This window comes from Bacillus sp. CPT56D-587-MTF (assembly GCF_058792335.1).
Map to the genome: position 1 here is coordinate 4820858 of NZ_JBYTEF010000001.1, position 57671 is coordinate 4878528.

Sequence of the window (57671 nt, forward strand, 5' to 3'; positions counted from 1 at the left end):
TTATGAAATATTCAAATAGCATCCTCTTTCTTATAAGAGGATGCTATTTTTTATTCTCATTTTATATTTCCAAAATATAGATTGTTTGAGAGTTCCTCTATTGGAGAAAGATATACATAATAAGAAAAGTATCAAGTTTTCTTTTTTACATCTTGATTGTCAAACTGAGGGTGAATGTTATGATCAAGCGAGTATTTCAATGTATTATTTTATTTTTAACGATTACTATGTACGTATCATCTAATACTGAAGCAACAACTGTTATTCCTGCTGAATATCATCCAAATACTGAAACAACTTCTCCTACACAAAAAATTGCGTACTTAACATTTGATGACGGACCAAACAAATATACTACACAAATTTTAAACATCTTAAAAGAAAAGAACGGAAAAGCAACTTTCTTTGTTATTGGTGGAAAAGTACCACATTATAAAAAGACAATGCAACGATTAATTAAAGACGGACATTATATCGGACTTCACAGTATGTCACATGATGTAAAACGCCTTTACACTGGTGACCCTTCCACTTTAATTGCAGAAATGGAGCAAACACAAAGCATTGTCCAGCAAGTTACGAAATTAAATACACATCTCGTTCGCGTTCCATATGGTAGTATGCCTTATTTAAAGAAGAATTACCGTGACGCACTTGTATCGGCCCAGTATAAAATGTGGGATTGGACGATCGATACATACGACTGGAAAAGCTATGACAATCCTTCTGCCATACTCGAAAGAGTACGTAATCAAAGTGATGAACAAGTCGAAGTCATTTTAATGCATGATTCGAGTGTAACCGTACAAATACTGCCAAAAGTAATTGATTATTTACAGTCACAAGGATACAAACTTCTTCCCTATAATCCTTCTTCTCATCTCAAGGTAAATTTTTGGAAAGACACAAGATTGTAACAGCTTTAGTGCCTATGTGCTAAAGCTGTTTTATTTTTCTCTTCCCACCCTTCCCATTTTTGTGTAAAATTTTAAATAGTGATGAAGTTTCGAGGTGAATAGAAATGAAACGAATAGATCTCATTTTTAACGCAATACAAAAAGGCAATTATACAGAAGGTGTAACCGCATCAGAACTCGCTACATTTCTGCAACTAGATCGCGCCAATGTAAGTAGCGATTTAAACAAACTTGTAAAAGATAAACGTTTATTAAAAACAAATACGCGACCTGTTCGTTTTTACATAGAAACGAACACTTCGTTGGAAACGCATTCAAAAGACATAACTTCATTAGATACATTTGCAATTGAAAATACGAGCCTTAAAATTGCAATTGAAAAAGCGAAAGCTTCTATTCTCTATCCTCCAAACGGTATGCATACTTTACTACTGGGAGAAACAGGGGTCGGAAAGTCTATGTTTGCTTCTTTAATGCACGAATATGCAATTGAAGTTGAACAGCTTCCCAAAGATGCACCATTTATCGTCTTTAACTGTGCTGATTATGCAAATAATCCCCAGTTACTACTCGGGCAATTATTTGGGATTAAAAAAGGAGCTTATACAGGAGCAAGTGATCAAAAAGGGTTAATTGAAAAAGCACATGAAGGAATTCTTTTCTTAGATGAAGTACATCGCCTGCCTCCAGAGGGACAAGAAATGCTTTTCACCTTTATTGACCGCGGAGTATACCGCCGCCTTGGAGAAACAGAGAACGAACGTAAAGCACAAGTATTAATCATTACTGCAACAACAGAAGAACCAAATTCATTTTTATTAAAAACATTTACAAGACGTATACCGATGACTGTTACGCTGCCACCACTTCGTGAGCGTACACATAAAGAGCGCTTTGCTTTACTACAGCTATTTTTCACAAATGAAGCAATTCGTCTGCGAAAAGACATTCACGTTAGCCCAAATGCAATGCGTGCTTTCGTCTTTTACAATTGTCCCAATAACATCGGTCAATTAAAAACAGATGTTCAAATTGCCTGTGCGAAAGCCTATTCTGATTTGGTCACAAAGAAACGTGATTCTGTCTATGTTTCAAGTACAGATTTACCTTGATATATGAAAGAAGGGTTGTTCATTGAAAGGAAGAGCCGTCACTTATACCAAATACCAAATGAAACATTTGTATTTACAGGTGAGGAAGGTTGGAGTAATCATAAAACAGAAGATGAAAAACGCTCTTCTATTTACGATTATATTGACTATAAATACGAAGAACTTCAAGCACGTGGTATTGAAGAGGAAGAATTAGAATTACTAATAGAAAATGATGTTCAAAGCTTTTTCGTACAATATTTTAACCAAATATCCAAAAAAACAAGCCATGAAAATGTTTTTAAAATTGTGGATCGTAATATTGTTTCCGTATGTGAAAAAATAGCGGAACTTGCTGAAAAGCATTTATCTAAGACGTTTGATGAAAAAGTATTTCTTGCTTTAAGTTTACATGTACAGACAACTCTACAACGTTTACAAAGCGGAAAACAAATACATCACCCACAATTAAATCAAATTCGTACGAAATATAAAGAAGCTTTTTCCGTAGCTATGCAATGCATTCAACTACTGGAGGAAGAATTACAAATAACAATGCCTATTGATGAAGCTGGCTTTTTAACAATGTTCTTCGTTGTTGATCCAATTCCTGCCTCACAAACAGAAGTAAAAGTATTAATATTAGCACACGGTAATGGCATCGCAACTGAAATGGCAAACGTTGCAAACGAACTTCTCGGTATTGAGGAAGTAACCGGTATTGATATGCCGTTACACGAATCACCGAAAGATTTCTTGGAACGTGTGAAAGTGTATATGAAAACACTACAAAATGTAAATGGGCTTCTCTTACTTGTCGATATGGGGTCACTTGCTTATATCGGTGACATATTAGAAACGGAGTTCAAAATCCCTGTACGTGTTCTCTCGATGACGAGCACACCACACGCACTAGAAGCAGCTCGAAAAGCTCAGCTCGGTTATTCATTAGATGCGCTGTATGAAACAGTAAAAAATTTAACACCGTTTTACTTAAACGTACAAGAAGAAAAGAAAAAACCTCTCTCTCCAATGAAATCTGTTATTTTAACAGCTTGTTTAACTGGTGAAGGAAGTGCTTTAGCTATTCAAAAAATGTTAGAGAACTATTTACGATTTGATAAAGACTTAATTGAAATTATTCCGATTAGTATCGTCCATGAAAAAGATTTAACGAAAATGATCGAGAACATAAAAAAAGAGCGTAATATCATTTGTATCGTCACGAATTTCGATGTGCAAGTGCCGTGCTTAACATATCATTTCCAAGACATCGTAAACTACACAGCGATTCAGCCCATTCAAGAATTAATTACGTATGAAGAAACATATGCAAAAATGGCGGATATTCTTGAACAACAAATGCAGCGTAACGATGGGGCATTACTTATTAAAACAATTCGTTACGCATTAAATACAATTCAAGAATTAATTTCCTTACAGCTAACTCCTGATAGCTTAATGGGGGTTATTCTGCATATGAGCTGTATGGTTGACCGTCTTCAAAAAGGAGAAAGCCTTCTTCCTCACCCTGATAAAGAGAAAAGAAGACAAGATGAATACTGGATGTATATGAAAGTAAAAAAAGCATTGCAACCGATTGAAAATACATTTGAAATACAAATACCTGATGACGAAGTATTTTACGTTATGGACTTCTTTATTAAAAATCAGCCTGTTAAAAATTAATTGAGGCCGTTTTTAAAAATATCGACCGTAACGTGAGTTATATCGGCGATTTTCAAAACATATCGATTTACCGACAATAATCGCTAAAACTAGCACCTTATATAATGAGAAAAGGCTGTTCCAACATATGGACAGCCTTTTCCTCTACTTCTTTACTTTTCTAACTCGCCCTCTTATTTCTCCTCTTTTTTGTGATTTCGTATGAACATTAACATATACATTTGCTTGAATAATTTCTTGAAGTAAATGTACAAATGATTTCCCTTGTAAAGGTCCCTCAAAATCCTCTACATTCACTACACCAGTAATACTTCCCTCGTTCAAACTAATCCCTTGCTCCAGTGGACCATACAAATATAAAACAACAGGACCAATTTGAGTAGACTTCCCTAAATGAATTTGACACGATGTAACCTTTTCTATATTTTTTAGTATTACTCTGTAATGCAATTTCGTTAAATCATCACTAAAAATAAACTCTGCTACCCCAAAAGCTTCTGTATTTACAGGAGGCACTTCCCTCTTACCTGTTAACCTGGCAAAGAAATGTGTTGTCATAAGGCATTCTCCTTATATAAATTTCCCAGCACTACTTCTACTACTTTATGGTTTAGACATAATCATTTATGACTTTTTCAATTTTAATTACAAAGAAAAGATTCACAAAATCTTTACATTAAAATCGTTCCTGTAGATTGAAAGTCTCTTGTATAATGCACATAGAAAAACATTATAGGAGGTTATTTTGAAAAAAAACAAACACATCTTTCACACATTATTAGAGATTTTTCTCGTCTCATTTAAATTAGGACTTACTTCATTCGGCGGTCCTGTCGCTCATCTCGGCTATTTTCACCACGAATACGTGCAAAAAAGAAAATGGATGGATGAACGAAGCTATGGAGATTTAGTAGCGCTATGTCAATTCCTTCCTGGTCCTGCCAGCAGTCAAGTCGGTATGGGGGTTGGATTATTAAGAGGCGGACTATTAGGAGCTATTATTTCATGGATTGGATTCACTTTACCGTCTGTACTTGTTTTGGTTTTCTTCGCCTCATTCCTTAATCAGTTCGACCTTGGAAGTGCTGGCTGGATTCATGGACTAAAACTTGTAGCAGTAGCTATTGTCGCTCATGCCATATGGGGAATGGCGCAAAAGTTAACTCCAGATCGCAACCGTGCGACGATTGTGATTGTAACTGCCGCAATCGTCTTATTATGGCCAAGCAGTTGGACACAAGTCATCCTTATTATAATATGTGGCTTTATCGGCTGGTTTTTATATCGCAACCAACCAATTAGCCAATCTCAAAATATAAAAGTACCTATTTCAAAAAAAATAGCAGTTTCTTGTCTCGTCTTATTCTTTGGACTATTACTACTGCTACCAATATTAAGACCGTTCTCTTATTACATCGCTTTATTTGATAGTTTCTATCGCTCTGGCGCACTTGTATTTGGAGGAGGACACGTCGTGCTGCCCCTTCTTGAAGGTGAGTTCGTACAAAACGGCATGATGACGAAAGAACAGTTCCTAGCTGGATACGGATTAACACAAGCAGTACCAGGGCCACTATTTACATTCGCCTCGTATATAGGAGCAGTGTTAAACGGGACGCTTGGGGCAATACTCGCAACAATTGCGATTTTCCTCCCTGCTTTCTTACTCGTTATTGGTGTTTTACCATTTTGGAACAGTGTGAGAAAAATATCATTCATACAAGGCGCACTACTTGGTGTTAACGCCGCAGTTGTTGGTATTTTAATTGCCGCTTTTTACGATCCTATTTGGACGAGTACAGTTATAAATGCTTCAGATTTCGTTTTCGCTTCGCTTCTTTTTTGCTTACTAGCTTTTTGGAAAACACCACCTTGGGTTATCGTTATACTGGGAGCCTTTGGCGGATATATTCTGTCCATTTTATAAATAAAAAACGACGGCATGATGTAGCCGTCGTTTTTTCTATTAAAACTTCACAAGCTCTATGCCTTCTGGCAACTCACTCTCTGTTAAAATACGCAATTCCTTCACACGATCCATTACGTAAGAAGAACGCTTCACAAGCTCTGGATCAATATATGCTGGATGAACCATAATTTCTACCGTTTGTTCACCTTGTACTCTTTCTTTTAACTTCACAAAGTAATCTTCCGTCACACCATCCGCATAAAAGTCACTGTAAAACACATCAGAAAATGGATGCACCGCTCTATCTTCCTCACAACGACGAATCGGAACATTATATTTAGCCGCTAATCTCTCAAGAACATCATGTAAAATCGGTAAACCATGCACATGATGATGACTATCTAAATGAGTTGGTGTTAATCCGTAAGATAAAAACTTCTCAATTTGAGCAGTCCATTCTCTCTCAACTTCTTCTGGATTTATATTCCCTTCCCTTACAACACTTTGTTTATGAAACGATCCGTTTTCCCCTACGAGTGACGGTACATCCTTTAACAGTGGTTCTCCTGCCGTTAATACGAGATGTACGCCTACTCCGAGTAGGTTGTACTCTTTCGCTAAGCGTACCGCATGCTCTGTTCCTGGCATATTCATCATCATCGTCGTTGAATTTACAAGTCCATTTATATGCCCATCAATAATGCCGTAATTTGTACCTTCTGTAAGACCGAAATCATCTGCATTTACAATTAACTTAATCATCATAATACCTCCTAATAGAATAAAAAAAGCGGGCTAAATAGCGCCGCTTTTACTTCTCTACCTTTTTGAAGAACTGCGGAAGATACTCTTTATGTGCTTCCAACATTTCATCTAAAATTTGTTTTGCAACTTTATCTGATGGTACAAGTGGATTGATTGTCATAGCAAGCAGCGCCTTATGATAATCCCCTGTAACAGCAGCTTCAATTGTTGTGCGCTCGAATGATTTAATTTGTTGTACTAAACCGCGAACTGGTACTGGAAGGTCTCCAACTGCAATTGGTTTTGGGCCTTCTTTCGTAATAATACAGTTCACTTCAACAGCTGAATCATGTGGTAAGCTTGCAATTGTTCCGTTGTTTCGTGTATTAACAGGCTGGATATCACCTTTATTATTGTAAATAGACGTAATTAAGCTACATGCTGCATCACTATAATAAGCTCCGCCACGTTTTTCTAATTGTGGTGGTTTAATATCTAAGTTCGGGTCTTTATATAACTCAAATAAATCATTTTCTAATTGTTTTACTACTTCTGCACGTGTACCTTTTTCAACAGAAGCTTCTTTCTCTTCTTCTAACATTTCACGTGTTTTGTAGTAGTAACGGTGGTATGGACATGGAATTGCACGAAGTCCTCGAATAAAGTCTGGTTCCCAGTTAAGCGCTGCGATATTTTCCATCGTAATTTGCTTTTCTGGATCTGTCACAAGCTCTAACACACGATCCATTACACTCACGCCATCTAAATATACGTCTAATCCATATACCATATGATTTAAACCTGCGAAATCAACGTGAACACGACTCGCATCTACTTCAAGTAATTTTGCAAGACCCATACGAATTCCGATTGGAACGTTACATAGACCAACTACTCTTTGAATATTTGTATAACGAAGAACAGCTTCTGTTACCATACCAGCTGGATTTGCAAAGTTAATTAACCATGCATTCGGACAGAGCTCCTCCATATCTTTACAAATATCTAAAATAACAGGAATCGTTCTCAACGCTTTGAATAAACCACCAGGACCATTCGTTTCCTGACCGATTACATCATATTTTAATGGGATTGCTTCATCTTTTGCACGTGCTTCTAATAAACCAACGCGAAGTTGTGTTGTTACGAAGTCAGCATCTTTTAATGCCTCGCGACGATCAAGTGTTAAATGTACCTCGATTGGTAAACCTGATTTTTTCACCATACGTTTCGCTAAGTTACCAACGATTTCTAACTTTTCTTTTCCTGCCTCAATATCTACTAACCAAATTTCACGAACAGGCAGTTCATCATAACGCTTAATAAATCCTTCAATTAACTCTGGTGTATAACTAGATCCACCGCCGATTGTAGCAATTTTAATTCCAGTCATGTTTTATTCCCCTTTCGCTTCAAGCTTTTTATAAAGATCGATAAACTCTGCTGCTAATTCTTTCACTGTAATCGCATTCATTAAATGATCTTGTGCGTGAATTAAAAGAACACTAACCTCTGTTTTTTCTCCTCTTGCTTCTGATTGTATGAGCTCTGTTTGGAAATGATGCGCTTCATTAATCGCTTCTTTTGCCTTTACCATCGCTTCATCTGCTTCTACCATTTTCCCCTGTTTGGCAAATTGAAGTGCCTCCATCGCAAAGCTTCGTGCGTTACCACTATTTAAAATCAATTGGAATGGAATTTGTTCTGCTGTAGTCATCATAATTACCGCCCTCTCTATAAGGTTCAACCGATTTAAATACCCCTTCAGTTTGAACATTTCTATTACATTATTATTTTATGAATGATAGTTTGGTGTTCTTGTAGATGAGTTTCATCTTTTTGAACATGATATAAAGGTAATTGTTCTCACAGATCATGTTGTCTGTGAGAACAATTATTATGTTACATAGGTACAGAGTTGTTATTTCCTTGTGCTGCTTTTTCAGTACGAATAACTGAGCGATCGCATGCGACAACGAATGGGATGTAAATCGCCATTGCAATAACAAAGTTGAATAATTGTAAAATCGCACCAGAAGGATGTAAACCTGTTACAAGATATCCACTAATAATTGGTGGAACGTTCCATGGAACCATCGCTACTGTTTTTGGTACCCATCCTAAGTAAATTGCTGTATAAGATGTAATAACTAACACAACAGGTGTTAATACGAATGGGATGAATAAAATTGGATTTAAAACAATTGGTGTACCAAAGATTACTGGTTCATTAATGTTGAATGCACCTGGCCCAATCGATAGGCGAGATACACCACGTAATTGTGCACTTTTCGCTACAATTAATACAACAACTAAGAATGCTAATGTTGCACCAGAACCACCAAGATATACGAAAGTATCAAAGAACGGTTTTGTAACAATATTTGGAACATCAAATGCAGATGTACCATCTTGGAATAACTTAATATTTTTCTCTAATGCCGGTAAGTAAAGTGGCTCAATAATACCCCCAACAATATTTGGACCATGTAAACCAAAGAACCAAAGTACATGTACTAATAATGCAATAACAATTGCACTTGGTAACGTACCCGCTAAACCTTGTAATGGGACTTGTAACGTATTAAAGATATACTCATGAACACTTGTACCTGCTAGTTTTACTGCTAATTGAATACTTGCAACACCTGTTAAAATCACAAATGCTGGAACTAACGCAGCGAAAGATTTCATTACTGCTGGTGGTACACCGTCAGGCATTTTAATTGTAATGTTTCTTTGTACGAAGAATCTAAATACCTCTGTAACTAAGATTGCAACAATTAATGATACGAATAAACCTTGTGCACCAGTCCAAGCTAAGTTTAAACCGCCCTCTTTTGGTGTTGTTGGTGTAAGAATAACTAAAGCACCAAATGAAATAATACCAGCTGACAATCCATCAACACCGTAAGATTTTGCTAAGTTATAACTTGTGGTAACCGCAACCATCAGAGCTAATACCCCAAAGGATCCTGTCCACATGCCACCACCAATTTGTGTCCAAGTTTCACCGAATAAATCTTTCATAAAATCTTGGAATGCTGGAATTGGTAAACCATTAACTAGTACTGCCATAGAACCCACTAAAATAAGTGGCATAACTGCAATAAATCCGTCACGGATCGCAGCTAAGTGACGTTGCGACCCGATTTTACCAGCAATCGGAACCATGTACTTCTCCATAAATGCAATAAATTTTTGCATTTCGCTTCCCCCCTAATTATTTTTTAAGTGTTAATGCATGATCTAAAACTGCTTCTCCATTCATCATGCCGTAGTGCATTGGATTGATAACGTCGATTCCAACGTTTTTCTCATCAGCAAGCGTTTTCATTGAAGAAAGCATGTAACGAACTTGTGGTCCTAATAATAATACATCTGCTTGATCGATATTTGTTTTTACTGCATCCCCAGATACAGCCCAAATTTTTCCTTCTAGACCGCGAGCTTTTGCAGCCGCTTCCATTTTTGTAACTAGTAAACTTGTAGACATCCCTGCTGAGCAACATAATAAAATATTCATTTGAAAATCCCCCTTGTGTAGTATAAAAAATTTGTAACTACTCAGCCACCTTTCGGTGTCTTTTTTAAATTTTACTAGTTTCATATGCCTCCCATTTGTAAATACTGAGTATATCAAACAGGGGAGGTGAATCTTATGGTCGATCGAAAAATTATTTTAGATACATATAAAAAAGGACCTGAAGCTGTTATTTCTTTATTTGAAGAAACATTTTCTAAGTTAGAAAAACGTATACAAGAACTAGAAAATGCTTCAAAAAAAAACTCCAAAAATAGTCATAAGCCACCTTCTACAGATGGTTTGGGTAAGCCCGTTACAAAAAGTTTGCGCAAACCGTCTCATCGTCAAACGGGTGGCCAGTTGGGCCACAAGGGACATACTCTTGGTTTGACAGCGACTCCAGATCATACGATTACACATTCTCCTACATATTGTACTTGTTGTCATACTTCCTTGAACCACGAGCCTGTAAAAGGGTATCGCATTCGCCAAGTGTATGACTTACCACCTATTCAGATCGAAGTGACAGAACATAAAGTAGAACAGAAAGAATGCCCACATTGCCATTCTATCCAAGAAGCCCAATTTCCTTCGACAGTATCTCGTCCTGTTCAATATGGTCCAAATATAAAAAGACTGATTCCCTATTTAACGCATTATCAATGCATTTCTTTGAAGCGAACAAAAGAATTCTTTCAGGATTGTTTTGGACATTCTATAAGCGAAGGAACCCTGGTAAATCATACACAGGCTTTCGCTTCTCAATTGCAGCCATTCATAAAAGAAGTAAAGGAAAAGATTCTGCAGTCTCCTGTTGTCCATTTTGATGAAACTGGTATGCGTGTAGAAAACAAAACACAATGGTTACATACTGCCAGTACACCGGAGGTGACATTGCAACATATTCATCAAAAACGTGGAAAAGAAGCAATGGATGCTGGAGAAATCTTGCCATCTTTTTCTGGAATTGCGATGCATGATGGTTGGAAATCGTATGATGCGTATACAGATTGTCGTCACGTTTTATGTAATGCCCATCTCTTACGAGATTTACAAGGAATTATAGATAGTACTGGAGAACAATGGGCACAACAGATGCAGAAATTTCTAACGCAAGCGTTGACGATGAAAAAGCAATCCGAAGGTACCATGCCAAAAGCGACGCAAAAGAATCTGTTTATTATGTATCAATCCATATTGAAAGAACAACAGATTCTTTCCACGAAACAAAAGAAGAAAGGAAAGCAGACGCCTTCTCAAAATTTATGGAATCGCTTCGTCAAGTATTCTGACAGAATTCTAGCGTTTTTAGAACATCCAGCCATTCCATTTGATAACAATCAAGCAGAACGGGATATTCGGATGACGAAAGTAAAACAGAAAGTGTCTGGGACTTTCCGAAGTAAGAAAGGCGCAGAATCTTTTTGTCAGATACGAAGCTTTATGAGTACCATGAAAAAACAAAAACAATCGGTCTTACAAGCGATAAACCAAGTCATAGAAACTAGAACGGTTCCTTGGAATAACACGACTTCATAAGAGAATTTCTCTATTTGGCATAGATTCTTTCTCTGATTGGAGTATTTTCTTTTCATGTTTTCGAATCGGAAACATGTATTTGGCCTGTTTTTTTATTTGAAGAAGCTGAGTAGTTACAAAAATTTATGTTTTATTTATTTTTCTTTACGCTATTTATTAGTGCAATTAGCGTGCCAACTTTTTAAAACCACTAAAATCAGTGCTTTTTCGACTGTTTTCTTTGTGTGTTAACGCTTTCAATTAGTGTGTCGTTCAAAAAACACACAGTGTGTTATAAAACAACACGCTTTTAACACATAACTGTATGAAAATAGATTAGTGTTTAGTTGTCTAGTTATGTTTAATATGAAAAAACACTAAAAAACTTTTTTATCGTAGGAATCTAGTAAAAAACAACATTTTCTTGAGCTCAGTCTTCTATCTATTCTATTGTCCAAGCAAACTCTACTAGATTACATAAAATAAAATAGAATAAAATAACACAATTCGAAAGGGGATTCCTATGCCAAAACATAGAAAACAAAGCAAAATAAAGATTTATAGAATAACAAGCTATAAAAAAGACAAGCGTTCTGAATTAGACTCTGACAAATTTGAACTAGAACAGCAGGACAAGCATGATATACAAGAAAAACAAGATAAACAGGATGAGCAGAATAAGCAAGATAAGCAAGTACAATCGGAAAATGTAATTATAGTACCTACAGATTCACACAGCTTAGATGTGTGGGATGAAATTTCTCTAAAGGAAATACAAGCTGGTGAACATACGAACCTATTTGAAGAAAAAAGTAATTACCAAAATATTAATTTAGTCCAAGTAAACGATGTTCGCTTATACTTGGACAAGCAACTACAATTCAGCTCCGTCGATGAGCAAATTTATCATGAAGCACTTGTACATCCAATTATGTCAAAAGTAATCGATCCAAAACGTGTTCTCATATTAGGTGGTGGCGATGGTCTTGCCTTACGAGAAGTTTTGAAATATGAAACTGTGCTACATGTAGACCTTGTTGATTTAGACGAGGCGATGATTAATATGGCACGTAATGTTCCAGAAATAGTATCTTTAAACAAAAATGCTTTTTTTGATAATCGAGTGAACGTGCACGTATGCGATGCAAAAGAATTTCTAAATTCACCTTCATCTTTATACGATGTAATCATTATTGATTTTCCAGACCCAGCGACAGAGTTGTTAAGTACTTTATATACAAGCGAACTATTTGCTCGTATAGCTACATTCTTAACAGAAGATGGTGCTTTCGTCTGTCAATCTAATTCACCTGCTGATGCACCTCTAGTATATTGGAGTATCGGTAATACAATTGAACACGCTGGATTAACTGTAAAAAGCTATCATACAATCGTTCCTTCTTTCGGAACTGACTGGGGATTTCATCTTGCTACTAATTCTGCACATGTACTCGATCAAATTGAACAATTATATGTAGTACCAACTCCTCGAACATTGCCTGCTATTCTTTTTCCTTTATTTCAATTTAAAGAAGAACATCTAGAACAACGTAACCTCGCTCTTTTAAATTCAGAATCAAATCTTATCTTACATCAATGCTACAAACAGGAAATGAAGTTTTGACGATATTAATAGTAAGGAGTGCTGCCCTATGGAATACTCTACCTTTGGCAAGCATATAATAGTGGATTTATGGGGAGTGGATTTTTCCCTATTAGATGATATTCACTTTTTAGAATACCATTTAGTTAACGCTGCAGATTGCTCTGGTGCCCATGTTTTAAACGTAAGTAAAAAAGAGTTCCAGCCATATGGTGTTACTGTATTAGTGTTATTATCAGAAAGCCATCTTTCCATTCACACTTACCCGGAACAAAATTTTGCGGCTATTGACTGTTATACTTGCGGTACAACCGTTGAACCACAAATAGCGATTGATTATATCGTAAATATATTAAAACCGGAACGGATGCATATAAAAAGATTAATTCGTGGTATAGGAGAAATTGTTACTGCCGATTAATTATAACTCTTACTCATCCGAAAAAAGGAGGATTGTAAAATACCATCAGTGGGATGAACATTCCACTGATGGTACAGGCACATACATAAAATGAAATTTTAATTAGTGGGAGTTTTACTGCCCGTTAATTCGAGATAAAAAAACCTTGCATAAGCAAGGTTCATTCATCCACCGACATCTTCCTATATAACTCTACAAACTCACTCGCTAATTCTTTCACCGTAATTGCATTCATTAAATGGTCTTGTGCGTGTACCATTAAAAGAGTAACTTCGGTCTTTTCACCACCAGCTTCTTTCTGGATAAGCTCCGTTTGTACACGGTGCGCCTCTTTTAATTCCTCTAGTGCTTCTTGTAATTTAGCTTCAGCTTCTGTAAACTCCCCACGCTTCGCACAATCAATTGCTTCCATTGAACAACTTCTCGCGTTTCCCCCATGCAAGATTAAATGAAAAGCTTTCGTCTCTATCGTATCCATTTTAGTTCTTTACTCCCCCTTTTCTTCCGCCAGTTTTTGTTTATCCCATATTTTTAAGAACGGTAAATAAATGAAGAATGCTAGCGCAAAGTTAACAAGTTGTAAAATAACACCTGAAATTTTCCCGCCCGATCCTAAATATCCACTAAAAAGAATAGGTGTCGTCCAAGGTACAGCGGCCCCACTCGGACGTGCGACCCATCCCCATTCCATTGCAAAGTACGAAACAATTATTAACACAACTGGAACTAATATGAATGGAATTAGTAAAAGTGGGTTCATCACAATCGGCATACCAAAAGTTACCATCTCATTAATATTAAATATACCAGGTGCAATTGACAATCTCCCTAAACTTTTTAATTGTTGACTTCGTGCAAATAGTAACATTCCAACAACTAGAGCAAGCGTTGCACCAGAACCGCCCATATAAATCCATAAGTCAAAAAACTGTGCCGTAATCGTATTTGGTACATCTTGCCCAGCTTGAAAAGCAACTCGGTTTTGATCCATTAACGACAACCAAACGGGGCTCATTACACCACCAACAATAGTAGCACCATGAATTCCACACGACCAAAGAACATGAACGAGAATAACTGCTATTATTGCGCCCCAAAGACTAGCACCAAGTACACTAAGTGGTTCCTGTAAAATTTGTCCCACAATATTATGGATACTGCCAAAAGAAGTATTTTCTATAATTAAGCGTAAAATCCAAATAACTGTTACAACAATAAATCCTGGAACAAGTGCTGCAAATGAACGCGTGACAGCTGGTGGAACTGTCTCTGGCATCTTTATAATTATCTTTTTTTGTACAATAAATCGATACAGTTCAGTAGATATAAGTGCAATAATCATTGCTACAAATAACCCTTGGCTTCCCATTAATGCAGCTGGGATAGCGCCTTCTACAAGTACACTTTCTTTTGTACTTGGTATAATATATGCAACTTGAAATGGCGTCGCAAGTAAAAACGTCACAAGCGACAATGCCCCGGATGCTAAAGCATCCACTTTATAATACTCTCCAAGCCTGTAAGCGATTCCAAAAACAGCTATTAAAGCCATTATATTAAAAGTTGCACTAACTGGATACCCTAAAGCTCTCTGCCAATTCTCACCAAACAAACCTGCCATAAACTCGTTATATCCGGGTATTGGCAGTGCACTAATAATGAGGAAAAACGATCCAATAATTAAGAAAGGCATCGTTAAAATAATTCCATCTCGAATTGCTTGTAAATGCCTCTGCTCTGCAACCTTCCCTGCTACTGGCATCACATACTTCTCTAAAAACCGTATCATCTATCCCACTCTCCTCATGGTTTCATTGACAACGCTGCTTGCAAGATAGCTTCTCCATTACAAAGTCCGTAATGAACGGATTGAATGACATCAACAGGTATCCCTTTATCCTTACATAATTCTTTCATTTTCGGTAATAAATAACGTACTTGCGGTCCAAGTAAAAGGACATCAGCTTTATCAATATGACTATTCACTTCAGAACCTGATACTGCCCAGATTTTCACTTCTATCCCTCTTGCCTCTGCTGCTTTCTCCATCTTTGTAACAATCAAACTGGAAGACATTCCCGCTGCACAGCAAAGTAAAATATTCATCCCGCTTCCCTCCCCTTTTTTCTCTACCTAAATTATGGTGCACTCCTTGCCACCACTAGGTTACAAATATATATGTCTAGATTTCCTGCTGTATGCCGAGCTTAAAAACAAAAATTTCTTGGTTTTCGCGCTATTCCATCTATCCGTATTCTCCTAGTAAAGAGAACTCTAACTCGCTATAATGATTCAGTATGACTTTTTTTAATTGATAGGAGGATATATTTAAACAACTCATAATTGATGAATAAAAATAAGATGAAAAATAATATTGTTATAAGCGGGATATGTTTCATGACGAATAGACGCCAAGTTTTTAGTGCTACAGCGGCAATGCCACCCATAACGAAATAGAATGAGTAGAGTAGAATAGAAATGATCGATCTGTATAATGTAAAATTGTTGAGCTTGTTAATTTTTCTCCATTAAAAATATAGTGAGAAGAGAACCACATTAATAGAAAATATAGGCAAGCGAAAAAGGTCATATATTTATATATGTCTTTTTTATTTTCTGTTCGTTTTTGAAACCAATAAAAAAGTGTGCATAGTAAAGGGAACAATAAGTGAATTTGGAACATCATAATAACGTACCAAAGATGGGGCGCGGCTGTTCCGAGTAATAAACTTTTTATTCCGCCTTGTAATGTAATAAGATCATTTGTTGTTAATAAGTAAAGAATAGACCAAAAGAAATAAGGAATGAGTAAGTGTGTCGCTTTTTCAGAAATATATTCTTTATATACTAATTGCTTCGTATAGTGACGAATTAAGTGAAATCCAACGATAAATATGAATGCTGGTGCTGAGAATTTTGCAAGATTAAATAGCATGCCCATAATGAGGGATTGCTCAAGTAAGACATTTCCTTGATTCATTGTATATAATAAGGAACTTTGCAAAACGACAGCGAGAAATGCAATGCTTTGCAAAACTTTAAATTCAGGTGCGCTTTGTGTCATCGTTTCCATCTCCTTTTCCATACATGATTATAGTACGGAGAATGGATAATGGATGTGGAATATTTGTGAAGATTTTAACAAATTTGTGGCGAGAGAGAATGAGTGGTATCGACTAATCAATAAATAAAGACAAAAAGAGGATACTCTAAACGAGCATCCTCTTTCTATTAAGCAAATTTGTTTTTGATCCAATTCTTACCTTCTACAAGGCGAGCTGTCATTACCGCACAAGCGTTATCTGCTGTTACGTTTAACATCGTTGCAGGTGGATCAATGATTGTACTAATTGCTGCGATAATTGGCAGTGCTTCTGGCGGGAAACCGTATAGAGATACGATTAACATTTCACCAATCATACCACCGCCTGGAATAGCACCCATTACTGTTCCTACTAATAAAGAAACAACAAGTGCGATTGCTAATGTTTTCGGCCCTTCGAATTCCATGTTGAAAATACCGAATAAGAAAGCAATTTTTAATACGCCACCTAAAACAGAGCCGTCTTTATGAAGTGTAGAACCAAGAAGGACAACTGTTTCACGAACGTCTGAAGAAATACCCATTTTCTTCGTTGCTTCTAAGTTCGCTGGAATACTTGCGGCACTACTACAAGTTGCAAGTGATGTAACTGTAGGAGAGACCATGTTCTTCCAAAATACTTGTACACCTTGCTTGCGACCTGCAAGGTATGCATAGAATGTGAAGAATACAAAGAAATAAATTAAAGAAGCTGGATAGTATACCATTGCCGCTCGGAAGTAAGTTCCAAGAAGTTGTGGTCCGAATTCACCAACTAATGCTGCGAAGTAAGCAGCAAGTCCGATTGGGGCGTAGTACATAATGAAAGATACAACCTTCATTGAAATCTCTGCACCAGCCTGTAGGAATGTAGCGAATGGCTTTCCTTTTTCGCCAACTGCTGAAGTTGCAATCCCCATTAAGATAGAGAAGAAAATAAGAGCTAACATATTTTCACGAGATAGTAACTTCGAGAAGTCAGATACTGTTAAAATACCGACGATTTGATCTGCAACACTAACAGCTTTGCCGGCTTTGTCAGGTTGTGTTAGTTCTAGTACAACACCTTGTGCTGGCGGGAATATTTTCACAACAATAATCATAAAAATAGCAGCTAAAATACTTGTAAATAAGAAAGTCCCAGCCATACTAGACATAATTTGGTTCTGGTGCAACAATAGTGGAATGTGAAAAAAGAATAGAAGATTCCTAACGGAATGGAACTTTATGCTGTTAAACCAAAGAGTTCATTGATAAGATATATCTGCTTTTGGACAGACTTCTCCCCTTGGAGAGTTTGTCCTTTTTTGATCATATGCATAGCTTCTATTCCAGTAATCATTTTTATAGCTGTAGGGAATGATTTCAATCCTAGCATATTCCGAATCCGTTTTTTGATAAACCGATGATCTTGCTCAATGATATTGTTTAAGTATTTTTTTACACGAAGTGGTATACCGTGTGGTATACACTTTTCTTCCTTTAGTTCACGTACTGCAACAGGATAGGCTTTATCGCCATCAGCAGTTATCGAACGAGGTTTTGTGGCATGAACAGAAGCCAAGGCTTTCTTTAGAAAACGTTTGGCAGCCTTCGCATCTCTTTTACGACTTAAATAAAAATCAATCGTGTTTCCTTCAGAATCAATCGCGCGATATAAGTACATTTTCTCTCCTTTGATTTTGATGTATGTTTCATCCACACGCCAAGAATCATTGGTTGGTTTCAAATGTTTTCGAATACGCTCATTTAATTCTGGTCCATATTGATGCACCCATCGCATAATTGTTGTATGTACTAAGAATAATCCTCTTTCCTCCATCATTTCCACTAAATCACGAAGACTTAAGTTGTACCGCAGGTACCAACGTACGGTTAATACAATGATATCAGGCTGATACTGTTTCCATTTGAATATATTTTCTTTTTCCATACTGATCACACACCTTTTTTTAGTAATAGCACCAGTATTGCCAAGTTTGAAAGAGCATTTTCAAATCATTTCGCTTTTTTGCACCAGAACCGTTTTTACGGAGCAAACTCTATTCATTTAACTGTTTCTACCTATATAAAACCATCTATGTTTTTATATATCGTATGCGAAATTATCATACTGTATGTGTTATCTATTATGATAGTACAGCGTCGTGGTTTCTTATATAAAACGTTACGTTTCATTGGAAATTACACGTATGGTGCTTATTTAGCTCACTTATTCTTCTTGCAACTATGCACAAAGTTTCTTTCTTTATTCACACTGCAAGAAAATACTATATTATATAGCCTATTACTATTTGTGTTAACGGCTATTATCTCTATTTCAACAATGGTCATTTGTAGCACAATACCATTTCATACTTGGATTACAGGTCCTTCTCCTACAACAAAGATGAAATGGACGAAGGTTGTATTCCGAAAAAATCATAAAAAACTATTCAAGCCATATATTTGATATAATGATACGCATATAAAAAGAAAGCGAGAGACACCTATGATTAATCAAGTTGGACAAATTATGCTATATGTAAATAACCAAGACGAAACAGTACAATTTTGGACAGAAAAAGTAGGGTTCCAAATCATTGCGGAAGAAAATAACGGAAATGGCTTCCGCTGGATTGAAATTGCACCGGCGAAAGAAGCAGGAACAAGCATCGTCCTTCACGATAAAGCGTTAATCGCGAAGATGCAACCTGAACTAAACCTAAATACACCTTCACTTATGTTCTTCTCAAATGACTTAGACCGTCTATATAAAGATCTTTCTGAGAAAAATGTCACAGTTGGACAGGTTGTAGATTTACCTACTGGTAGAGCATTCAACTTTGCTGATAATGAAAATAATTACTTTGCAGTAATGGAACGTAAATAAAAAATAAGCTATCCGAAAAAATCGGATAGCTTATTTCATCTTAAGAAACTTGTTCTACATTCGTTTCTCTATGCTGTATATGACTCGTGATCCAAGCAATTCCACCGGCAACAACGAGATAACATAACAATATTAAAATTTGCATTTGTAATTGCGACCAATCTCCTAAAGAAATAACATCTTGTAATCCTCTAAGAGAATGAGACATTGGGAGAAACTGTCCAATTTTGCTAAGAACAGCTATGTTTAATTCTCCTGGGAAAGTACCTCCGCTCGTCGCTAATTGCAGGACAAGAAGGGTTACCGCTAAGAACTTTCCAACAAGACCAAATACTGTTACTAACATAAGAATAAATGTCATGAACGTAAAGGAAATAACAATACTTGATAAAACAAAGAGTGGCACACTTGCGACTTCTAATTTCATAACACCTAGCACAACTACATCTACGAGTAGCGCTTGAATAAGTCCAATTAAATATACCAATCCTAGTTTATTAATAAAATGTACCGTTCCGCTTACCTTCATATTTTGTCTGCGGGGTTCTGGTGCAACAATAGTGGAATGTGAAAAAAGAATAGAAGATTCCTAACGGAATGGAACTTTATGCTGTTAAACCAAAGAGTTCATTGATAAGATATATCTGCTTTTGGACAGACTTCTCCCCTTGGAGAGTTTGTCCTTTTTTGATCATATGCATAGCTTCTATTCCAGTAATCATTTTTATAGCTGTAGGGAATGATTTCAATCCTAGCATATTCCGAATCCGTTTTTTGATAAACCGATGATCTTGCTCAATGATATTGTTTAAGTATTTTTTTACACGAAGTGGTATACCGTGTGGTATACACTTTTCTTCCTTTAGTTCACGTACTGCAACAGGATAGGCTTTATCGCCATCAGCAGTTATCGAACGAGGTTTTGTGGCATGAACAGAAGCCAAGGCTTTCTTTAGAAAACGTTTGGCAGCCTTCGCATCTCTTTTACGACTTAAATAAAAATCAATCGTGTTTCCTTCAGAATCAATCGCGCGATATAAGTACATTTTCTCTCCTTTGATTTTGATGTATGTTTCATCCACACGCCAAGAATCATTGGTTGGTTTCAAATGTTTTCGAATACGCTCATTTAATTCTGGTCCATATTGATGCACCCATCGCATAATTGTTGTATGTACTAAGAATAATCCTCTTTCCTCCATCATTTCCACTAAATCACGAAGACTTAAGTTGTACCGCAGGTACCAACGTACGGTTAATACAATGATATCAGGCTGATACTGTTTCCATTTGAATATATTTTCTTTTTCCATACTGATCACACACCTTTTTTTAGTAATAGCACCAGTATTGCCAAGTTTGAAAGAGCATTTTCAAATCATTTCGCTTTTTTGCACCAGAACCGTCTGCGGCCAAGAGGTAAAATATTCGATGCCATAATTCCGCCAACATAAAATGCAAGTGATAAGAAATATGGCGCAATGCCTGAACCGTAGTTAGGCACGTCAGAAACTGTTGACTTCACTAACTGAACTGGCTCTGAGAACATCGTATTACGTGCATCATCATTACGAACATCCGCTATCTTCTCTGCGCCCTCTCCCAATTTCGTAGAAAGTTCTTTCGCACCATCATCAAGTTTAACAAGTCCATTTGTTAATTTACCAGCACCGTTATTCAGCTCCGTTCCACCACTCGCAAGCTGATTTACACCTTCTTGCAATGATGTAAACCCATTTCCCCACTTCGTAAATCCATCAGCCAAATTCGATGCACCATCTGCTACCTTTTTCGTTCCAGCAGTAGCTTCATTTAACTTAACTCCGAATGTATTCATGCCTTCTTCAATCTTATGTTGACCGTCAGCAATCTTCTTCGCACCTTGTGTCAATTGTTGTTGGCTATTATTTACAGTATTTGTTGCTTTAGCTAGTCCATCAGACGTAGCAACAATTTTTTGAAAAGCGGGATCTTGCTGCACTTCTGGATGATTTTTCACGTACTCTTCTAATTGTTGTTTTATACTATTAGCTGCACCATCCGCTTTTACTTGGGCTTCAGCAAGCTTCTCACTTCCGCTCACCCATTCATTTGTACCAGCACTTAATTCACTAACCCCTGATTGTAACGTTTTTTCACCTTGTGCTAATAACTCCATACCGCTATGAAGTGAAGTTGCTCCTTGACTTAGCTCATTCGCTCCGTCAGTTAAGGCTGATTTGCTAGAAGCAAGTTTTTCACTTCCCTCTTTCACTTTTGATGTCCCGTCACTTAAACGATGAATACCATCTGCAAGCTGATTTGCCCCATTTCTTGCATCTGTCGTTCCTTCATGTAACTTCCCAGCACCATTACTTGCATCACTCAACCCTTGTGCTAAGTCTTGAAACTTTGAAAACACACCTTCTGTATAAGATTTCGTAATACTATTTGAAATTTTTGTTTTCATATTTTCAACAGCTGTCGTTCCAATTTGCGCTGCTACAAAGTTTTTACCTGGATTTACTTTGTACTGCAATTGTGCTGGTTCTGGTTTCTCATCCATAAGTGTACTTACCTTTTTAGAGAAATTCTCTGGAATCGTAACAACCATATAATATTTATCTTCTTTTAACCCTTCATCTGCATTTTTTTCTGATACGAAATGAAAAGCTAGTTCCTTATTCTCTTTTAAATTTTTAACAAAATCGTCTCCTGCATGAATTGTTTTTTCATCCATCATAGCACCTTTATCTAAGTTCACAACTGCAACAGGTAATTTATCTAATCTTCCGTACGGATCCCAATATCCAGCTAAAAAGAATCCTGAATAAATTAACGGAACGATTAATAAAAAAATTAAAGCGATACGTCCATGTTTATGGTGCCACATCGCTTTCCAATCTTTAAATATAAGTTGAATTCCCTTCATGAAACATACTCCTTCTCCGAATTTAACACCATTAGAATGGTTTAACAGATTTACTATACACGTCACTTTCCATACTGTATAATACATCTTTAATTATCAATTCATTCCTTTTGGTCTATAGAAAGGAGATTCGAAATGGAACTGCTCCAGTTAAAATACTTTCAGACAGTTGCACGACTAGAACATATGACAAAGGCAGCTGAAGAATTGCATATCGCACAACCTTCACTCAGCAAAACAATCGCTAGACTCGAAAAGGATTTAGGCGTCCCTTTATTTGATCGCCAAGGTCGACAGATTACTTTAAATTCTTTCGGAAAAGTATTTTTGAAACGAGTAGAGCGTATTTTTCATGAATTAAGCGAAGGGGAACGAGAAATTAAAGATTTAGCCGAATTACAACAAAGCTCTATTACACTAGCCGTTTCTATTCCGAGAATATTACCAGAACTACTTGGCTCTTTTTTACTAGAACATCCTAACGTTCGGTTCCAACAATTTCTGGCATCCACTCCTTCTATGAAACGACAACTAGATAATATAGAAATTGACTTTTGTATCTCCTCTGTGCCAATTGAAGGAGAAGAAATTGTTTGGGAACCACTTATTACAGAAGAAATTTTCTTAGTCGTCCCTTCAGGCCATCGTTTATCAGGCCGAGAAAATATCCACCTCCATGAAGTAAAGGACGAACCGTTCATTAGTATGAACACTGGCTATGGATTTCGACACTTAACAGATGAATTTTGTAAAGAAGCTGGTTTCACTCCGCATATTGCTTTTGAAGTCGATGAACCGACCGTAATTAGCGACCTCATTAAGCAAGGTCTCGGCATCGCTTTTGTTCCAAGTTTAACTTTATTAAAAAACTCTACTTTAGCATCAAGCAAGTTGCGTATTATTGAACCCACTTGTCAGCGAACCATCGGATTAAGTTGGTCGAAGAAACGCTACTTATCGAAAACTGCTCAGCAATTTCGTGAATTTGTGATTGATTACTTCTCTAGTATTAGGACGTAAAATTATATTGATTTACAAATAAATAACGACACTCTAACATATTTTAAAATTGTATTAAATGAAAACAATAAAAACTAGGAAATAGCTCTTCACCTGACCAAACAGGATCAGGTGAAGAGCTATTTCCCTATATTTTACAGGCTACTGTGAGAAATTCCTGTATTTGGACATACTTCAGCCCACAAAATCAAGCATATCGGTAGCCATGTAGTTTTTTCGTCCGTAAAGCTACGCTCTATGGTCCTTTATACAGTCTTTTTCCGACTTGAACTACTTTAATTTTAATAATACGTATTGGATAACGGTAACAATTTGATTAATTACAAATTATATTTTCCCTTCAATTTATTTACATATAACTAATTATAAACCTAATTAACTTTCCGCTTATTCACAAGGTAATTATATCAAAAAAAATACACACATAACTATACTTGTAATAATTTTCTATATATGTAAATATTGAATTACATTTTTATATTTTAATATAAATAAAATAAAAACCTCTTAAGTCAAAGAGGTTTTTATTTTGTAAAGATAATTTTACTAGCACTACTATCTTTTTTATTTATCTAATTATAGCTGTGTAAATTGCTACAAAAATAAGAAAAGCGGCTGCTAAAAAACTAGTATAAGACATAAATTTGCGATTTTCTTTAAGGCCTATTACACCATTAATTAAAATAGATAATCCTAAGAAGGAGAATGTTAAGGGCATAAGATTAAAATTCTGTGTTATTAATGCATAGGAACCTAGTAAAGTTACTAAAATAGTAAGCAATATTCTTATCGTATTTAACATACTTATCACCTCCTTTAATTGGGAAAAAAATACTTTAAATAAAATAATTGACAAAATAACCAACTAATAATATATTATACTAGAAAAATACATAAATGTAAAAGGGGACTTAATTCATGAAAAAAATAGCTATTTCTACTTTATCTTCATTACTTGTATTCTCGTCTGTTGCTGCTGGAGCTGCTCATGCGGATACACCTAGTACAGTAACTCCAGTGAAAGAAGAATTAAATATTCAACCTAATAATGTTGAACAATTATCATTTGCGGAACAAAATATGATAAAAACTGTAGAGCAATATGTGGAACTTAAAGAAGGTGGAAAAATTGGTTTTACTCAATCTGTTCCTCAAGATGTATACAAAAAGTTTGAGCTAGATAAATTACAAGAGCATTTTGATTTTTTAAACTCTCAAGTTGAATTAAAAACTATTATTATTAATCCAGATTTAACAATTACAAATGTAACTCCTGAAGGTCCTGTAGCTTATGCTGCTGTTTATGGATCATGGACTTATAATTGGTGGGGATATGAGAGAAAGTTTAATAATTCTCAAGCAAAGAAATATGTTTCTGACTTAAATACTGTTGCAAATTCTGGAGCTGTTGCTGGAGGATTAGCTGCAACGGTAATGCCTATTATTGGTGCTGGTGTAGCGGTGACAGCTGCGTATTATGGTCTATTAGCCACTCGAGTAGATGCTAATAATAAAGGTAAAGGTGTTTATGTTGGTATCACTTGGGCTATTGTATTTAAGGTAAATTCTTTATAATACATCCAATTACTTATACATAAAAAAATATTTATATATAAACAAAAAGACCACCATTTCGGGAGGTCTTTTTGTTTTTTTTCTAATAGATCTAATTTCTCCTGCCCTGTAGTAGCTATCAACTGGGATTCTCCAATTAATTCTTCAGCTTACTGAATTTTTTTCTTCTGCGATTCTATTTCGTTCTTTTCCTTCTTCAATAGTTTTATTAACTTTTTTATTTAAATATGTTACATAAGCAAATGCTAAAGATGCTATAATGCCAGCTGCTATAGTAACTCATATTGAAATGGTAGATATTTGTCCTTATAAAAATGAAATTTGGCTATCTTTTGTAGCAATCATCTTATCTTGTATATCTTTTACAGTTTCAGAAGGTGCCATCTCCAGAGGATAGCACCTTCTATTTCTTACTCTTCTCCAATTCCATTTCCGCTAAAAGCGGCAATACGTTATCAAAAATATGCGTATTATTATTTTCACCTGTTACATATCCACCGTAATATCTACTAAATACGTTGTCATTTCGGAATGTGGCCATATGATCATACAATTCCTTCGCAAACTTTGTATCACCTGTTTGTAGTACGTACAAAATCGTTAGTCCGTACGCGGCCGGCGATTCATAATTCACAGTTTGTTTTCCCGTTTCTAAATTGTAACGACCGTATAGCTTTCCATCCTCCTGGAACTTCTTCTTTATAAATTCCAAATAAGCAGCTGATGAAAGACCACCTAAACTTCGATGATATGCAACGTATGATTGGTCAATAAGATTCACTTCTTTATCGTACGTAAATGTACCATCTTCTTTATACTCTTTTGGGAATGCCCAGCCATGCCTTGGATAATCTGCTAAAAATTGAACGACTTCCTGATATTGCTGAGCAGAAACTTTGCCGTACTTCTTCATATAGGAGAATGCACGCGGATTTATGTATGATGTTGTTACAAAATTATTTTGTTTTCCTGCATCTGCATCATAATAATCAACATAATAATTATCTTTTTTATTATAACGAAGTACAGCATCACTTAATTGATCGGCAAGGTTTTTATAACGCTCTTCCTTATACATTTCATAAGCACGATATAATTGTTCTATAATACGAAGATCATCTATAAGTGCATTTGTAGCTGACTGCCTCTCTCCCTTTTCAGAGAGTTTCCATAAAACGATATGATTCTTATATATGAAATTATCTTGAATAACCTTTACTTGCTCATCAAATAACGCCTGATCATCTTTATCAAGTGTATACTGTAACCATAATCCCGCCGATTCTGATAAAGCTTCACGTCCCTTAGCTTCACCCGTACCTGCCTTAGTATCTACTAAACGATACGTGGCAAGTGTTCCATTGTCATTCACCATATGTCTTAAAATAAAATTTTCTGTACGGTTTCCTTGTAAAGCTGACCAAAATACAATTCCACCTAAAGCGATTAAGAAGATAACTCCAATCCCTATATATAAACGTTTCCGCAATCTTTTCACCTCCCTAGTAAGGCTAACCTTAATTTTATCAGAACATACATAAATTTAAAAAAGACAATCTATTAGATTGTCTCCCGCATTTCTATCCCCCGCAAACCTCTTTAGAAGGTTTATATAGCGATTGTACAAGTCGATCATATTCACGACGTGTAATTTCTTTATTATATAGCTTCAATAATAAATCTCTATGCTCTTTTGAAAATGCCATCTTTTTAATGACTTCAGGATACATAAAACACCCTCTCCATTTCACATAAACTTCTTGATTCCGAAAAACAGAACTTATGTTCGCATAAAAGATTATAAAAGATTCCTGAGCAAAAAACAAACAAAACATGACCAACTATTTATTTCTTTCTATTCAAAATATTACAACATTATATTATCATATTCACTTTTTAAATACATATATATTTTTGGTAGTTTTTTTGAATAAATCTTCCAATTCAATCAGAAAATAATGGCAAAAAAGAAGAGGAGTTTACATATGGATACGGTAACATTAGCAAGAGCATTTTTTGGTTCTTCATTAGCATTCCACATAATCTTTGCAACACTTGGTGTCGGTCTTTCATTGATGATTTTTATAAGCGAAATACTCTATCACTGGAAGAAAGACTCCGACTATGCCATTATGGCGAAAAGATGGACAAAGGCGTTTGCTATTCTTCTCGGTGTAGCAATTCCAACTGGAACAATCGTTGGTGTGCAAATCTCACTTCTTTGGCCTGGTTTCGCCAAAATTGTTGGGCAAGTTATTTCTGTTCCCTTCCAAATTGAGATTTTCGCCTTCTTTTTGGAGGCTTTATTCATGTCGATTTACGTATATGCAGCTGATAAACTTCCTCCATTTATGAGATTAATCTCGCTATTTTTCGTCATGCTTGGTGCCACGGCATCCGCCGTGCTCATTACATCAGCAAATACATGGATGAATACACCAGCAGGCTTTTCAATGAATCCAGATGGATCTGTTTTTAACGTTGATCCGTGGAAAGCTTTCTTTAATCCAAGTTTTGGCACAAGTGCATTCCATGTCGTTATTACGGCTTATGCAACTGGTGCGGCTGTCATTGCTTCTATCGCTGGATTTAAATTATTGAAGAAAAATTTAAGTACACGTGAAATTGCTTATCATAAAAAGGGGCTACTATTAGGGCTTGTCGTGACATTTATTACAGGCGCTACGATGTGGCTTTCAGGGCACGAATCGGCAATCGCCCTACATAAACACTCACCTGAAAAACTTGCATCTGCTGAAGCTTTATTTGAAACGACATCACACGCACCGCTATCCATTGGCGGGGTTGTGGATCCTAATACACTTGAACTAAACTATGCACTTGAAATCCCAAACATGCTTAGCTTATTAGTGGGACTAGACCCTAGCACTGTCGTAAAAGGTCTAAATGAATTCCCACAAGAAACATGGCCACCATTTTATACACATACACTGTTCAACTTAATGGTCGGCACCGCTGCGTTTACCTTTGCAGTTGCAGCAATTGCGCTCTTATATTGGTACTTCGTTTACCGAAAAAAGGGGACAGAACTACCGAAGTGGTTACTTTTGGGGGCTGCCGCATGCGGACCAATTATGATGCTCGGTATTGAATTCGGATGGATTTTCAGTTGTAGCGGTCGTCAGCCATGGACAATTTATGGTATGCAACGTACAGTCGATGCTTCTACTCGCGCTGATTTCGTCGGTCCTTTATTTGTTTTATTCATCATTTTATATATTGGACTCGCTATTTTAACAGTCTTTGTTCTACGGACATTCTTTAGAAGACATCCATTAAAGAATGATTTACAACACCAAGGAGGCGATTCTCGTGCATGAGGAAAGTATTGCAATCATCATCTTATGGGCCCTTATTTTCGTATACAGTATATTAGGGTCCATCGATTTTGGAGCTGGTTTTTGGGGCATGGTATACGCAAAACATCCAACGCTCGCTGCCAAACTTGCGAATCGGTACTTATCACCAACGTGGGAAGTAACAAATACGTTTCTTGTTTTCGTCGTTGTCGCATTTCTCGGCTTCTTTCCGAAAGCGGCCTTTACTCTTGCGACAGTAATGTTCGTACCAGTTATGTTAATTTTAGTGCTCGTTGCAGTACGTAGTACGTTTATGGTATTTGCTTACTCCTTACCAAAATATCAGTACCTTCTTCGGGTTATTTCAGGTATTACTGGTCTCTTAATTCCAGCACTATTAATTACCGTTTTACCCGTTACAGAGGGAGCCTATATTACAATGTCTGAAGGAAAAGAAGTACTCCTGTATGGAAAACTTCTTTCTAGCCCGGTTATCTACTGTTATATGCTCTTCGGACTAACGTCTGAACTGTTTCTCTCCTCTCTCTTTCTCGCTGATTTTGCGAGAGAACAAAGTTCAGAAGATACGTATAGAATTTATAGAAGAAATGCCATCATCCTTGGTCCTGCAACACTCGTTACAGCGATCATCGCTCTCGTTGTAATGGATCCAGAAACACATTGGCTTATGCAAGGATTAATAAAGCAATTCCCGTGGTTTACAGTTTCTATTGTTTTATTCGTTATCGGATACTCGTCCCTTTGGTGGACAAACAAAAAATACAATACACTAGGATACCCTCGCATTGCCGTTTTAGCTGTCGTCGCTCAATATGCATTTGCAAGCTACGCTTACGGCGTCGCCCATTTACCGTATATTATTTATCCTGACGTAACTGTATTTACAAGCTTTACAACGACAGAAACGTTCTATGCACTGCTCATTCTATACGCAATTGGGATTGCAATTTTATTACCAGGATTTATTTTCTTCTGGAATTTATTCTTGAAGGATCGTACTTTTTTGAAGGAAAAATAATATAGTCTTGGAGTCTGTCCCAAAAGGCATTTTGGAATAGACTCCTTTTGTCATGTTTTGTTGATAAGTCGATATATTTTAAAAATCGCCAATATATTTCAATAATCGCTGATATATTTTAAGTTGCGCCAATATATCTCCATAATTGCCCATATAAATTTCATTTACTATTTTACTGCCCCAATAATTTATAGACTCCTCTCATAATAGTTATTTCACTATTCGTGACACTTGTCCTTTAGCATGAAAAACACATATTCGGTTCATCTCGTTATACGTCTAGTTCTTCTTATTTTTTGCTGAATATACTACCAATATAAACTTGAGACAAGCTACATCTGTTCAAGGGAAAATAGAAAGGTAGGCAAAATATGAGCATTGAAATATGGATTACTATTATTGTATTCTTCTTAACGATGATTGTTATCTTTTGGCGGCCTCGCGGTTTAAATGAGGCGTGGCCAGCAGCAATTGGTGCTGGCATTATCCTAATCACTGGACTTGTGTCAAAACCAGACGTCATAGATATTGTTAGTAAAATAGGAGGGGCCTCCATAACAATATTAGCAACTATTGTTATGGCAGTTATATTAGAAAGCTTCGGCTTCTTCCATTGATCCGCAGCGAAACTGGCAAATCTAGCGAAAGGTTCTGGACGCCGTCTATACTGGTATATTCAATTATTATGTTTTCTTATGACTCTTTTATTTAATAACGACGGTAGTATTTTAATTACAACTCCCATTTTAATTCTTCTTCTAAAAAATCTTCAATTAAAACCACATCAACAAATTCCTTATTTATTAAGCGGAGCTTTAATCGCTACCGCATCTAGTGCACCAATTGGTGTAAGTAATATCGTAAACTTAATTGCATTAAATATCGTTAATATGACTCTTTATATGCATACTGCTATGATGTTTGTACCTGCAACATTAGGCTTATTATTTATGTCATGGCTCATGTATACAGTTTTGAAGAAAAAACTTCCGAAAAAATTACCTGTTTCTTCATATGATATTGAAGAAATTTTCTTCACGAAAAACTTCCATCCACTAAAAGGAAATAATTCTGTTGATACGAAACAAAAACGGACAAGATTCATGTTAAAAGTATTAGGTTTCGTCTTCCTGATGCGCTGTCTTCTATTCGTTGCATCCTTCTTATCCATCCCAATTGAAATCGTTGCAGTACTTGGTTCACTCGTTCTTCTCATTTGGAGATGGTACTACTTACGAACAAATCCTGTCGATATTTTGAAAAAGACACCGTGGCACATTTTAATTTTCGCCTTCTCTATGTACGTCATTATTTACGGACTCCACAACGCAGGATTAACAGCTGCACTTGTACAATGGCTCGAGCCAATTGTGAATCAGCATCTACTCTATGCTAGCTTTGCAATGGGCGGACTTGTATCCATCCTCTCTAACGTCTTCAATAACCATCCTGCCCTTATGATTGGTACAATTACATTAACAGAAATGGGACTAGATCCAGTCACATTAAAAACAATCTATCTTGCAAACATCATTGGTAGTGACATCGGTTCACTATTACTACCAATTGGTACACTAGCCTCACTCATTTGGATGTATATTCTGAAACAAAACAAAATTAAAGGTAACTACTCAGCCACCTTTCGGTGTCTTTTTTAAATTTTACTAGTTTCATATGCCTCCCATTTGTAAATACTGAGTATATCAAACAGGGGAGGTGAATCTTATGGTCGATCGAAAAATTATTTTAGATACATATAAAAAAGGACCTGAAGCTGTTATTTCTTTATTTGAAGAAACATTTTCTAAGTTAGAAAAACGTATACAAGAACTAGAAAATGCTTCAAAAAAAAACTCCAAAAATAGTCATAAGCCACCTTCTACAGATGGTTTGGGTAAGCCCGTTACAAAAAGTTTGCGCAAACCGTCTCATCGTCAAACGGGTGGCCAGTTGGGCCACAAGGGACATACTCTTGGTTTGACAGCGACTCCAGATCATACGATTACACATTCTCCTACATATTGTACTTGTTGTCATACTTCCTTGAACCACGAGCCTGTAAAAGGGTATCGCATTCGCCAAGTGTATGACTTACCACCTATTCAGATCGAAGTGACAGAACATAAAGTAGAACAGAAAGAATGCCCACATTGCCATTCTATCCAAGAAGCCCAATTTCCTTCGACAGTATCTCGTCCTGTTCAATATGGTCCAAATATAAAAAGACTGATTCCCTATTTAACGCATTATCAATGCATTTCTTTGAAGCGAACAAAAGAATTCTTTCAGGATTGTTTTGGACATTCTATAAGCGAAGGAACCCTGGTAAATCATACACAGGCTTTCGCTTCTCAATTGCAGCCATTCATAAAAGAAGTAAAGGAAAAGATTCTGCAGTCTCCTGTTGTCCATTTTGATGAAACTGGTATGCGTGTAGAAAACAAAACACAATGGTTACATACTGCCAGTACACCGGAGGTGACATTGCAACATATTCATCAAAAACGTGGAAAAGAAGCAATGGATGCTGGAGAAATCTTGCCATCTTTTTCTGGAATTGCGATGCATGATGGTTGGAAATCGTATGATGCGTATACAGATTGTCGTCACGTTTTATGTAATGCCCATCTCTTACGAGATTTACAAGGAATTATAGATAGTACTGGAGAACAATGGGCACAACAGATGCAGAAATTTCTAACGCAAGCGTTGACGATGAAAAAGCAATCCGAAGGTACCATGCCAAAAGCGACGCAAAAGAATCTGTTTATTATGTATCAATCCATATTGAAAGAACAACAGATTCTTTCCACGAAACAAAAGAAGAAAGGAAAGCAGACGCCTTCTCAAAATTTATGGAATCGCTTCGTCAAGTATTCTGACAGAATTCTAGCGTTTTTAGAACATCCAGCCATTCCATTTGATAACAATCAAGCAGAACGGGATATTCGGATGACGAAAGTAAAACAGAAAGTGTCTGGGACTTTCCGAAGTAAGAAAGGCGCAGAATCTTTTTGTCAGATACGAAGCTTTATGAGTACCATGAAAAAACAAAAACAATCGGTCTTACAAGCGATAAACCAAGTCATAGAAACTAGAACGGTTCCTTGGAATAACACGACTTCATAAGAGAATTTCTCTATTTGGCATAGATTCTTTCTCTGATTGGAGTATTTTCTTTTCATGTTTTCGAATCGGAAACATGTATTTGGCCTGTTTTTTTATTTGAAGAAGCTGAGTAGTTACAATTAAAGTAAAATGGAAAGACTATTTAAGTGTATCCCTTATCGTTATCCCGCTCACAACAGTCGTCACACTATTCCTCTTATTCTACTGGGTACATCTCTTCTTTGCCTTATAAACAACAGAAGCCCCATTTGCTACCGTCTTAGCAAATGGGGCTTCTTCTATAATAAAGTTAGGTACTACAGTGTGATCAATCAAGTAAAGAGGTGTAACATATTATTGATATAAATGACTACCAGCTTCTTTAAATTCTTCTGCTTTCTCTTTCATTCCTTTTTCAATTGCTTCTGTCGTTTCTAAATCATTTTCTTTTGCATACTCACGAATATCATGCGAAATTCTCATACTACAAAACTTCGGTCCACACATTGAACAGAAGTGAGCTGTCTTTGCCCCTTCTGCAGGCAACGTTTCATCATGATATTCCATCGCACGTTCAGGATCTAAAGATAAATTAAATTGATCGCGCCAACGGAATTCGAAGCGTGCTTTTGAAAGTGCATCATCACGCTGATGAGCCGTTTTATGTCCTTTCGCAAGATCAGCCGCATGCGCTGCAATTTTATACGTAATAACACCCGTGCGTACATCATCTTTGTTTGGCAAACCTAAATGTTCTTTCGGCGTTACATAACAAAGCATCGCTGTTCCAAACCAGCCAATCATCGCAGCTCCAATTGCAGATGTAATATGGTCATAACCTGGTGCAATATCTGTCGTTAGCGGCCCAAGTGTGTAAAACGGCGCGCCCTGACAAATATCAAGCTCTTTCTCCATATTCTCTTTAATTAAGTGCATCGGTACGTGTCCAGGTCCTTCAATCATAACTTGCACATCATGTTTCCAAGCAATTTTGGTTAATTCGCCAAGTGTTTCAAGCTCAGAAAACTGTGCTTCGTCATTTGCATCTGCAATAGACCCTGGACGTAATCCATCTCCAAGAGAGAACGAAACATCGTACTGCTTCATAATTTCACAAATCTCTTCAAAGTGAGTATATAGGAAGTTTTCTTTATGATGGAATAGACACCACTGCGCCATAATCGAACCACCGCGCGAAACGATACCTGTCGTACGCTTTGCCGTGATTGGAATGTAACGAAGCAATACACCAGCGTGAATTGTAAAGTAATCAACGCCTTGCTCCGCCTGCTCAATTAACGTATCACGATATACTTCCCACGTTAAATCTTCTGCAATTCCGTTTACTTTTTCCAGCGCTTGATAAATCGGTACAGTTCCAACTGGTACAGGCGCGTTACGAATAATCCACTCACGCGTCGTATGAATATTTTTACCTGTAGATAAATCCATAATCGTATCTGCACCCCAGCGCGTTGCCCATGTCATCTTCTCTACTTCTTCTGCAATCGAAGAAGATACAGCTGAGTTTCCGATATTCGCGTTTACCTTCACATGGAAATTACGCCCGATGATCATCGGTTCAGCTTCTGGATGATTAATATTCGCTGGTAAAATAGCGCGGCCTTCTGCGATTTCCTTACGAACAAACTCCGGCTCTACCCCTTCACGAATCGCAACATACTCCATCTCAGACGTAATAATGTCATTACGTGCATAGTGCATTTGCGTAACGTTTGCACCTTGCTTTGCTCTAAGTGGCTTGCGATCCATCTGCGGGAAAACAGGTGTATGTTTCGAAGCCACTTTCACACCGTCATCCTCTGGTTTCACTTCACGCCCTTCGTATGCTTCTACATCACCACGCCCCAGAATCCAAGAATGGCGCGGCGTTGGAATCCCCTTTTCTAACTCCACTTTATACTCAGGATCCGTATAAGGGCCGCTCGTATCATACACACGAATTGGCGGATTTGGAACGCCATTCGTTTCGCTTTGTTCAATCTCACGCATCGGTACTTTCATACCTTCTCGTGGTCCATCCACATACACTTTCTTACTCCCTGGTAAACTCGATTTCAATTCAATTTGCTCAGCTGAAACAGACTGTTTCATAACCTTTGTTGCCCCCCTGTACGTGACAAGGACGAGATATGGCCAGCGTATGCCAAAATAAAAAGAGCCAGGTCCATAAAAAAATAAGGACCTGGCTCATAAAGACATCATTATGTAAAGCCGTTAACTTCCCTACGCTGGTACGAGCCAGATCAGGTCCAAAGGGTTAAGAAGTTCACGCGCTTCTCTCTCAGCCTACGCATACGTTAGGCACCCCTAGTTTATCACTGATTTAATTTTCAATACTTTCCCATCATACACCATAATCTGAAAAATTCAAAGCTTATTTCTTTTGCTCTTTACGGAATCATCCACGTTAAATAATACGCCTGCACATACGTCATAATACCAACAATAATTACGAAGAATAAGCTATGCTTCACTGTAAAACGGAACAAATCCGATTCTTTTCCAGCAAGACCAACCGCTGCACAAGCGATCGCAATCGACTGCGGGGAAATCATTTTACCTGTTACACCGCCTGTTGTATTTGCTGCAACGAGAAGCACTTCAGATACGCCGACTTGCTGCGCTGTAATGGCTTGTAAATTTGAGAACAGTGCATTTGCAGACGTATCAGACCCTGTTAGGAATACGCCAATCCAGCCTAAGAATGGTGAGAAGAACGGGAATAGTCCGCCAGTTCCGGCTAATGCTAACGCTAACGTAGAAGATAGACCAGAATAGTTTGCGATAAATGCAAACCCTAGTACGAATCCGATAGATAGAATTGGCATTTTTAATTCGCTTAACGTTTCTTTAAATGTCACTACTGCATCTTTTACATTCATTTTCAAAATAAACATGGAAATGATACAAGCAATTAAAATCGCCGTTCCGGTTGCTGATAATACATCAAACTTCAAAATTGCCTCGTAAGGCGTTGATTTATTTACAATCGGCTCTGCTTTCATTACTAGATTATGCAGACCTGGAATTTCAAACTTAAATACAAGACTTGCTAAAGCCCCTCCTGGAGCGAATAATGCCTTAAAGAAACTTTGGCTCCAAATGACTACCATAACCGTTAATACGATAAATGGAGACCATGCCTTCACTACTTTTCCAAACGTTAATTTCGGCATCGATGCTACTGTCGTTGTTGCTGCTACTTCACTATTTGCTTGCCCGGATTGATAAATTTCTTTCGGCTGCCAAACTTTTAAGAACAGCGCTAAACTAATTAAACTTACAAGTGCCGATGTAATATCCGGAAGTTCTGGTCCTAAAAATGTCGCTGTAATGAACTGCGTAATCGCAAATGAACTACCCGCTACAAATAACGCAGGCCACGTTTGTCGTATCCCCTTAAATCCATCCATTAAAAATACGATAAAGAATGGCACAAATAATGATAGGAACGGTAATTGATGCCCAGCCATTTGTCCAATTTTATGTGGATCAATACCTGTTACTTGTCCAGCAACTGTAATCGGAATTCCCATCGCTCCGAACGCCACTGGTGCAGTATTTGCAATCAAACAAAGACCTGCTGCGTATAAAGGATTTAACCCAAGCCCCGCAAGAAGTGCTGCTGTAATCGCTACTGGTGCCCCAAATCCTGCCGCTCCTTCTAAAAATGCTCCAAATGAAAATCCAATTAAAATAACAAGTAGACGATGATCGTTCGTAATCGATAATACCGATGCACGAATCACATCGAATTGACCTGTTTTCACAGAAATTTTATATAAAAATACCGACATAATGATAATCCAAGCAATTGGCCATAATCCGTATAAGAAACCATATCCGGTCGCTGCCATTGCCATCGTGAACGGCATTTTATAAGCGAATAACGCTACTAAAACTGTAAGTACAACTGTAATAAATCCTGCCACATACCCTTTCATGCGGAAAACTGCTAAAGCTAAGAAAAAAAAGATAATCGGAATAAGTGCTACCGCTGCCGAAATCCAAATGTTTCCGAATGGATCATAAACTTGTGTCCATGTGTTCATTGTTCTCTCCCCCTAAAGAATCCCCTTTTAAATAGAATAACCTCATCAATAGACTATCAGGTCATCATACCTTTAAGTCTAAAATAAAAAAACGTTTAAGAAAACGTTTTCAACAACTTTCATTTATACTGTACCATAACAATTTCCATTAAAAAAGATTTTTTTGAAAATTTTATCATTTGACGAAAAAATCTTACAAAATCGTCATGTTCCTGTAATGTTCATCGATAGAAAGCTTGCAAAATTTATTGCATAATAATAGTATAACAACGGACATTATTTATGAGGTGATATATATGAATGGAAACAAAATATTAGCTGCTTTATCGTACTTTAGTGTACTATTTGCCCCTATCTTATTCCCAATTATCGTTTGGATTGTGGGGGACGCTGAAACAAAGCCACATGCAAAACGTGCTCTATGGACACACATCATTCCAAGTATTGCTACATTTATCGGTGTAGCCATTTTAGGAATTATGGGCATGGGATCTGACCAAGCAGATGTAACACTTGGAATTGGATCAATGATTGTCTTAGCTATTTGCGGAATCATCAGCTTATACTACTTCATCTGGAACATTGTAAAAGGAATTAAAGTACTGAAAGCTTAATTTTAAACAAACGTTTGTTTAAAAAAGGACCCTTGCAAATTGCAAGGGTCCTTTTCCTAATTCGTTCACTTTATCTTCTGCGTTTCTTCTTTTTTCTCATCATTTTCTTTCGGCGCGTATTCACTTTATCCGCTATAATGTGAAGCGTACTTGCCACAACAATTCCCATTAAGAACGTTACAATTTCAACCTCATGTTTCTTCGCAATTTCTATTAAATTACCATCCAGTGCGATTACATTTAATAGAAATAAAAATGGAGAAAAGACGATTAACATGTACGCAATACGAATCACATCACCAAGTATAATCGTATGCGTAAAGAAAGATCGATGCGGCATTACTTTTTTATAAGGATACCAAAATATACGTAAGAAACCCCATTTGTTATAAGCATTACTGTACGTATCTAAATCTGGTGTTAAAAATGAAGTACCTACTAAAAAACCAATTGCAAAAGTTAATAAAAAATCAAAATTTGTTAATCCATACGAAAAGAGAAAAAACAAAACAACCGGAAGGGATATTAAGTTTATTTTCGTATGCGTTCTTCCTGATGGCATAATGCACTTCCTCGCTTACGTTCGTCCTGTCACCTTATGACAGGTTTCACCTATTGACCTAATTTCTGATCGATAAATGTTGTGTCTATATCCGAACCAAACCATTCTGCCAACTTCACTCGTGCCTTATCTTTCACATCTTCATTGACGTATAACGACACCTGTATTAGTGCGGCCGTTAACGCCCCTAAATCATCCGTATAGCCAATTCCAGCAATGAAATCTGGAATCGCATCAATCGGTGCAATAAAATAAGCAAGTGCTCCAATTACAATAATTTTCACTCGTTTTGGAACATCTGGTCTTTGCAAAACGTAAAACAGTAATAAACTTGCATAAATGACCGACTGCCCTGCTTGCTTTGCAACATGTTTTACTTTCTTCCAAAACGCTTCAACTGAAAATTTTTGTTTCATGTAAAAAGCCTCCCTATTTTTAAAAAGAAATAAGCTACAATATGTTATCAGTAAAAGTTCATGGAAATTACACAAAACCTATCAATGAACTTTTATTGTAACAAACAAACTAAAAAAGAACAAGTGTTCGTTAATTTTTACACGATTTCCTTCATATAATAGATTTCTAGATAACCCTTACCCATCTTCGTTTCTTATTTCTCAACAAAGAAAATTTTCACTTCTACTTAACATTCTGCTCTACCTTTGTTATATTTTCTAGTTGACGGACATATAAACGAATGTTAAAGTTTTCTCTGGTAGTGACAAATCTTATACAAAAAATGTAAAATGTTATAGTGTTTCTCAGAAATGAATTTTGTTGTATAATACAGAAATGACGTTATGCTTATGAGCAACAAAAGAAACCAAAAGGGTATGCATAGTTATAGTCGTATATGGGTGAATATAGAACCTTTAATTATGGCCAAGAAAACTATGTATTTTTTATTTTAGCATTTTTCGCTCCAAAATCGACCAAGCCTGATAGAGAAAGGGTGGAAATGAATGAAAGAAACCTTGAAATCACAATTTCAAAATGTGCGTTTCACTGTATTCGTAGCTTTAGCCTTATGGCTGAAAACTTACCTTATTACACGCACAAGCTTTGACTTAAAACTTGAATCTTTCATGCAAGAATTCATTTTATTCCTTAGCCCATTAGCAGCATCATTACTGCTTGTTGGTCTTGCATTATTTGCAAAAGGGAAAAAACGTAACTATATAGCACTTGGAATTAATTTTGTCTTAACAATCGTTCTTGTTGGTAACGTAATGTTCTACGGATTCTACAATGACTTCGTTACATTACCGGTGCTAGGACAAACATCTAACTTCGGAAGTTTAGGTTCTAGTGTGAAAGAATTATTTAACTACAAAATTATCCTTGCATTTGCAGACATTATCGTTTTCTTCGTTCTATTAAAGAAAATGAAGAACTTTGCACCTACAGAGCGTGTAGCACGCCCGATGCGTTCTCTATACTTCGTATCAACAGTTGCTATTTTCTTCGCAAACTTAGGACTTGCAGAAGCTGAACGCCCAGAACTATTAACACGTTCATTCGACCGCGTTATGCTTGTTAAAAACTTAGGATTATATGTACACCAAGTATACGATCTTGGCTTACAAGCAAAATCAAGTTCACAAAAAGCGTTCGCTGACGGTAGTAAATTACAAGAAACAGAAAACTACGTAAAAACAACACAAAGTAAACCAGATCCAAATATGTTCGGTACTGCAAAAGGGAAAAACGTAATTGTTGTCTCTCTTGAGTCATTACAAACATTCTTAATTGGTGCAACAGTTAACGGACAAGAAGTTACACCATTCTTAAACCAATTTACGAAAGAAAGTTATTACTTTGATAACTTCTTCCATCAAACTGGTCAAGGTAAAACATCTGATGCTGAATTCCTAGTAGATACTTCGTTATATCCACTAGACCGCGGTGCTGTATTCTTCACACACGGTAACAATGAATATACAGCAACTCCAGAAATTTTACGTCAGCAAGGGTATCACACGTCGGTATTCCACGCAAACAACGCAACATTCTGGAACCGTAACATTATGTATCCAGCACTTGGTTATGATCGTTACTACAACGAACTTGACTACAAGATTACGCCAGAAACAAAATTAAACTGGGGATTAAAAGATATCGAGTACTTCGATCAATCTATTGATATGTTAAAACAAGTGAAGCAACCATTCTATACTCGCTTCCTTACTTTAACGAATCACTACCCATTCACTTACGATGACAGTACAAAATTAATCGACGAATACAATTCTGGTGATGGAGTATTTGACCGTTACATGGTAACTGCTCGTTACTTAGACGAAGCAATGAAACACTTTATTGAGCGTCTAAAAGCAGAAGGTATTTACGACAACTCAGTAATCGTATTCTACGGTGACCACTACGGTATTTCTGAAAACCATAACCGTGCAATGGCACAGTTCTTAGGAAAAGAAGAAATCACTGCATTTGACCATATGAACTTACAAAAAACACCGATGTTTATTCACGTTCCAGGTCAAAAAGAAGGTAAAACAATTTCGAAACCAACTGGTGAAATTGACATTAAACCAACTATTCTAAACTTACTTGGTGTAGATTCTACAAATGACGTTCGATTCGGTCATGATGTATTCTCACCTGATAATAAAGGATTCGTTGTTCTTCGTGACGGTAGCTTCGTTACAGATAAATACATGTACACAAACAGTACATTCTATGACCGTGCTACTGGCGAAGTTGTACAATTACCGAAAGAAGAATCTCAACCACTAATTGATCGCGCCCAAAATGAATTGAACATGTCTGATAAAATCATTGAAGGTGACTTACTTCGCTTCTCTGAAAGTAATAAGATCAAAACTGGTGAAGTAAAAACAGTTATTAAAGAAGAAAAGAAGAGTGCTGAGTAATCTCAGCCTCTTTTTTTATTTTCTTCCATACAACTACTTATATTCATTAACTTTAAAATTACATAACCTTTACCAAATATTCACATAGTGTTAATGAAAAATCTCTATAATAAAATATGTAAACGAGGTTCTACATATTTCTTATCTCTCATCTTTCGTAAGATCCCTTAAAGAAGTGTGTAAATCTTTTGTTTCTACTTTCTTATAATTGTCTTTCAACATGTTTTGTTTCCATACACAAAACATTCAACGAGACAATGTCCCTATGAAAGATAGCTACCCTCCTTGTGCAGCATTCCATAAGAATGTTGCTTTTTTTTATTTAAAAGCAGGATTCTCATTCTTATTTTCGAATTTGTATATACAAAATGCTGTAAAGTGAAACTTTAATCAGCCCTCACCAATCGGGCAGCTACGGGCAGTTATTCGCCCAATTCACTTCTTTGCTCCACCCGAATTTTTAAGTAGGAGTTTTACTGCCCGTTAATGCGGGGTAAACCATCCTTACTTCTCTATGATTTACAAATACATATACGGTCATATGTAGAGAATTGCTTACATAAAAATTACTATAGTGATTTTTATCTCGCATGAATGAAAGTTTCACGTTACTTACGTACTTACGAAAGGATGGGACGGAAATTGGCATACGAAAAATTTGTACTTTGGAATGATGAAGTTATTGATACAACAAAACAACAAACGTACATAGAACTTGAAGAAAGAGGTTTGCAGTTCGGAGATGGTGTCTACGAGGTTATTCGCCTATATAAAGGGAACTTTCACTTATTAGATCCGCACATAACGAGATTATATCGATCCATGGAAGAAATAGAATTATCGCTCCCTTTTTCAAAAGCTGAGCTCATCACTTTACTTTACAAATTAATTGAAAGAAACCATTTCCACGAAGATGGCACAATTTATTTGCAAGTATCTCGTGGTGTACAAGCTCGCACACATGTATTTTCATATGACACCCCTCCGACAATTTATGCCTATATTACAAAAAAAGAAAGACCAGCCTTATGGATTGAATATGGTATACGCGCTATATCAGAACCCGATACTCGATGGCTACGCTGTGACATTAAATCATTAAATTTATTACCAAACGTACTAGCTGCTACGAAAGCTGAACGAAAAGGCTGTAAAGAGGCACTTCTCGTAAGGAATGGTATTGTAACGGAAGGAAGCCATTCCAACTTCTTTTTAATTAAAAACGGAACTCTTTACACACATCCAGCCAATCACCTTATTTTAAATGGCATTATTCGTCAATATGTCCTTTCTTTAGCGAATACTCTTCACATACCTGTACAGGAAGAACTTTTCAGCGTTCGTGACGTTTATCAAGCAGATGAATGCTTTTTTACAGGCACAACGATTGAAATTTTACCAATGACCCACCTTGATGGAACCGCGATTCAAGATGGGCAAGTTGGGCCTATCACCAAAAAACTGCAAAAATCATTTAATCAAATCTTGTTACAATCCAATATGGCATCTTCTTAAACCCGAATAATTTCTGTCCTTTCACATTCAATATATGCATTTAAATGGAAATCAAGGTGTAAATTTATGCCTTGATTTTTTCTTGTAATCTTTTTGTCATATTCAGATTCCCACATAAGCCTTGACAGTAATCGACATGCTCTTTAGAATTTTTAACAGTTGGTAAATATTTCTTCACTACATTACAGACAGAAAGGAATCGACAAATTATGAAAAAGTATCTTGCCGGTCTTGCGGCAGTGTCTGTAGCAGGAGGAGCAGCACCTACACTTGATAGTGTTCAAGCTGCACCTGAACAAAATACACAAAAAGCTGCTACAACTGTCCAAGCTTCTGCGTCAAACAACTCATCTTATACGGTAAACGCGAGCGTCTTACATGTTCGTGCGGGATCAAGCACTTCTCACGACATCATCTCACGCGTTTATAACGGTCAATCACTAAACGTGATTGGCGAAGAAAATGGTTGGTTCAAAATTAACATTAACGGAAAAACAGGCTTTGTTAGTGGCGAATTTGTATCAAAAAGTGGAGCAGCAAACAACAATGTAAGCACAGGTGGAAACAATAAAGTTACCGCTGATGTATTACGTGTACGTACAGCTCCTAACACTTCTAGTTCTGTTTCTGGACGTGTATATGCAGGACAAACATTAAACGTAATTGGACAAGAAAATGGTTGGGTGAAAATTAACCATAATGGACAAGTAGGTTATGTAAGTGGCGAATTCGTATCTGGCGTTTCTTCTACTGGGGGTTCTTCAAACAACAATACGAATAATAACAACCAAGAAGTAAAACCAGCAAGCGGAAACTATACAGTAAATGTATCTTCCCTTCGTGTTCGTACAGGTCCTAGCACTTCTCACACAACTGTAGGTTCTGTCAAAAAAGGACAAGTAGTACAAGTTGTTGGCGAAGTTCAAGATTGGTTCAAAATCAATTACGCAGGACAAACTGCTTATATAAGCAAAGACTACGTAACAAAAGGCGGTTCTAACGAAAACGTTACAGAAGGCAACAAACAAGAGCAAAACAATAATGGAACTATTCAAACTGGCGGTTCTTATGTAGTTAACGCTACATCTTTACGTGTTCGTACAGGCCCTGCCGCTTACCATAGTGTAATTGGTGGCGTTTTAAACGGTACAACATTAAACGTAGTTGGATCTGAAAACGGTTGGTTTAAGGTAAATTACCAAGGAAAAACAGGCTTTGTTAGTAGCGAATTTGTAAAATTCGTTAAAGGTGGCACTACTACTCCTGAGCAACCAAAACAACCTGAAAAACCTAACCAAGGTGCAATTGGCGACTATTACATTAATGCTTCTGCACTAAATGTACGTAGCGGCGAAGGTACAAATTATAGAATCATAGGCGCACTTCCACAAGGTCAGAAGGTTCAAGTAATCTCTGAAAACTCTGGATGGAGCAAAATTAACTACAACGGTCAAACTGGTTATATCGGAACACGTTACCTATCTAAAACACCAGTTGGAGGCGCAGTAGATAATAAGCCTAACAATAACCAAAATAACAATCAAAACAATAACAACAATAATAATACAGGTAATAATAGCGGCGACAGTTCTTCCGTACTTGCATATGCAAAATCAATGCAAGGTGTACCATACGTTTGGGGCGGAAGTTCTGCTAACGGTGTTGACTGCAGTGGTTACATCTACCACGTATTTAAGAAATTTGGTCATAACATTAGCCGCCAAAGTGTTGCAGGATATTGGAGTAGCCTACCAAAAACTTCAAGTCCACAACCTGGTGACTTAATTTATTTCCAAAACACTTATAAATCTGGTCCTTCTCACATGGGTATCTACCTTGGGGGCGGATCATTTATCCAAGCTGGAGATAACGGTGTAGCAATCGATTCATTAAGTAAATCTTATTGGAAGAGCCACTTCTTAGGATACACGAAAGCACCTTAATTAATAGTTTCAAAGCCTTCTAGTTTACTAGAAGGCTTTTTTGCTATGAGTTCAACATATTACTCCCTTTCTCCTACCTTCTCTCTACAAAAATAATGTATCCATTCTTCCATTTCATACACTTTATTCTGCAAAAACAATGCATAACGTTATCATAATGTATATATTCCCATAAAAAACATAACCTAGTTCATGTCTATTTATTTCATATGTGTTTTTTTGAAGAATTTTCTTTTTATTTAAACTTTTCATTAGACGTTTGACCTCCGATGTCCATTATGATAAGTTACTTAAGATGTTATATTCGTAAACGTATAGACAACTGGTTTATACACTGTTTTTACTATGAGGAAGGAGCATACACTGCATGAATCTTTTATGGGGAATTGGCGGCGTGATTGGAGTATTAGCAATTGCATTCTTACTATCTTCCAACCGCAAAGCTATTAATTGGCGCACAATTTTAATCGCGCTAGCATTACAAATGTCATTTTCATTTATCGTATTACGATGGGATGCTGGTAAAGCAGGTTTAAAACACGCTGCTGACGGTGTTCAAGGATTAATTAATTTTTCTTACGAGGGAATTAAGTTCGTTGCTGGGGATTTAGTCAACGCAAAAGGACCTTGGGGATTTGTATTCTTTATTCAAGCACTACTTCCAATCGTATTTATTAGTTCATTAGTAGCAATCTTATATCATTTTGGTATTATGCAAAAATTTGTTAGCGTCGTTGGTGGCGCATTAAGTAAACTTCTTGGAACTTCTAAAGCAGAAAGCTTAAACTCAGTAACGACTGTATTTTTAGGACAAACTGAAGCTCCAATTTTAATTAAACCTTACTTAGCACGTTTAACAAATAGTGAATTCTTCGCTATTATGGTAAGCGGTATGACAGCTGTTGCTGGATCTGTTCTCGTCGGTTATGCAGCAATGGGTATTCCGTTAGAGCACTTATTAGCAGCTGCAATAATGGCAGCTCCATCAAGCTTATTAATTGCGAAACTGATTATGCCTGAGACAGAAAAAGTAGATAATAACGTTGAACTTTCTACAGAACGTGAAGACGCAAACGTTATCGACGCAGCTGCACGCGGTGCATCTGAAGGTATGCAACTTGTTATTAACGTAGCAGCAATGTTAATGGCTTTCATCGCATTAATCGCTTTATTAAATGGATTATTAGGATTGATTGGTTCTTGGTTCGATATTAAACTTAGCCTTGATTTAATCTTCGGTTACTTATTATCACCATTTGCAATCTTAATCGGGGTTTCTCCTGGTGAAGCTGTACAAGCAGCAAGCTTTATCGGTCAAAAACTTGCAATCAACGAATTCGTTGCATACGCAAACTTAGGACCACACATGGCAGAGTTCTCTGACAAAACAAATCTAATTTTAACATTCGCAATCTGTGGATTCGCAAACTTCTCTTCTATCGCAATTCAATTAGGTGTAACAGGAACGTTAGCTCCTACTCGCCGTAAACAAATTGCACAATTAGGGATTAAAGCAGTTATCGCTGGTACATTAGCGAACTTCTTAAATGCAGCAGTTGCAGGTATGATGTTCCTATAAACTTATATAGAGTCTTCTCTTTCTACAAGAGGAGACTTTTTTCATGCAATCCAAGCGTCTTTTGTGCATCTATTAATCAATTTATGCCAAATATAAGAACATTATGATACAATAATGTTCAAGTCTTTTTATTTTTCTAATGAAAATAGCGATACTACTTGTCGTTGCCCTTCAAAAGAATGTAACGACATGGTCAATTTCTTAATAATTGTGCATACTACAAGTATCTATGGATGAAATAGCTTTAAGGAGGAAAGTTTTGTGAAAGATAAGTTCTATAAAATCCTCTCTATGTGGATTTTACAAATTGTATTTTATTTTACTACTGTACATGTGACGAAATATGAGCATGCGCTCATTTTTACAATAATATACGTAATCGTAAATGTACTATTCTTATTTTTAGCTGACAAAACAGCATTTGTTTTCTTCATACTAGGAACCATTATTTCCGTATTTTATTTGTTCTATCAAGCATGGCTTCATTTATGGAGTACATCAGATCAATGGCAATATATGATTACCCACTTCCTGATGGCAGCTAACTTCTTCATTGTATATATAACAACTCACCTATTGAAAAAAGTGATTCATGAAAATAAAACTTTAACTGAGCGTGTGAGAACATTAGAACAATATATTGGAGAATCAAAATTACTAACAAGACAAGAATTCGAGAGACGCCAAGCATTATTAACAACTGCAATGAATCGTCGTAATGAAACAGGCGTTATCATTTACTTTGATTTCACTTCCTTTAGTAAATATACGAAGGAAAGTGTTATGGACCGTGTAGCTTCCTTATTAGTTGAAACGGTAAGGAATGATTTTGACCTTGCTGCTGAATATGATAATAATACGCTAGTTATTTTATTACAAAACACAAATGAAGCTGGTGCTGACATTGTAATGAACCGCCTAAAGCCAAAAATGGAGCAATGGCTTGCTGCTGAAGCAATCCGAGATATAAAAATTTCACGCGAGCACATTGGAAACAAAGGACAGACACTGTTATGATGACTCTCGTTATACTTCTTTTATTCCTTCTGTTTTGCGTACTCGTTTTTTGGATTAGTATCACATTTTCAATTAAATATGTACTTATTTTTACGGCCTTTCTATTCTCTGGTTTACTCATTTACTACTCTTTCTTAACAATTGCGGGCTTAATTCATCGAAATAGCAAACGAAAAGATCGTACGCTAGAACATTATCCGAGCGTCGATATTTTCATACCTGCCCATAATGAAGGCGTCGTTATTAAAGATACTTTAGAGGCGATGGCGAAGATTGAATATCCTGGAAAGCTAACTATTTATTTATTAAATGATAACTCTCAAGATGAAACACCTGAAATCGGCGATGATTTCGACAAAGCTTATGCTCATATTCGTCATATTCGTGTTCCCCCCGGTGAACCGAAGGGTAAATCACGTGTACTAAACTATGGGCTTAGTATTTCAGATGGTGAATACTTCTGTGTGTACGATGCAGATAACCAACCTGAACCACACGCACTGCGAATGCTTGTAGAGCACGCTGAAACAACTGAAGATGCTGTTGGAGCTGTTGGACATGTTCGTACAGTAAACGAAAAGCGAAACTGGCTGACGCGAATGATTTCACTGGAATTTCAAATCTTCCAGCTCCTTATGCAATCTGGACGCTGGTTACTATTCCAAACAGGCTCACTGACAGGAACAAATATGCTTCTTCGTCGCTCCGCACTAGAAGAGCTTGGTGGCTATGACCCTTATGCAATTGCAGAAGATGCTGAATTAACATTAAGAATTACACAAAAAGGTTATCTCTTACCAATCGTCCCAGAATCAGTTACTTGGGAACAAGAACCAGAGCATTTAAAAATTCTTATTAAACAACGTACACGTTGGCTCCAAGGGAATTTATACATTTTAGAAAAAATGTTCTCGTCATTAAGTTTCTTTAAAGGAAAACTTCTCGTCCATTCCTTACAACAAGTTCTAGTGTATGTTGTATTTTGGCTATTCCTAATCATTTCAAACGTTTGGTTTGTAATTGGGCTACTCGGGATATTCCAAATTCAATATAGCATTCCGCTACTATTTATGTGGTATGTCGCATATATTACATATGTTTCTCAATTATTTAGTGCCCAGAGTGTCGAACGAACCTTTACACCGACTAATATTTTTATTAGCGTTATTATGTACTTTACGTACGCACAGCTCTTTACGTACTTATTTATTCGTAGCTTAATCTTATACTTACGTGCAAAGAGCAAGAAACAAGTCATTGGCTGGGATAAGACAGTTCGATTCAAAAAAGAGAAATAATAACAATAAGCACAGAGCGCCGTATGCTCTGTGCTTATTTATTGCCGTATAAATTATATATCAGACAATACCCCTTAGCTGAAAGTAATTTCACGTCCATCCCCCAACGAACGATCGACCTTCATTTATATACGAAAAAGTGATTGCTATTTTTGTAGAACCAATTGCTTCTCTTGCTGTTCTTTGCGCGTTTCAGTCTTAGGTTCCGTGCTTTCTTGGACACTACGATGTGCCACACGTTTCAAACAAATATGCTTCCACTTTCTTTCGTAACGTTTCATTATTCTAGATGTCCCCCTTGAATGCGCTTTAAAACTATTTGAAATCGCTTACAGGAAATAATATAGCACATATATATAAACGTGACAACACATTTCCGACATATTTTTGACAAAAATACGAATAGAATTCGTAAGGTATCGAATATTGTCGAAACCTATCGTTTTTTCTTCGTATAAAAGGCATACTACTTATATGGTAAAGTATTTTATTTCCCCTACCCGCATTTCAAATTCCTTCTATATAAAGTGAAACTTTCATTAGCCATCACCAATTGTACTTTTACAGGCAAATAGAGAAATAAAAAAGAGCTGATATGAAATCAGCTCTTTTCCTTCTATTATTAATGACGCTTCATACGCCCTTCTTTTTGTAACTCTTTAAATAATGCTGCCATCATAAAGAAAATAACGAAGACGAACGGGAATGCTGCAATGATAGCTGCCGTTTGTAAGGCTTCTAATCCGCCAATATATAATAGCGTAGAAGCTATCGCGGCTAGAACGATACCCCAAATCATTTTAATACGATTTGGTGGGTTTAAACTACCATGTGTCGTTAACATTCCTAAAACAAATGTTGCAGAGTCTGCCGATGTAATAAAGAATGTTGCAATAAGTAAAATACCTAAAACTGATAAAGCTGATCCAAAGCTGCCCATCTGATCGAACATAGCGAATAATCCTACTTCTGTTCCCATTTCTTTCACTTTGTCGAAGATATGTGCATCACCAAACAGCTCCATATGAATACCAGTACCGCCGAACACAGAGAACCAAAGTGCACCAATTACGGTCGGCACAAGTAACACACCGATAACAAACTCACGAATCGTACGACCTCGTGAAACACGAGCAATAAACGTACCTACGAACGGTGACCACGCAATCCACCATGCCCAATAGAAAATTGTCCATGACTGAATCCATTGATTCCCACCTTCGTCTAATGGACTTAAACGGAAACTCATACTTGGCAATTCCTGAATATAAGAACCGATTGTTGAAGTGAAGTAATTCATAATAAAGTTTGTTGGACCTGCAAATAATACAATGATCATAAGTGCAAATGCAAAAATAATATTCGTATTACTTAAATATTTAATTCCTTTATCAAGACCTGTTTGCGCAGATAACATAAATAATACTGTTACGATTGCAATAATAACTAACTGAGTCGTTAATGAGTTCGGGATAGATGTTAAATAACTAACACCACCTGCAATTTGTTTCGCACCAAGACCTAATGACGTTGCAACACCAAATACAGTTGCGAAAACAGCTAACACATCAAATGAATGAGCAATACGCCCGTGTTCCCCGCCCTTAAATAACGGACCTACTGTCGCACTAATCGTACTTGCTTTTCCTTTTCTAAAGGTAAAGTAAGCAATACATAACGCTACAAACGCATATAGTCCCCAAGGATGTAATCCCCAATGGAAAAATGAAAAACGCAGTGCAAGGCGCGCACTTTCCTCAGTTGCACTATCTCCAAACGGAGGTGCGTATAAATGGTTTAATGGTTCGGCAACGCCCCAGAAAACTAAGCCAATACCCATACCAGCACTAAATAACATAGCAAACCATGTCATATAACTATAATCAGGTTCATCATCATCTTTACCTAAACGAATAGAACCGTATTTCGAAACAATTAAAAAGATAGAAACACCTAAAATAATAGACACTGAAATAATATAAAACCACCCGAACTTACTAACTAATGCAGTTTGAATTGCGGTTGTTACATTTCCTAAACTACCTTTTCCAATAATAGATTCGGGAATAATCCCCCAAATTGTAAATGCAATACATAATGTTAATGAAACGATGAATGTTTTTGTCAGTTTCCTCATCAAATCCCCCTTCGTAGGTTTCGCTTTTGTAAATAACATAAATTCCGATATGTAAAATCGGATAGAAAACTATAATTTTGCGGTGATTTTCTTACTTTCACCTTCACCAATTCGAATTCTTATGGACAGCCTTACCTTTCGTATAACCTTTTCACTCTGCAAGAGCTACAAGTTAGAAATACTGCTGTCAAATTGTGTGAGAAAAACGCGGATAGGAATGTATTTTCCTAAAAAAGGATGTGTTACATATGTAAAAAAGGGCAAAGTTCTTCCTTGCAACCCTTTCGTTTTGTAACAATTATGCGGTTTTTTTGCTAGTATATAGCACGTGTTTATAGCTTCACAAACAAAATGTTTATGTTTATATAACTATATTACCCATAAAACGGTAAAATACTCAAGGAATGTAATCGTTTAGTAAATATCATGTAACATTCCTGTAATATTTTTATTTACGTCGAAAAAAACATGTTGTATTAAATATTTTGAATATAACTAGAAACCTATGAGTCATATAGAATGAAAAACGCTTTCCTATATTTTTTGTTATATTACAGGATGTTAACGACTTATTACGAATGGTTTGTAATTGTGTGTTTTCCCCAAATCCGAAAAAATCTGTTGCTATAATGAGGACACGAAAACAAACGCAATGGAGGCTATCATGAAAAAATTAATTGGTATAGCAACAGCAGCAGTTTTTGGTCTTGGGATTTTCACATCATCTGCTAATGCAGAAACTGTTGTAACAACAGACGTACTAAACGTACGCGAAAACCCTACTACTGAATCAAAAGTTGTCGGTAAATTACTAAACGGTAATAAAATAGATGTTCAAAATACAGAGAACGGATGGTCAAAAATTACTTTAGACGGTAAAGACGCATTCGTAAGTGCAGAGTTCACAAAAAGCATCTACTACGTAACAGCTAACGTATTAAACGTACGTGCTGAAGCGAACACAAACTCAGAGGTTCTTGGAAAGTTGAAGAAAGACGATGTAATCGAAACAACGAACCAAGTACAAAATGAGTGGTTACAATTTGAATATAACGGGAAAACAGCTTATGTTCATGTTCCTTTCTTAACAGGTACAGCACCTGTAATTGAGAAACAAGAAACAACTGCTCCTGCTACAGCTGCAGCACCAGCTAAGGCTCAAGCACCTGTAGCACAAGCAAAACCAGCTGCTAAGCCTGCTGTGAAAGCTGCTGAAACTAACACACCATCTGGTGGTCGTGAGTTAACAGTTGTAGCTACAGCATATACAGCTCACCCGAGCGAAAACGGTGGCACATATGGCGGCCGTGTATTAACTGCAATGGGTCATGATTTAACTGCGAATCCAAACATGAAAATGATCGCTGTTGACCCGAAAGTAATCCCATTAGGATCTAAAGTATGGGTAGAAGGTTACGGAGAAGCTATCGCTGGAGATACTGGTGGTGCAATTAAAGGTAACCGTATTGATATCTTACTTGGATCAGATAGCGCTGCTCAAAAATGGGGACGCAAAACTGTTAAAGTGAAAATTTTAAAATAACCAATGACTGCTAAATTACAAGCCGGTTCTCTTTATTGAGAGCTGGCTTTTATTTATTTATAATACATATAAGGAGGCTACGCCCATGAATGTACAAGCAAAAGCAAAAGTAGACTGGATTGGTACGCCAAAACCGTACATATATAAAGATGAAGTAACATATAACGCTACTTCTATTGATTTTTCACTCGCTGGCGATGATAACCGCTATAAGTTAATTGTGCTCAAGTCTGAAAACAATACACATTACAAAATTGTGCAATATGGAATAAAACCAGGCTCTCAAAAGCCATTTCCTATCGACATTCCATTTGAACAAAATATGTTGCCAATTATAGAGCAAATATTACATGATCCATATGTACAAGCGATACTAAAGGAAACACACTCATAATTGTAAAAAAATATATCAACGATTTTTCAATTATATCTATCATAAATCGCAATATATCAACGATTTTTCGATTATATCTATCATAACTTACGATATATCAACGGTTCGACACGAAATATCGATTTAGCTACAAAAAAGGTAACTACTCAGCTTCTTCAAATAAAAAAACAGGCCAAATACATGTTTCCGATTCGAAAACATGAAAAGAAAATACTCCAATCAGAGAAAGAATCTATGCCAAATAGAGAAATTCTCTTATGAAGTCGTGTTATTCCAAGGAACCGTTCTAGTTTCTATGACTTGGTTTATCGCTTGTAAGACCGATTGTTTTTGTTTTTTCATGGTACTCATAAAGCTTCGTATCTGACAAAAAGATTCTGCGCCTTTCTTACTTCGGAAAGTCCCAGACACTTTCTGTTTTACTTTCGTCATCCGAATATCCCGTTCTGCTTGATTGTTATCAAATGGAATGGCTGGATGTTCTAAAAACGCTAGAATTCTGTCAGAATACTTGACGAAGCGATTCCATAAATTTTGAGAAGGCGTCTGCTTTCCTTTCTTCTTTTGTTTCGTGGAAAGAATCTGTTGTTCTTTCAATATGGATTGATACATAATAAACAGATTCTTTTGCGTCGCTTTTGGCATGGTACCTTCGGATTGCTTTTTCATCGTCAACGCTTGCGTTAGAAATTTCTGCATCTGTTGTGCCCATTGTTCTCCAGTACTATCTATAATTCCTTGTAAATCTCGTAAGAGATGGGCATTACATAAAACGTGACGACAATCTGTATACGCATCATACGATTTCCAACCATCATGCATCGCAATTCCAGAAAAAGATGGCAAGATTTCTCCAGCATCCATTGCTTCTTTTCCACGTTTTTGATGAATATGTTGCAATGTCACCTCCGGTGTACTGGCAGTATGTAACCATTGTGTTTTGTTTTCTACACGCATACCAGTTTCATCAAAATGGACAACAGGAGACTGCAGAATCTTTTCCTTTACTTCTTTTATGAATGGCTGCAATTGAGAAGCGAAAGCCTGTGTATGATTTACCAGGGTTCCTTCGCTTATAGAATGTCCAAAACAATCCTGAAAGAATTCTTTTGTTCGCTTCAAAGAAATGCATTGATAATGCGTTAAATAGGGAATCAGTCTTTTTATATTTGGACCATATTGAACAGGACGAGATACTGTCGAAGGAAATTGGGCTTCTTGGATAGAATGGCAATGTGGGCATTCTTTCTGTTCTACTTTATGTTCTGTCACTTCGATCTGAATAGGTGGTAAGTCATACACTTGGCGAATGCGATACCCTTTTACAGGCTCGTGGTTCAAGGAAGTATGACAACAAGTACAATATGTAGGAGAATGTGTAATCGTATGATCTGGAGTCGCTGTCAAACCAAGAGTATGTCCCTTGTGGCCCAACTGGCCACCCGTTTGACGATGAGACGGTTTGCGCAAACTTTTTGTAACGGGCTTACCCAAACCATCTGTAGAAGGTGGCTTATGACTATTTTTGGAGTTTTTTTTTGAAGCATTTTCTAGTTCTTGTATACGTTTTTCTAACTTAGAAAATGTTTCTTCAAATAAAGAAATAACAGCTTCAGGTCCTTTTTTATATGTATCTAAAATAATTTTTCGATCGACCATAAGATTCACCTCCCCTGTTTGATATACTCAGTATTTACAAATGGGAGGCATATGAAACTAGTAAAATTTAAAAAAGACACCGAAAGGTGGCTGAGTAATTACCAAAAAAGAAGCTGTTCAAATATTGAACAGCTTCTCTCATATTAACGAGTTGGACCAGATACATCTTCTGATTTCAACGTATTATTTGCACCAAGAGAATGATACAACATCTTTCCATTTCCATTCACAGTTACAATATGTTCGTTATTAAAACTTTTGAACTTCACAGATCCATCACCGTAACGAATATGATACTCTTCATATGTCGTTACTTTATATTTCGTAGCACTTTGACGCTCTACATTACGAACTTCCATCGTTAATAAGTCTTCTGTAATTCCTTTTTTGTGTAAATACTGTATATAATCACGGTCTTCCTTATACGATTTTCCGCTCTTATCATAATTATTTTCAATTAAACTAAAATCATTTAATGAAATTGCACGTACGTTATCATAAATATGATTTCTTACAAATTCGCCCACTGCTGAACTTGATGTTTCTTTCGGGAATTTTAAGTAATATGTGCTTTGGTCTCCAATTTTAACACTTTCAGATTTCATCACACCAAAATCAGTAGTTTTCTCTAAATGTACTTCTACTGTTTCATCTGTGGATACAGGGCCAAGCTTATAACTTCCATAATTTAATTTTCCACGTTTTTTCCCATTCACAAATACAGTTGCATCACTTTCATCAGAAGAAATGCTTACATACTTGCCTTCAAGCGATAAATCCACTTTCACCTTCTCGCTCTGTTCATCCGCTAAATCTACTTCTTTCTCTGTTTCTAATTCAGTAAGTTCTGTCTTCGCCGTTGCCTTTACAACATATGTACCTGGGAAGTATGGCCCCAACTCTTTCGAATTTTTATCACTAGAAAGCTCTGTTTCTTTTTTGTCATTCACATATATTTCTGCATTCTTTGCAGTTGTACTTACATTCATATAATAAGATTTCATGCTGAACTTATACTTTGGATATAAGAACCACTCTTTTCCCTCTTCTACTATTTCCCCGTCTTTAAATGCAGGTTTATCTTTTGTTAACTTTTGATCTACTGTCTCTTTCTGTAAATAAGACAGTAATTGTTTATTGTAAGAAGGATTCTCTTTTAAATAACGCATGTACGCTTTAATATCCTCTGTCTTAATCTTTAAGCTTGAATCATTTGCTTTTACAAACTCATCAATTGCATTAATATCTTTCTTTTGGAATGCTTTAATCATTACATTTACTTGCTTTTCTTTTGAAAACTTATATGCTCCAAATTTATATGCCCCAAATAATAATGCAGCAATAATGGCAAAACCAATGATTAAAAATAAATTTTTCTTACTTTTCACTGGTTTTGTCTCGCTTTGTAATTCTGTATATGAGGCAGCAGTGTTATCAACGATTACTTCTACTTTACTCCCACACTCAGGACAAAAGTTCAAATGGTCTGCAACGTTCTTTTTACATGTTCCACAAAACTTCAACGTGCTCTCCTCCTATTTTTTAGCTAATTTCATTCCAGCAAATGCTGCTACATATGTCACAATAAAACTAAACAAAATTAAATATGTAAATGAATTTTGCATAGATAGTACTGTTCCGCTTGTTCCAAATAAACTTGTTACAGTTCCTGAAACATTAATTTGGAACTTAGAAATCATATTCATTACAATCATCATAATTGTGTAAGAACCACTGCATACCGCTAATGTAATATATATATTGGCAGTCGGTAATTTAGCTAACTTTCTTCCCGCTCTAAACATAAAGAACAATGGAATAATAAGCAGTAATAAACCGTAATGGAATACGTTATTCACTTTATCAAATTCTGCAAGGCTTCCCTCATTTGCTCCTTTTGAAATCAATATCTCTCTAAGCTCTACGCCATTTACAGAGACGCCTGATATAAATGAAAACGATAGTGTGCTCTCATATGCATTTGATTTCTTACCAATTCTAGTAAATTCCTTACTAAGTGCTGGACTTGATACTTCTAATGGCGCAAAATGAGCCATACTCCATAATTGAGGTGTTAACTCTAATGCTAATAATGTACTTTCAGATTTTAAAGTTGTTATTTCTTTTAATGGTTCAATACCGTCTTCCTTACTTACTAACGCCATAATACAAACCGCTACTGCTGTTACTAAAAGTCCTTTTATCATAGCCGAAACACCGTAATAAACAGACGCTCCATATGGCATTAACTCTTGAAATGCTGCTGCCATATTGTTTTTGCTTGTATGAGCAATAAATCCTAATAAGGTAAATAATGTCCCACATACAAAACCACTCAATAAACTCTTCATCGCTGAATAGCCAACCGTAATCTTACCTGCTTCTGAGAATGGGATTGCAAAAGATTGTGATGCTATAAAACTTATAATGAATAAAAAGACTCCATAAATAATACCAACTGTTGCTGCCATAAAGATTTGATCTTTAATCGTTTTCGCAACATGCTGTTTCCCTAACCAAATTCCTGTACCAGCGAAAATAATAAATGGAATGATTAATAATAATGTAAATGGAGTATGCCAAGATAAAGAAAATATCAATCCACTATCATCGTTAGCTGTAAAACCAAGTAAATGGTAACTTAACATCGTAGAAGTTGCACTCGAATAAAAACTTGGCAACATTTCTAATTCTTTCGCAAATTTGCTAAACATCTCACTTAACATAGAGGCAAATAATAAACTACCAATCCAACCAGCAATTAACATGAGAATACTTGCAACAGCCCCACCAATAAAACCTTTTTGTAAAACGGCTTTATCTGCTTTAAATTCAACTTTAGGAGCACCATCCATTGTAGGCAATTTTACAGTTTGTTCTTTTTTCTTCACAACAGATAAAGAATACCCACACTTTTGACAATATAAATTTTTTTGAGCATTTTCACTGCCACAACCTCTGCAGTATTTTGCAGTATCTTTTTCTAATGTTACTGCATCTATAGCTCCTGCAATCTCCATACTACCTTCATTTGGGCAATAATTTACTTCTTCACCATGTTGTTTTCCACATGTGCGACAATACATTTAATTCACTCCCCACTTTGCTTAATTCCACAAACTGGACAGTAAGTAGAGTTTTTATCGATATGCTCATTACATGAAATACAATTTACCGTTTCACCTTCATTTTCTACTGTTAACATCGGGTTAGGCTTTCCACACGAACCACAAAACTTATCATTTATTGATAAAGGTCCACCACATTCACATGTAGCTTTTTCACCTTGTTGTTTTTGCAATTCAACAATGCGCTTTCTTGCTTGATAAATAGCTACATCAAATTCTTGAACTGGAGCAATCATTTCTTTTAAGCTCGCTTCATTTACTCCACTTCCTCTTAATTGAACATACACTTGCTGTCCAACCTCTAATAGAACCTCTGCTTTTTTCTGCATTTGCACTTGCATTCCCTTTTTCAATTGAGCAATTTCTTGTGCAACTTGCAACTTCATTTTCCCTTGTTCTATTCCTTCTTGTAACTTATTCATTCCACTACCTAACTTCGTCTGTAAATCTGACAAATCATTTATCCTCCTATACATATATATTTATATACTAAATTAACATTTTATATATTACCATGATTTTCAAGTTATGTAATCCAAATTTCATTTTTTCTGTTTTGAGCATTTTTTGTTTATAATGGTAAAGGAAAGAAATATGTGTACGGAGGAATATTATGCTGCAACACTCAATTACGAAAGATGAAATTATGATGATTGCGAATGAGTTCGTTCAAGGACTAGATCCACAGCAAACAGCTGATCAGGAACATGTCGCTACAGCTCGGCACCTATATCGTAGTGGTGTTGTCTACAACGTTGACTTTGATGGTTATACACTATCAGGAACTGTAGATGCGGAAGGCAACGTATATAGCGTTCATATTCCGATTCGTAATGTCGCTGAAAGTTATTGTGATTGCTTCGCACCAACACAATGTGAGCATATGCTCGCTGTATTACTATCTGCAGCGTCTAGTTTCGGGCAAGTAGGAGATGTATTAACTTTATTTAAAAATAATACGAAACCTTCC

General features: G+C 36.5%; 44 protein-coding genes, 7 pseudogenes and 1 riboswitch (1 of these 52 cut by a window edge). Of the genes and pseudogenes, 24 read left to right on the forward strand and 27 right to left on the reverse strand.

What is annotated here, in order from left to right; genetic code table 11:
• Positions 1 to 179: 179 nt before the first annotated feature.
• Together AC3WVZ_RS24935 and AC3WVZ_RS24940 are read left to right on the forward strand one after the other, a co-directional pair.
• Entirely contained in the window at positions 180 to 917 is a 738-nt protein-coding gene (locus AC3WVZ_RS24935) for a polysaccharide deacetylase family protein (RefSeq protein ID WP_000597149.1), read from the forward strand.
• Positions 918 to 1021: 104 nt separating this feature from the next.
• Positions 1022 to 3697, forward strand: a pseudogene (locus AC3WVZ_RS24940) (sigma-54-dependent transcriptional regulator).
• 144 nt (positions 3698 to 3841) lie between these two features.
• Here the strand turns inward: AC3WVZ_RS24940 and exsM are convergent.
• The gene (gene exsM / locus AC3WVZ_RS24945; protein ID WP_000207046.1) at positions 3842 to 4255 is read right to left on the reverse strand and encodes an exosporium regulatory protein ExsM; all 414 of its coding nucleotides are present in this window, start codon (positions 4253 to 4255) and stop codon (positions 3842 to 3844) included.
• 187 nt (positions 4256 to 4442) lie between these two features.
• Between exsM and AC3WVZ_RS24950 the strand changes: the two genes are divergently transcribed.
• Positions 4443 to 5624, forward strand: a complete 1182-nt coding sequence (locus AC3WVZ_RS24950; RefSeq protein WP_233935554.1) for a chromate transporter — start codon at positions 4443 to 4445, stop codon at positions 5622 to 5624.
• Positions 5625 to 5663: 39 nt separating this feature from the next.
• Here the strand turns inward: AC3WVZ_RS24950 and chbG are convergent, their stop codons facing one another.
• The 5 genes from chbG to AC3WVZ_RS24975 all read right to left on the reverse strand — a co-directional run bounded on the left by chbG (position 5664) and on the right by AC3WVZ_RS24975 (position 9876).
• The gene (gene chbG, locus AC3WVZ_RS24955; protein ID WP_000593496.1) at positions 5664 to 6368 is read right to left on the reverse strand and encodes a chitin disaccharide deacetylase; all 705 of its coding nucleotides are present in this window, start codon (positions 6366 to 6368) and stop codon (positions 5664 to 5666) included.
• A gap of 49 nt (positions 6369 to 6417) precedes the next feature.
• Positions 6418 to 7743, reverse strand: a complete 1326-nt coding sequence (gene celF / locus AC3WVZ_RS24960; protein WP_000145750.1) for a 6-phospho-beta-glucosidase — start codon at positions 7741 to 7743, stop codon at positions 6418 to 6420.
• Between the two features lie 3 nt (positions 7744 to 7746).
• Complete coding sequence (locus AC3WVZ_RS24965) at positions 7747 to 8070, reverse strand: PTS lactose/cellobiose transporter subunit IIA (protein WP_000989059.1); 324 nt, start codon at positions 8068 to 8070, stop codon at positions 7747 to 7749.
• Positions 8071 to 8252: 182 nt separating this feature from the next.
• Entirely contained in the window at positions 8253 to 9557 is a 1305-nt protein-coding gene (gene celB / locus AC3WVZ_RS24970; protein WP_233935556.1) for a PTS cellobiose transporter subunit IIC, read from the reverse strand.
• A 16-nt stretch (positions 9558 to 9573) separates the two neighbouring features.
• Entirely contained in the window at positions 9574 to 9876 is a 303-nt protein-coding gene (locus tag AC3WVZ_RS24975) for a PTS sugar transporter subunit IIB (RefSeq protein WP_001023567.1), read from the reverse strand.
• A gap of 135 nt (positions 9877 to 10011) precedes the next feature.
• Here AC3WVZ_RS24975 and tnpC (AC3WVZ_RS24980) point away from each other — a divergent pair, with 135 nt between their 5' ends.
• The 3 genes from tnpC (AC3WVZ_RS24980) to speD all read left to right on the forward strand — a co-directional run bounded on the left by tnpC (AC3WVZ_RS24980) (position 10012) and on the right by speD (position 13418).
• Entirely contained in the window at positions 10012 to 11415 is a 1404-nt protein-coding gene (tnpC, locus tag AC3WVZ_RS24980) for an IS66 family transposase (RefSeq protein ID WP_100910632.1), read from the forward strand.
• 502 nt (positions 11416 to 11917) lie between these two features.
• Positions 11918 to 13018: a polyamine aminopropyltransferase gene (locus AC3WVZ_RS24985; RefSeq protein ID WP_233935558.1), complete on the forward strand. Its 1101-nt coding sequence runs from the start codon at positions 11918 to 11920 to the stop codon at positions 13016 to 13018.
• 28 nt (positions 13019 to 13046) lie between these two features.
• Positions 13047 to 13418: an adenosylmethionine decarboxylase gene (speD, locus tag AC3WVZ_RS24990; protein ID WP_000456814.1), complete on the forward strand. Its 372-nt coding sequence runs from the start codon at positions 13047 to 13049 to the stop codon at positions 13416 to 13418.
• Positions 13419 to 13578: 160 nt separating this feature from the next.
• On the opposite strand, the gene AC3WVZ_RS24995 is transcribed toward speD, so the two are convergent.
• The 6 genes and pseudogenes from AC3WVZ_RS24995 to AC3WVZ_RS25020 form a co-directional block, all read right to left on the reverse strand.
• Complete coding sequence (locus AC3WVZ_RS24995) at positions 13579 to 13896, reverse strand: PTS sugar transporter subunit IIA (protein ID WP_000379645.1); 318 nt, start codon at positions 13894 to 13896, stop codon at positions 13579 to 13581.
• A 9-nt stretch (positions 13897 to 13905) separates the two neighbouring features.
• Positions 13906 to 15207: a PTS cellobiose transporter subunit IIC gene (celB, locus tag AC3WVZ_RS25000; protein ID WP_233935559.1), complete on the reverse strand. Its 1302-nt coding sequence runs from the start codon at positions 15205 to 15207 to the stop codon at positions 13906 to 13908.
• A gap of 14 nt (positions 15208 to 15221) precedes the next feature.
• On the reverse strand, positions 15222 to 15524 hold the full coding sequence (locus AC3WVZ_RS25005; RefSeq protein WP_001023543.1) for a PTS sugar transporter subunit IIB: 303 nt from the start codon (positions 15522 to 15524) through the stop codon (positions 15222 to 15224).
• Between the two features lie 218 nt (positions 15525 to 15742).
• Positions 15743 to 16482, reverse strand: a pseudogene (locus AC3WVZ_RS25010) (acyltransferase family protein); the annotation flags it as partial.
• A 167-nt stretch (positions 16483 to 16649) separates the two neighbouring features.
• Positions 16650 to 17708 (reverse strand): annotated as a pseudogene (locus tag AC3WVZ_RS25015) (dicarboxylate/amino acid:cation symporter); the annotation flags it as partial.
• A gap of 17 nt (positions 17709 to 17725) precedes the next feature.
• Positions 17726 to 18433 (reverse strand): IS6 family transposase, encoded by a 708-nt coding sequence (locus AC3WVZ_RS25020; RefSeq protein WP_100910607.1) that lies wholly within the window; start codon positions 18431 to 18433, stop codon positions 17726 to 17728.
• Between the two features lie 93 nt (positions 18434 to 18526).
• Between AC3WVZ_RS25020 and AC3WVZ_RS25025 the strand changes: the two are divergent.
• Together AC3WVZ_RS25025 and AC3WVZ_RS25030 are read left to right on the forward strand one after the other, a co-directional pair.
• Positions 18527 to 18952 (forward strand): annotated as a pseudogene (locus AC3WVZ_RS25025) (acyltransferase family protein); the annotation flags it as partial.
• 39 nt (positions 18953 to 18991) lie between these two features.
• On the forward strand, positions 18992 to 19372 hold the full coding sequence (locus AC3WVZ_RS25030; RefSeq protein ID WP_000610162.1) for a VOC family protein: 381 nt from the start codon (positions 18992 to 18994) through the stop codon (positions 19370 to 19372).
• A 40-nt stretch (positions 19373 to 19412) separates the two neighbouring features.
• Here the strand turns inward: AC3WVZ_RS25030 and AC3WVZ_RS25035 are convergent.
• The 3 genes and pseudogenes from AC3WVZ_RS25035 to AC3WVZ_RS25045 all read right to left on the reverse strand — a co-directional run.
• Positions 19413 to 19928: pseudogene (locus tag AC3WVZ_RS25035) on the reverse strand (YhgE/Pip family protein); the annotation flags it as partial.
• 49 nt (positions 19929 to 19977) lie between these two features.
• Entirely contained in the window at positions 19978 to 20685 is a 708-nt protein-coding gene (locus AC3WVZ_RS25040; RefSeq protein ID WP_100910607.1) for an IS6 family transposase, read from the reverse strand.
• Between the two features lie 89 nt (positions 20686 to 20774).
• Positions 20775 to 22283: pseudogene (locus AC3WVZ_RS25045) on the reverse strand (YhgE/Pip family protein); the annotation flags it as partial.
• A gap of 135 nt (positions 22284 to 22418) precedes the next feature.
• Here AC3WVZ_RS25045 and AC3WVZ_RS25050 point away from each other — a divergent pair.
• A complete protein-coding gene (locus tag AC3WVZ_RS25050) occupies positions 22419 to 23303 on the forward strand; it encodes a LysR family transcriptional regulator (RefSeq protein WP_200458449.1) in 885 nt (294 codons plus the stop codon).
• Positions 23304 to 23871: 568 nt separating this feature from the next.
• Here AC3WVZ_RS25050 and AC3WVZ_RS25055 read toward each other — a convergent pair.
• Positions 23872 to 24105 carry a DUF3953 domain-containing protein gene (locus AC3WVZ_RS25055; protein ID WP_233935560.1) on the reverse strand — a complete coding sequence of 78 codons (234 nt, stop codon included), beginning with the start codon at positions 24103 to 24105 and terminating at the stop codon, positions 23872 to 23874.
• A gap of 116 nt (positions 24106 to 24221) precedes the next feature.
• Here AC3WVZ_RS25055 and AC3WVZ_RS25060 point away from each other — a divergent pair, with 116 nt between their 5' ends.
• Positions 24222 to 24878 carry a hypothetical protein gene (locus AC3WVZ_RS25060; protein WP_000716866.1) on the forward strand — a complete coding sequence of 219 codons (657 nt, stop codon included), beginning with the start codon at positions 24222 to 24224 and terminating at the stop codon, positions 24876 to 24878.
• 403 nt (positions 24879 to 25281) lie between these two features.
• On the opposite strand, the gene AC3WVZ_RS25065 is transcribed toward AC3WVZ_RS25060, so the two are convergent.
• Positions 25282 to 26367, reverse strand: coding sequence for a hypothetical protein (locus tag AC3WVZ_RS25065; protein WP_001231661.1), 1086 nt, complete (start codon positions 26365 to 26367; stop codon positions 25282 to 25284).
• A gap of 91 nt (positions 26368 to 26458) precedes the next feature.
• Positions 26459 to 26608 carry a hypothetical protein gene (locus tag AC3WVZ_RS25070; protein ID WP_000283180.1) on the reverse strand — a complete coding sequence of 50 codons (150 nt, stop codon included), beginning with the start codon at positions 26606 to 26608 and terminating at the stop codon, positions 26459 to 26461.
• A gap of 255 nt (positions 26609 to 26863) precedes the next feature.
• Here AC3WVZ_RS25070 and cydA point away from each other — a divergent pair, with 255 nt between their 5' ends.
• The 4 genes and pseudogenes from cydA to tnpC (AC3WVZ_RS25090) all read left to right on the forward strand — a co-directional run bounded on the left by cydA (position 26864) and on the right by tnpC (AC3WVZ_RS25090) (position 32366).
• Positions 26864 to 28219 (forward strand): cytochrome ubiquinol oxidase subunit I, encoded by a 1356-nt coding sequence (gene cydA, locus AC3WVZ_RS25075; protein WP_059304237.1) that lies wholly within the window; start codon positions 26864 to 26866, stop codon positions 28217 to 28219.
• Positions 28212 to 29237 (forward strand): cytochrome d ubiquinol oxidase subunit II, encoded by a 1026-nt coding sequence (locus tag AC3WVZ_RS25080; protein WP_000544187.1) that lies wholly within the window; start codon positions 28212 to 28214, stop codon positions 29235 to 29237. The genes cydA and AC3WVZ_RS25080 overlap by 8 nt, the downstream gene beginning before the upstream one ends.
• Positions 29238 to 29608: 371 nt before the next feature.
• Positions 29609 to 30895: pseudogene (locus AC3WVZ_RS25085) on the forward strand (arsenic transporter).
• A 67-nt stretch (positions 30896 to 30962) separates the two neighbouring features.
• Complete coding sequence (gene tnpC, locus AC3WVZ_RS25090; protein ID WP_100910632.1) at positions 30963 to 32366, forward strand: IS66 family transposase; 1404 nt, start codon at positions 30963 to 30965, stop codon at positions 32364 to 32366.
• Positions 32367 to 32699: 333 nt separating this feature from the next.
• On the opposite strand, the gene thiC is transcribed toward tnpC (AC3WVZ_RS25090), so the two are convergent.
• Positions 32700 to 34460, reverse strand: a complete 1761-nt coding sequence (gene thiC, locus AC3WVZ_RS25095; protein WP_233935562.1) for a phosphomethylpyrimidine synthase ThiC — start codon at positions 34458 to 34460, stop codon at positions 32700 to 32702.
• Positions 34461 to 34572: 112 nt separating this feature from the next.
• Positions 34573 to 34688, reverse strand: a riboswitch (TPP riboswitch).
• A gap of 71 nt (positions 34689 to 34759) precedes the next feature.
• The gene (lldP, locus tag AC3WVZ_RS25100) at positions 34760 to 36421 is read right to left on the reverse strand and encodes an L-lactate permease (RefSeq protein ID WP_016125704.1); all 1662 of its coding nucleotides are present in this window, start codon (positions 36419 to 36421) and stop codon (positions 34760 to 34762) included.
• A 296-nt stretch (positions 36422 to 36717) separates the two neighbouring features.
• Here lldP and AC3WVZ_RS25105 point away from each other — a divergent pair, with 296 nt between their 5' ends.
• Positions 36718 to 37035, forward strand: a complete 318-nt coding sequence (locus tag AC3WVZ_RS25105) for a magnetosome magnetite crystal formation protein family (RefSeq protein WP_001014096.1) — start codon at positions 36718 to 36720, stop codon at positions 37033 to 37035.
• Between the two features lie 70 nt (positions 37036 to 37105).
• Here AC3WVZ_RS25105 and AC3WVZ_RS25110 read toward each other — a convergent pair whose 3' ends face one another.
• Both AC3WVZ_RS25110 and AC3WVZ_RS25115 read right to left on the reverse strand, forming a co-directional pair.
• Positions 37106 to 37597 (reverse strand): metal-binding protein, encoded by a 492-nt coding sequence (locus AC3WVZ_RS25110; protein WP_001139056.1) that lies wholly within the window; start codon positions 37595 to 37597, stop codon positions 37106 to 37108.
• 50 nt (positions 37598 to 37647) lie between these two features.
• Entirely contained in the window at positions 37648 to 38013 is a 366-nt protein-coding gene (locus tag AC3WVZ_RS25115) for a YkvA family protein (protein ID WP_000810369.1), read from the reverse strand.
• Between the two features lie 546 nt (positions 38014 to 38559).
• Between AC3WVZ_RS25115 and AC3WVZ_RS25120 the strand changes: the two genes are divergently transcribed.
• The 6 genes from AC3WVZ_RS25120 to AC3WVZ_RS25145 all read left to right on the forward strand — a co-directional run bounded on the left by AC3WVZ_RS25120 (position 38560) and on the right by AC3WVZ_RS25145 (position 47840).
• On the forward strand, positions 38560 to 40488 hold the full coding sequence (locus AC3WVZ_RS25120; protein WP_000665358.1) for an LTA synthase family protein: 1929 nt from the start codon (positions 38560 to 38562) through the stop codon (positions 40486 to 40488).
• A 630-nt stretch (positions 40489 to 41118) separates the two neighbouring features.
• Positions 41119 to 42003: a D-amino-acid transaminase gene (locus tag AC3WVZ_RS25125; RefSeq protein WP_002026582.1), complete on the forward strand. Its 885-nt coding sequence runs from the start codon at positions 41119 to 41121 to the stop codon at positions 42001 to 42003.
• Between the two features lie 209 nt (positions 42004 to 42212).
• Positions 42213 to 43946, forward strand: a complete 1734-nt coding sequence (locus tag AC3WVZ_RS25130; protein WP_059304240.1) for a C40 family peptidase — start codon at positions 42213 to 42215, stop codon at positions 43944 to 43946.
• A gap of 367 nt (positions 43947 to 44313) precedes the next feature.
• A complete protein-coding gene (locus tag AC3WVZ_RS25135; RefSeq protein ID WP_050292948.1) occupies positions 44314 to 45525 on the forward strand; it encodes a NupC/NupG family nucleoside CNT transporter in 1212 nt (403 codons plus the stop codon).
• Positions 45526 to 45786: 261 nt separating this feature from the next.
• Entirely contained in the window at positions 45787 to 46542 is a 756-nt protein-coding gene (locus AC3WVZ_RS25140; protein ID WP_000653222.1) for a diguanylate cyclase domain-containing protein, read from the forward strand.
• Complete coding sequence (locus AC3WVZ_RS25145; RefSeq protein WP_233935564.1) at positions 46539 to 47840, forward strand: glycosyltransferase family 2 protein; 1302 nt, start codon at positions 46539 to 46541, stop codon at positions 47838 to 47840. The genes AC3WVZ_RS25140 and AC3WVZ_RS25145 overlap by 4 nt, the downstream gene beginning before the upstream one ends.
• A 622-nt stretch (positions 47841 to 48462) precedes the next feature.
• Here AC3WVZ_RS25145 and opuD read toward each other — a convergent pair.
• Positions 48463 to 49977 (reverse strand): glycine betaine transporter OpuD, encoded by a 1515-nt coding sequence (gene opuD / locus AC3WVZ_RS25150; RefSeq protein ID WP_001229103.1) that lies wholly within the window; start codon positions 49975 to 49977, stop codon positions 48463 to 48465.
• 664 nt (positions 49978 to 50641) lie between these two features.
• Between opuD and AC3WVZ_RS25155 the strand changes: the two genes are divergently transcribed.
• Positions 50642 to 51520 carry a cell wall-binding protein EntA gene (locus AC3WVZ_RS25155; protein WP_212105682.1) on the forward strand — a complete coding sequence of 293 codons (879 nt, stop codon included), beginning with the start codon at positions 50642 to 50644 and terminating at the stop codon, positions 51518 to 51520.
• 85 nt (positions 51521 to 51605) lie between these two features.
• Complete coding sequence (locus AC3WVZ_RS25160) at positions 51606 to 51914, forward strand: DUF3910 family protein (RefSeq protein ID WP_233935565.1); 309 nt, start codon at positions 51606 to 51608, stop codon at positions 51912 to 51914.
• Between the two features lie 255 nt (positions 51915 to 52169).
• On the opposite strand, the gene tnpC (AC3WVZ_RS25165) is transcribed toward AC3WVZ_RS25160, so the two are convergent.
• From tnpC (AC3WVZ_RS25165) to AC3WVZ_RS25180, 4 genes are all read right to left on the reverse strand, one after another.
• Complete coding sequence (gene tnpC, locus AC3WVZ_RS25165; protein WP_100910632.1) at positions 52170 to 53573, reverse strand: IS66 family transposase; 1404 nt, start codon at positions 53571 to 53573, stop codon at positions 52170 to 52172.
• Positions 53574 to 53716: 143 nt separating this feature from the next.
• The gene (locus AC3WVZ_RS25170) at positions 53717 to 55096 is read right to left on the reverse strand and encodes a zinc ribbon domain-containing protein (RefSeq protein ID WP_233935567.1); all 1380 of its coding nucleotides are present in this window, start codon (positions 55094 to 55096) and stop codon (positions 53717 to 53719) included.
• Between the two features lie 12 nt (positions 55097 to 55108).
• A complete protein-coding gene (locus tag AC3WVZ_RS25175) occupies positions 55109 to 56659 on the reverse strand; it encodes a zinc ribbon domain-containing protein (protein ID WP_000271649.1) in 1551 nt (516 codons plus the stop codon).
• Positions 56660 to 56664: 5 nt separating this feature from the next.
• Positions 56665 to 57156, reverse strand: coding sequence for a zinc ribbon domain-containing protein (locus tag AC3WVZ_RS25180; protein WP_001281754.1), 492 nt, complete (start codon positions 57154 to 57156; stop codon positions 56665 to 56667).
• Positions 57157 to 57314: 158 nt separating this feature from the next.
• On the opposite strand from AC3WVZ_RS25180, the gene AC3WVZ_RS25185 reads away from it, so the two are divergent.
• Positions 57315 to 57671, forward strand: partial view of an SWIM zinc finger family protein gene (locus AC3WVZ_RS25185; protein WP_000939146.1) — the 5' portion only. The gene runs 1263 nt beyond the window's last position; only the first 357 of its 1620 coding nucleotides appear in the window; its start codon is at positions 57315 to 57317; the stop codon falls past the right edge of the window.

Excerpts from the sequence above, each read along its gene's own strand:
- AC3WVZ_RS25020 (WP_100910607.1), bottom strand. The coding sequence starts at position 18,433 with ATGGAAAAAGAAAATATATTCAAATGGAAACAGTATCAGCCTGATATC.
- AC3WVZ_RS25120 (WP_000665358.1), top strand. The coding sequence starts at position 38,560 with ATGAAAGAAACCTTGAAATCACAATTTCAAAATGTGCGTTTCACTGTA.
- thiC (WP_233935562.1), bottom strand. The coding sequence starts at position 34,460 with ATGAAACAGTCTGTTTCAGCTGAGCAAATTGAATTGAAATCGAGTTTA.
- AC3WVZ_RS24985 (WP_233935558.1), top strand. The coding sequence starts at position 11,918 with ATGCCAAAACATAGAAAACAAAGCAAAATAAAGATTTATAGAATAACA.
- AC3WVZ_RS25110 (WP_001139056.1), bottom strand. The coding sequence starts at position 37,597 with ATGCCATCAGGAAGAACGCATACGAAAATAAACTTAATATCCCTTCCG.
- AC3WVZ_RS24995 (WP_000379645.1), bottom strand. The coding sequence starts at position 13,896 with ATGGATACGATAGAGACGAAAGCTTTTCATTTAATCTTGCATGGGGGA.
- AC3WVZ_RS25030 (WP_000610162.1), top strand. The coding sequence starts at position 18,992 with ATGATTAATCAAGTTGGACAAATTATGCTATATGTAAATAACCAAGAC.
- chbG (WP_000593496.1), bottom strand. The coding sequence starts at position 6,368 with ATGATTAAGTTAATTGTAAATGCAGATGATTTCGGTCTTACAGAAGGT.
- AC3WVZ_RS25160 (WP_233935565.1), top strand. The coding sequence starts at position 51,606 with ATGAATGTACAAGCAAAAGCAAAAGTAGACTGGATTGGTACGCCAAAA.
- AC3WVZ_RS25055 (WP_233935560.1), bottom strand. The coding sequence starts at position 24,105 with ATGTTAAATACGATAAGAATATTGCTTACTATTTTAGTAACTTTACTA.
- AC3WVZ_RS25125 (WP_002026582.1), top strand. The coding sequence starts at position 41,119 with ATGGGACGGAAATTGGCATACGAAAAATTTGTACTTTGGAATGATGAA.
- AC3WVZ_RS25105 (WP_001014096.1), top strand. The coding sequence starts at position 36,718 with ATGAATGGAAACAAAATATTAGCTGCTTTATCGTACTTTAGTGTACTA.
- AC3WVZ_RS25005 (WP_001023543.1), bottom strand. The coding sequence starts at position 15,524 with ATGAATATTTTACTTTGCTGTGCAGCGGGAATGTCTTCCAGTTTGATT.
- tnpC (WP_100910632.1), top strand. The coding sequence starts at position 30,963 with ATGGTCGATCGAAAAATTATTTTAGATACATATAAAAAAGGACCTGAA.
- AC3WVZ_RS25130 (WP_059304240.1), top strand. The coding sequence starts at position 42,213 with ATGAAAAAGTATCTTGCCGGTCTTGCGGCAGTGTCTGTAGCAGGAGGA.
- AC3WVZ_RS25115 (WP_000810369.1), bottom strand. The coding sequence starts at position 38,013 with ATGAAACAAAAATTTTCAGTTGAAGCGTTTTGGAAGAAAGTAAAACAT.
- AC3WVZ_RS25175 (WP_000271649.1), bottom strand. The coding sequence starts at position 56,659 with ATGTATTGTCGCACATGTGGAAAACAACATGGTGAAGAAGTAAATTAT.
- speD (WP_000456814.1), top strand. The coding sequence starts at position 13,047 with ATGGAATACTCTACCTTTGGCAAGCATATAATAGTGGATTTATGGGGA.
- exsM (WP_000207046.1), bottom strand. The coding sequence starts at position 4,255 with ATGACAACACATTTCTTTGCCAGGTTAACAGGTAAGAGGGAAGTGCCT.
- celB (WP_233935559.1), bottom strand. The coding sequence starts at position 15,207 with ATGATACGGTTTTTAGAGAAGTATGTGATGCCAGTAGCAGGGAAGGTT.
- celF (WP_000145750.1), bottom strand. The coding sequence starts at position 7,743 with ATGACTGGAATTAAAATTGCTACAATCGGCGGTGGATCTAGTTATACA.
- AC3WVZ_RS25145 (WP_233935564.1), top strand. The coding sequence starts at position 46,539 with ATGATGACTCTCGTTATACTTCTTTTATTCCTTCTGTTTTGCGTACTC.
- AC3WVZ_RS24965 (WP_000989059.1), bottom strand. The coding sequence starts at position 8,070 with ATGATGACTACAGCAGAACAAATTCCATTCCAATTGATTTTAAATAGT.
- opuD (WP_001229103.1), bottom strand. The coding sequence starts at position 49,977 with ATGAGGAAACTGACAAAAACATTCATCGTTTCATTAACATTATGTATT.
- AC3WVZ_RS25050 (WP_200458449.1), top strand. The coding sequence starts at position 22,419 with ATGGAACTGCTCCAGTTAAAATACTTTCAGACAGTTGCACGACTAGAA.
- AC3WVZ_RS24975 (WP_001023567.1), bottom strand. The coding sequence starts at position 9,876 with ATGAATATTTTATTATGTTGCTCAGCAGGGATGTCTACAAGTTTACTA.
- AC3WVZ_RS25040 (WP_100910607.1), bottom strand. The coding sequence starts at position 20,685 with ATGGAAAAAGAAAATATATTCAAATGGAAACAGTATCAGCCTGATATC.
- AC3WVZ_RS24935 (WP_000597149.1), top strand. The coding sequence starts at position 180 with ATGATCAAGCGAGTATTTCAATGTATTATTTTATTTTTAACGATTACT.
- AC3WVZ_RS25060 (WP_000716866.1), top strand. The coding sequence starts at position 24,222 with ATGAAAAAAATAGCTATTTCTACTTTATCTTCATTACTTGTATTCTCG.
- tnpC (WP_100910632.1), bottom strand. The coding sequence starts at position 53,573 with ATGGTCGATCGAAAAATTATTTTAGATACATATAAAAAAGGACCTGAA.
- AC3WVZ_RS25070 (WP_000283180.1), bottom strand. The coding sequence starts at position 26,608 with ATGTATCCTGAAGTCATTAAAAAGATGGCATTTTCAAAAGAGCATAGA.
- AC3WVZ_RS25135 (WP_050292948.1), top strand. The coding sequence starts at position 44,314 with ATGAATCTTTTATGGGGAATTGGCGGCGTGATTGGAGTATTAGCAATT.
- cydA (WP_059304237.1), top strand. The coding sequence starts at position 26,864 with ATGGATACGGTAACATTAGCAAGAGCATTTTTTGGTTCTTCATTAGCA.
- tnpC (WP_100910632.1), top strand. The coding sequence starts at position 10,012 with ATGGTCGATCGAAAAATTATTTTAGATACATATAAAAAAGGACCTGAA.
- lldP (WP_016125704.1), bottom strand. The coding sequence starts at position 36,421 with ATGAACACATGGACACAAGTTTATGATCCATTCGGAAACATTTGGATT.
- celB (WP_233935556.1), bottom strand. The coding sequence starts at position 9,557 with ATGCAAAAATTTATTGCATTTATGGAGAAGTACATGGTTCCGATTGCT.
- AC3WVZ_RS25155 (WP_212105682.1), top strand. The coding sequence starts at position 50,642 with ATGAAAAAATTAATTGGTATAGCAACAGCAGCAGTTTTTGGTCTTGGG.